The organism is Flavobacterium ginsengisoli (genome assembly GCF_029625315.1).
Classification (GTDB): Bacteria; Bacteroidota; Bacteroidia; order Flavobacteriales; family Flavobacteriaceae; genus Flavobacterium; species Flavobacterium ginsengisoli.
On record NZ_CP121110.1, the window covers coordinates 2,653,358 to 2,711,028 of the forward strand.

51 protein-coding genes, 2 tRNA genes and 11 pseudogenes (2 of these 64 running past the window's edge) are annotated in these 57,671 nt (G+C 33.5%); 33 read left to right on the plus strand and 31 right to left on the minus strand.

The annotated features are described in order from the left end of the window. From P5P87_RS12350 to P5P87_RS12390, 9 genes and pseudogenes are all read left to right on the plus strand, one after another. Nucleotides 1-165, plus strand: the end of a protein-coding gene (locus P5P87_RS12350) for a fatty acid desaturase family protein (RefSeq protein ID WP_198854390.1). It extends 933 nt beyond the left edge of the window; only the last 165 of its 1,098 coding nucleotides appear in the window; the start codon falls outside the window, past its left edge; the stop codon is at nt 163-165. A gap of 76 nt (nt 166-241) precedes the next feature. Further along, the gene (locus P5P87_RS12355; RefSeq protein WP_278022727.1) at nt 242-1,432 is read left to right on the plus strand and encodes a pyridoxal phosphate-dependent aminotransferase; all 1,191 of its coding nucleotides are present in this window, start codon (nt 242-244) and stop codon (nt 1,430-1,432) included. Nucleotides 1,433-1,767: 335 nt separating this feature from the next. Further along, nucleotides 1,768-2,106: a ferritin-like domain-containing protein gene (locus tag P5P87_RS12360; protein ID WP_278022728.1), complete on the plus strand. Its 339-nt coding sequence runs from the start codon at nt 1,768-1,770 to the stop codon at nt 2,104-2,106. A 241-nt stretch (nt 2,107-2,347) separates the two neighbouring features. Continuing rightward, nucleotides 2,348-2,938 carry a hypothetical protein gene (locus P5P87_RS12365; protein WP_278022729.1) on the plus strand — a complete coding sequence of 197 codons (591 nt, stop codon included), beginning with the start codon at nt 2,348-2,350 and terminating at the stop codon, nt 2,936-2,938. 62 nt (nt 2,939-3,000) lie between these two features. After that, a complete protein-coding gene (locus P5P87_RS12370) occupies nt 3,001-3,546 on the plus strand; it encodes a dihydrofolate reductase family protein (protein WP_198854393.1) in 546 nt (181 codons plus the stop codon). Nucleotides 3,547-3,685: 139 nt separating this feature from the next. Next, a pseudogene (locus P5P87_RS12375) lies at nt 3,686-5,553 on the plus strand (peptidase U32 family protein). Nucleotides 5,554-6,018: 465 nt separating this feature from the next. Then, nucleotides 6,019-7,181 (plus strand): annotated as a pseudogene (gene purT / locus P5P87_RS12380) (formate-dependent phosphoribosylglycinamide formyltransferase). 90 nt (nt 7,182-7,271) lie between these two features. Further along, nucleotides 7,272-7,505, plus strand: a complete 234-nt coding sequence (locus P5P87_RS12385; RefSeq protein ID WP_422854091.1) for a DUF6370 family protein — start codon at nt 7,272-7,274, stop codon at nt 7,503-7,505. Beyond that, nucleotides 7,505-8,080: a Crp/Fnr family transcriptional regulator gene (locus P5P87_RS12390; protein WP_066032734.1), complete on the plus strand. Its 576-nt coding sequence runs from the start codon at nt 7,505-7,507 to the stop codon at nt 8,078-8,080. The genes P5P87_RS12385 and P5P87_RS12390 overlap by 1 nt, the downstream gene beginning before the upstream one ends. Nucleotides 8,081-8,269: 189 nt before the next feature. Here P5P87_RS12390 and aceA read toward each other — a convergent pair whose 3' ends face one another. Further along, nucleotides 8,270-9,550: an isocitrate lyase gene (aceA, locus tag P5P87_RS12395; RefSeq protein ID WP_278022730.1), complete on the minus strand. Its 1,281-nt coding sequence runs from the start codon at nt 9,548-9,550 to the stop codon at nt 8,270-8,272. A 166-nt stretch (nt 9,551-9,716) separates the two neighbouring features. Then, nucleotides 9,717-11,318 (minus strand): malate synthase A, encoded by a 1,602-nt coding sequence (gene aceB / locus P5P87_RS12400; RefSeq protein WP_278022731.1) that lies wholly within the window; start codon nt 11,316-11,318, stop codon nt 9,717-9,719. A gap of 197 nt (nt 11,319-11,515) precedes the next feature. Between aceB and P5P87_RS12405 the strand changes: the two genes are divergently transcribed. The 5 genes and pseudogenes from P5P87_RS12405 to P5P87_RS12425 all read left to right on the plus strand — a co-directional run bounded on the left by P5P87_RS12405 (nt 11,516) and on the right by P5P87_RS12425 (nt 15,803). Further along, complete coding sequence (locus P5P87_RS12405; protein ID WP_278022732.1) at nt 11,516-12,994, plus strand: helix-turn-helix domain-containing protein; 1,479 nt, start codon at nt 11,516-11,518, stop codon at nt 12,992-12,994. A 10-nt stretch (nt 12,995-13,004) separates the two neighbouring features. Then, nucleotides 13,005-13,364, plus strand: coding sequence for a hypothetical protein (locus P5P87_RS12410; protein ID WP_278022733.1), 360 nt, complete (start codon nt 13,005-13,007; stop codon nt 13,362-13,364). Between the two features lie 514 nt (nt 13,365-13,878). After that, nucleotides 13,879-14,594 (plus strand): annotated as a pseudogene (locus P5P87_RS12415) (pirin family protein). A 165-nt stretch (nt 14,595-14,759) separates the two neighbouring features. Continuing rightward, nucleotides 14,760-14,990 carry a (4Fe-4S)-binding protein gene (locus P5P87_RS12420; RefSeq protein WP_198854402.1) on the plus strand — a complete coding sequence of 77 codons (231 nt, stop codon included), beginning with the start codon at nt 14,760-14,762 and terminating at the stop codon, nt 14,988-14,990. Nucleotides 14,991-15,269: 279 nt separating this feature from the next. Next, entirely contained in the window at nt 15,270-15,803 is a 534-nt protein-coding gene (locus P5P87_RS12425) for a YceI family protein (protein WP_198854403.1), read from the plus strand. Nucleotides 15,804-16,028: 225 nt separating this feature from the next. Here the strand turns inward: P5P87_RS12425 and P5P87_RS12430 are convergent, their stop codons facing one another. After that, nucleotides 16,029-16,892, minus strand: coding sequence for a helix-turn-helix domain-containing protein (locus P5P87_RS12430; protein ID WP_278022734.1), 864 nt, complete (start codon nt 16,890-16,892; stop codon nt 16,029-16,031). A gap of 96 nt (nt 16,893-16,988) precedes the next feature. On the opposite strand from P5P87_RS12430, the gene P5P87_RS12435 reads away from it, so the two are divergent. Together P5P87_RS12435 and fabD are read left to right on the plus strand one after the other, a co-directional pair. Beyond that, the gene (locus P5P87_RS12435) at nt 16,989-17,351 is read left to right on the plus strand and encodes a DUF983 domain-containing protein (RefSeq protein ID WP_198854405.1); all 363 of its coding nucleotides are present in this window, start codon (nt 16,989-16,991) and stop codon (nt 17,349-17,351) included. 72 nt (nt 17,352-17,423) lie between these two features. After that, nucleotides 17,424-18,298 (plus strand): annotated as a pseudogene (fabD, locus tag P5P87_RS12440) (ACP S-malonyltransferase). Nucleotides 18,299-18,393: 95 nt separating this feature from the next. Here the strand turns inward: fabD and P5P87_RS12445 are convergent. The 6 genes and pseudogenes from P5P87_RS12445 to P5P87_RS12470 all read right to left on the minus strand — a co-directional run bounded on the left by P5P87_RS12445 (nt 18,394) and on the right by P5P87_RS12470 (nt 22,541). Continuing rightward, nucleotides 18,394-18,711, minus strand: a complete 318-nt coding sequence (locus tag P5P87_RS12445) for a hypothetical protein (RefSeq protein ID WP_278022735.1) — start codon at nt 18,709-18,711, stop codon at nt 18,394-18,396. Further along, entirely contained in the window at nt 18,699-18,899 is a 201-nt protein-coding gene (locus tag P5P87_RS12450; RefSeq protein ID WP_198854408.1) for a hypothetical protein, read from the minus strand. Before P5P87_RS12450 ends, P5P87_RS12445 begins: the two co-directional genes overlap by 13 nt. Nucleotides 18,900-18,946: 47 nt before the next feature. Next, complete coding sequence (locus P5P87_RS12455) at nt 18,947-19,852, minus strand: DMT family transporter (protein ID WP_198854409.1); 906 nt, start codon at nt 19,850-19,852, stop codon at nt 18,947-18,949. Between the two features lie 78 nt (nt 19,853-19,930). Further along, nucleotides 19,931-20,947 (minus strand): UDP-glucose 4-epimerase GalE, encoded by a 1,017-nt coding sequence (gene galE, locus P5P87_RS12460; protein WP_278022736.1) that lies wholly within the window; start codon nt 20,945-20,947, stop codon nt 19,931-19,933. A 15-nt stretch (nt 20,948-20,962) separates the two neighbouring features. Then, on the minus strand, nt 20,963-21,403 hold the full coding sequence (locus P5P87_RS12465) for a nuclear transport factor 2 family protein (protein WP_198854410.1): 441 nt from the start codon (nt 21,401-21,403) through the stop codon (nt 20,963-20,965). 2 nt (nt 21,404-21,405) lie between these two features. Continuing rightward, a pseudogene (locus P5P87_RS12470) lies at nt 21,406-22,541 on the minus strand (DegT/DnrJ/EryC1/StrS family aminotransferase). Between the two features lie 137 nt (nt 22,542-22,678). Between P5P87_RS12470 and P5P87_RS12475 the strand changes: the two are divergent. Together P5P87_RS12475 and P5P87_RS12480 are read left to right on the plus strand one after the other, a co-directional pair. Further along, nucleotides 22,679-23,908 (plus strand): 3-deoxy-D-manno-octulosonic acid transferase, encoded by a 1,230-nt coding sequence (locus tag P5P87_RS12475; RefSeq protein WP_278022737.1) that lies wholly within the window; start codon nt 22,679-22,681, stop codon nt 23,906-23,908. A gap of 337 nt (nt 23,909-24,245) precedes the next feature. After that, nucleotides 24,246-24,419, plus strand: coding sequence for a PG1828 family lipoprotein (locus tag P5P87_RS12480; protein WP_278022738.1), 174 nt, complete (start codon nt 24,246-24,248; stop codon nt 24,417-24,419). Between the two features lie 169 nt (nt 24,420-24,588). On the opposite strand, the gene P5P87_RS12485 is transcribed toward P5P87_RS12480, so the two are convergent. The 4 genes and pseudogenes from P5P87_RS12485 to mutS all read right to left on the minus strand — a co-directional run bounded on the left by P5P87_RS12485 (nt 24,589) and on the right by mutS (nt 28,333). Continuing rightward, nucleotides 24,589-24,972 carry a DUF1508 domain-containing protein gene (locus P5P87_RS12485; protein WP_198854413.1) on the minus strand — a complete coding sequence of 128 codons (384 nt, stop codon included), beginning with the start codon at nt 24,970-24,972 and terminating at the stop codon, nt 24,589-24,591. A gap of 417 nt (nt 24,973-25,389) precedes the next feature. After that, nucleotides 25,390-25,475, minus strand: a tRNA-Leu gene (locus P5P87_RS12490). Between the two features lie 15 nt (nt 25,476-25,490). Further along, nucleotides 25,491-25,563 (minus strand) — tRNA-Gly (locus P5P87_RS12495). 161 nt (nt 25,564-25,724) lie between these two features. Next, nucleotides 25,725-28,333, minus strand: a pseudogene (gene mutS, locus P5P87_RS12500) (DNA mismatch repair protein MutS). Nucleotides 28,334-28,492: 159 nt separating this feature from the next. Here mutS and P5P87_RS12505 point away from each other — a divergent pair. The 4 genes from P5P87_RS12505 (at nt 28,493) to P5P87_RS12520 (ending at nt 32,971) form a co-directional block, all read left to right on the plus strand. After that, nucleotides 28,493-28,924, plus strand: a complete 432-nt coding sequence (locus tag P5P87_RS12505; protein ID WP_198854415.1) for a DUF1573 domain-containing protein — start codon at nt 28,493-28,495, stop codon at nt 28,922-28,924. Between the two features lie 75 nt (nt 28,925-28,999). Beyond that, nucleotides 29,000-29,533 carry an RNA methyltransferase gene (locus tag P5P87_RS12510; RefSeq protein WP_278022739.1) on the plus strand — a complete coding sequence of 178 codons (534 nt, stop codon included), beginning with the start codon at nt 29,000-29,002 and terminating at the stop codon, nt 29,531-29,533. A gap of 115 nt (nt 29,534-29,648) precedes the next feature. Continuing rightward, a complete protein-coding gene (locus P5P87_RS12515) occupies nt 29,649-32,708 on the plus strand; it encodes an Ig-like domain-containing protein (protein WP_278022740.1) in 3,060 nt (1,019 codons plus the stop codon). A gap of 68 nt (nt 32,709-32,776) precedes the next feature. Next, nucleotides 32,777-32,971, plus strand: a complete 195-nt coding sequence (locus P5P87_RS12520) for a T9SS type B sorting domain-containing protein (RefSeq protein WP_278022741.1) — start codon at nt 32,777-32,779, stop codon at nt 32,969-32,971. A gap of 84 nt (nt 32,972-33,055) precedes the next feature. On the opposite strand, the gene folK is transcribed toward P5P87_RS12520, so the two are convergent. Next, nucleotides 33,056-34,189 carry a 2-amino-4-hydroxy-6-hydroxymethyldihydropteridine diphosphokinase gene (gene folK, locus P5P87_RS12525; RefSeq protein WP_278022742.1) on the minus strand — a complete coding sequence of 378 codons (1,134 nt, stop codon included), beginning with the start codon at nt 34,187-34,189 and terminating at the stop codon, nt 33,056-33,058. Between the two features lie 138 nt (nt 34,190-34,327). Between folK and sppA the strand changes: the two genes are divergently transcribed. The 4 genes and pseudogenes from sppA (at nt 34,328) to P5P87_RS12545 (ending at nt 39,816) form a co-directional block, all read left to right on the plus strand. Continuing rightward, nucleotides 34,328-36,085, plus strand: a complete 1,758-nt coding sequence (gene sppA / locus P5P87_RS12530; protein WP_278022743.1) for a signal peptide peptidase SppA — start codon at nt 34,328-34,330, stop codon at nt 36,083-36,085. Between the two features lie 10 nt (nt 36,086-36,095). Next, nucleotides 36,096-36,314 (plus strand): hypothetical protein, encoded by a 219-nt coding sequence (locus P5P87_RS12535; RefSeq protein WP_278022744.1) that lies wholly within the window; start codon nt 36,096-36,098, stop codon nt 36,312-36,314. Beyond that, a complete protein-coding gene (locus tag P5P87_RS12540; protein ID WP_278022745.1) occupies nt 36,311-37,042 on the plus strand; it encodes an alpha/beta hydrolase in 732 nt (243 codons plus the stop codon). The genes P5P87_RS12535 and P5P87_RS12540 overlap by 4 nt, the downstream gene beginning before the upstream one ends. 174 nt (nt 37,043-37,216) lie before the next feature. Next, nucleotides 37,217-39,816: pseudogene (locus P5P87_RS12545) on the plus strand (AsmA family protein). 110 nt (nt 39,817-39,926) lie between these two features. Here the strand turns inward: P5P87_RS12545 and P5P87_RS12550 are convergent. Together P5P87_RS12550 and P5P87_RS12555 are read right to left on the minus strand one after the other, a co-directional pair. Continuing rightward, nucleotides 39,927-41,009: a glycosyltransferase family 9 protein gene (locus P5P87_RS12550; RefSeq protein ID WP_278022746.1), complete on the minus strand. Its 1,083-nt coding sequence runs from the start codon at nt 41,007-41,009 to the stop codon at nt 39,927-39,929. A 247-nt stretch (nt 41,010-41,256) separates the two neighbouring features. Continuing rightward, nucleotides 41,257-42,050 (minus strand): annotated as a pseudogene (locus P5P87_RS12555) (DUF2797 domain-containing protein). Between the two features lie 242 nt (nt 42,051-42,292). On the opposite strand from P5P87_RS12555, the pseudogene P5P87_RS12560 reads away from it, so the two are divergent. The 4 genes and pseudogenes from P5P87_RS12560 to P5P87_RS12575 all read left to right on the plus strand — a co-directional run bounded on the left by P5P87_RS12560 (nt 42,293) and on the right by P5P87_RS12575 (nt 45,877). Next, nucleotides 42,293-43,805 (plus strand): annotated as a pseudogene (locus P5P87_RS12560) (GH3 auxin-responsive promoter family protein). 19 nt (nt 43,806-43,824) lie between these two features. Then, nucleotides 43,825-44,067, plus strand: coding sequence for a redox-active disulfide protein 2 (locus tag P5P87_RS12565; RefSeq protein ID WP_198854424.1), 243 nt, complete (start codon nt 43,825-43,827; stop codon nt 44,065-44,067). A gap of 204 nt (nt 44,068-44,271) precedes the next feature. Next, nucleotides 44,272-44,865: a Crp/Fnr family transcriptional regulator gene (locus P5P87_RS12570; protein WP_278022747.1), complete on the plus strand. Its 594-nt coding sequence runs from the start codon at nt 44,272-44,274 to the stop codon at nt 44,863-44,865. A gap of 64 nt (nt 44,866-44,929) precedes the next feature. Then, entirely contained in the window at nt 44,930-45,877 is a 948-nt protein-coding gene (locus P5P87_RS12575; RefSeq protein ID WP_278022748.1) for a ketopantoate reductase family protein, read from the plus strand. A gap of 321 nt (nt 45,878-46,198) precedes the next feature. Here the strand turns inward: P5P87_RS12575 and serB are convergent, their stop codons facing one another. The 9 genes from serB to P5P87_RS12620 all read right to left on the minus strand — a co-directional run bounded on the left by serB (nt 46,199) and on the right by P5P87_RS12620 (nt 50,309). Next, a complete protein-coding gene (gene serB / locus P5P87_RS12580) occupies nt 46,199-47,443 on the minus strand; it encodes a phosphoserine phosphatase SerB (RefSeq protein WP_278022790.1) in 1,245 nt (414 codons plus the stop codon). A gap of 142 nt (nt 47,444-47,585) precedes the next feature. Further along, nucleotides 47,586-48,020, minus strand: a complete 435-nt coding sequence (locus P5P87_RS12585; protein ID WP_278022749.1) for a VOC family protein — start codon at nt 48,018-48,020, stop codon at nt 47,586-47,588. Nucleotides 48,021-48,111: 91 nt separating this feature from the next. Continuing rightward, nucleotides 48,112-48,333, minus strand: coding sequence for a hypothetical protein (locus tag P5P87_RS12590; protein WP_278022750.1), 222 nt, complete (start codon nt 48,331-48,333; stop codon nt 48,112-48,114). Beyond that, on the minus strand, nt 48,306-48,548 hold the full coding sequence (locus P5P87_RS12595) for an SRPBCC family protein (RefSeq protein WP_278022751.1): 243 nt from the start codon (nt 48,546-48,548) through the stop codon (nt 48,306-48,308). The genes P5P87_RS12590 and P5P87_RS12595 overlap by 28 nt, the downstream gene beginning before the upstream one ends. A 1-nt stretch (nt 48,549) precedes the next feature. Continuing rightward, nucleotides 48,550-48,960, minus strand: a complete 411-nt coding sequence (locus P5P87_RS12600; RefSeq protein ID WP_198854430.1) for a VOC family protein — start codon at nt 48,958-48,960, stop codon at nt 48,550-48,552. A 108-nt stretch (nt 48,961-49,068) separates the two neighbouring features. Continuing rightward, nucleotides 49,069-49,473, minus strand: coding sequence for an SRPBCC family protein (locus P5P87_RS12605; RefSeq protein ID WP_198854431.1), 405 nt, complete (start codon nt 49,471-49,473; stop codon nt 49,069-49,071). A 20-nt stretch (nt 49,474-49,493) separates the two neighbouring features. Continuing rightward, entirely contained in the window at nt 49,494-49,706 is a 213-nt protein-coding gene (locus tag P5P87_RS12610; protein WP_278022752.1) for an SRPBCC family protein, read from the minus strand. After that, nucleotides 49,681-49,899, minus strand: coding sequence for an SRPBCC domain-containing protein (locus P5P87_RS12615; RefSeq protein ID WP_278022753.1), 219 nt, complete (start codon nt 49,897-49,899; stop codon nt 49,681-49,683). Before P5P87_RS12615 ends, P5P87_RS12610 begins: the two co-directional genes overlap by 26 nt. A gap of 2 nt (nt 49,900-49,901) precedes the next feature. Further along, nucleotides 49,902-50,309, minus strand: a complete 408-nt coding sequence (locus tag P5P87_RS12620; protein ID WP_278022754.1) for a VOC family protein — start codon at nt 50,307-50,309, stop codon at nt 49,902-49,904. Nucleotides 50,310-50,449: 140 nt separating this feature from the next. Here P5P87_RS12620 and P5P87_RS12625 point away from each other — a divergent pair, with 140 nt between their 5' ends. Continuing rightward, on the plus strand, nt 50,450-51,280 hold the full coding sequence (locus P5P87_RS12625; protein ID WP_278022755.1) for a GlxA family transcriptional regulator: 831 nt from the start codon (nt 50,450-50,452) through the stop codon (nt 51,278-51,280). Next, nucleotides 51,250-51,414: a helix-turn-helix domain-containing protein gene (locus P5P87_RS12630; protein WP_278022791.1), complete on the plus strand. Its 165-nt coding sequence runs from the start codon at nt 51,250-51,252 to the stop codon at nt 51,412-51,414. The genes P5P87_RS12625 and P5P87_RS12630 overlap by 31 nt, the downstream gene beginning before the upstream one ends. A 219-nt stretch (nt 51,415-51,633) precedes the next feature. On the opposite strand, the gene clpX is transcribed toward P5P87_RS12630, so the two are convergent. The 6 genes and pseudogenes from clpX to P5P87_RS12660 form a co-directional block, all read right to left on the minus strand. Further along, nucleotides 51,634-52,866 carry an ATP-dependent Clp protease ATP-binding subunit ClpX gene (clpX, locus tag P5P87_RS12635; RefSeq protein WP_278022756.1) on the minus strand — a complete coding sequence of 411 codons (1,233 nt, stop codon included), beginning with the start codon at nt 52,864-52,866 and terminating at the stop codon, nt 51,634-51,636. A gap of 167 nt (nt 52,867-53,033) precedes the next feature. Next, nucleotides 53,034-53,708: an ATP-dependent Clp endopeptidase proteolytic subunit ClpP gene (gene clpP, locus P5P87_RS12640; RefSeq protein ID WP_278022757.1), complete on the minus strand. Its 675-nt coding sequence runs from the start codon at nt 53,706-53,708 to the stop codon at nt 53,034-53,036. A gap of 287 nt (nt 53,709-53,995) precedes the next feature. Continuing rightward, the gene (locus P5P87_RS12645) at nt 53,996-55,360 is read right to left on the minus strand and encodes a trigger factor (protein WP_278019532.1); all 1,365 of its coding nucleotides are present in this window, start codon (nt 55,358-55,360) and stop codon (nt 53,996-53,998) included. A 113-nt stretch (nt 55,361-55,473) separates the two neighbouring features. Next, nucleotides 55,474-55,819: pseudogene (locus tag P5P87_RS12650) on the minus strand (phage holin family protein). A gap of 53 nt (nt 55,820-55,872) precedes the next feature. Beyond that, nucleotides 55,873-56,637, minus strand: coding sequence for an alpha/beta fold hydrolase (locus P5P87_RS12655; protein ID WP_198854438.1), 765 nt, complete (start codon nt 56,635-56,637; stop codon nt 55,873-55,875). A gap of 26 nt (nt 56,638-56,663) precedes the next feature. After that, nucleotides 56,664-57,378: pseudogene (locus P5P87_RS12660) on the minus strand (pyridoxine 5'-phosphate synthase). Nucleotides 57,379-57,493: 115 nt separating this feature from the next. On the opposite strand from P5P87_RS12660, the gene P5P87_RS12665 reads away from it, so the two are divergent. Beyond that, nucleotides 57,494-57,671: the start of a CBS domain-containing protein gene (locus P5P87_RS12665; RefSeq protein ID WP_198854440.1), read on the plus strand. The gene runs 482 nt beyond the window's last position; 178 of the gene's 660 nt are visible here — the first part of the coding sequence; its start codon is at nt 57,494-57,496; the stop codon falls past the right edge of the window.

Below are 57,671 nucleotides of genomic sequence, written 5' to 3' on the forward strand. Positions count from 1 at the left end.
CCAAATATCAGTCATATTCATTACGGTAAAATTGCAAAAATTGTAAAAGAAACAGCAAAAGAATGTGATTTACCATATTATGAATACAAAACAATGCGAAGTGCTGTTATTGCTCACTTTAAGCATCTACGTGATTTGGGAATGAAACCAAAATTAGCGGTTTAGCAACTAAAAAAAATCTATTAATAATTAACCTTCCTTAATAGGCGCAGACAAATTAAGGACATTCAAAAATTTTATAATGAATCATATTCTTTCGGACAGAATCAACAACTTAGCGACTTCGCAAACATTAGCAATGGCTGCTTTAGCACGTGAATTAAAAGCACAAGGAAAAGACATTATCAGTTTAAGTTTAGGTGAGCCTGATTTCAATACACCAGACTTCATTAAAGAAGCAGTAAAAAAAGCAGTAGACGAAAATTACAGCACATATTCTCCAGTAGAAGGTTATCTTGAACTAAGAGAAGCAATTTGCAGAAAATTCAAAAGAGATAATGATTTAGAGTACAAACCAACTCAAATCGTAGTTTCTACAGGAGCAAAACAATCTTTATACAATATTGCACAAGTAATGTTAAACGATGGTGACGAGGTTATTTTACCAGCACCTTACTGGGTTTCTTATTTCGAAATTGTAAAACTTTCTGGTGGAGTTCCAGTTGAAGTTCCGACTTCTGTAGAAACAGATTTCAAAATGACACCAGAACAATTAGAAGCCGCAATCACACCAAAAACAAAAATGATGTGGTTCTCTTCTCCATGCAATCCATCTGGATCTGTTTACAGCAGAGAAGAATTAACAGCTTTGGCAAAAGTTCTAGAAAAACACCCAAATATTTATGTCGTTTCAGATGAAATTTATGAGCACATCAATTTCTCAGGAACTTTCTGCGACATCGGATCTATTCCAGGAATGTTAGAAAAAACAATCACTGTAAACGGAGTTGCAAAAGCATTCGCAATGACAGGATACAGAATTGGTTATATTGGAGCACCAGAATTCATCGCAAAAGCGTGTACAAAAATTCAAGGACAAGTAACTTCTGGTGCAAATTCTGTGGCTCAACGCGCTACAATCACTGCAGTAGATGCTGATCCAAGCGTATTAAACCATATGGTTGAGGCTTTCCACGGTCGTAGAGATTTAGTGGTTGGATTATTAAAAGAAATTCCAGGAGTAAAAATCAACGTTCCAGAAGGTGCATTCTACGTATTCCCAGACGTTTCTTCTTTCTTCGGAAAAACATTAAAAGGACACGAAATTAAAGATGCAAACGACGTTTCGATGTATCTTTTAGCAGAAGCTAACGTTGCAACTGTAACTGGTGACGCTTTCGGGAATCCAAACTGTATTCGTTTCTCTTACGCAACAAGCAACGATATCTTAAAAGAAGCATTACGCAGAATCAAAGAAGCTTTGACTGCATAACAATATTCTAAGTTTTTATAAAAACGGCTTAAGGTTCAAAAGTTTCATCACTTTTATACTTTAAGCTGTTTTTTTTATGGGCGTGTCCTACGGCCGGGCTATCCACTATATCTTTTATGGCGAACCCCGCCAAAAAAGGATATCGCTCCTATCCCTCACGCAAACCATAATAAGAGAAAAAATCTGCTTTATCTGCAAAATCTGCAGGACAAATAAATGCGTAAATTTCAAAATTCCCATTCTACAATATTATAAAACCTCGATTGTAATCCTGTAAAAGAAAGCATGTTATAATTACAAACTTTGTAACATATTAATTTCAAAAATTATATGTCATGATACATACAGATGAAACCATACAGGAAACCGTTAAAACTTTGGAAGGATTAATTTCAATTCTTGAAGATGGAAAACTAGGATATACAGATGCAGCAGAACATGTAGAAAATCCAGCCATGAAAACCGATTTCTTGGAATATGCGCGCGAAAGAGCCTTGTTTATTGTAGAATTGCAAAACCAAATCAATAAACTAGGAAAATCAACAGATACTTCTGGCGGAGGACCGCTTGGAGTCTTGCATCGTACATGGATAGATATAAAATCAGCATTTACTGGCGGTGATACAGAATCTATCATAAATGCTTGTATTACTGGTGAAGAAGTCTGCTATTAAAAAATACAAAATGGCACTCGAAGAAAATCATTTGGAACACGATCAAATTTACATTGTTTCTAAGCAATTAAATAGTATTCAAAATACTTTATCACAAATTAAAATGAGAGCAAGCTAAACGATTCATGCTTTTTTTGAAAACTGCTCAGTCTTCGGATTGAGCAGTTTTTTTATTTGTTAAACTGAAAATAAATCTTACATTCGTTTCAACCAATTCACAACCAAAAAACTAAAAAACCATATGACATTAAGTTCACGCTTTTATATCATTTTACTATTTGCAATTTTATTTTCTCCATTAATACAAGCACAAGCACCTGGCAATTTCATCAAAGCTTCAATAGGCTATGGATCTAGCAGTTCTTATTACATTGAAGATTATGGAAGTCAAGACGAAGTAGATGTTATGGGAGGCGGCCTTTATCTTCAAGGAGAATATATTATAGGAATAAAATCATGGTTTAGCGTAAGACCCTACGCTGGTGCAATTTTTGAATCTGTTGATAAAAATCAAAATATACAGAATCAACCTCAATATAAAGTAACAACTAATGCTTTTTTAATGGGTGGAAAAGTTCGTTTTTGCGCTCCAATTCCATGGGTTGCGCCATTTATTGAAGGCGGAATCGGAACTTCAATAGGCAAATTCGAAACCTTTACACCAAATGTTAATTTCAACAAAAGCTCAGTTTTATTACATATTCCTTTCAGTATTGGATTGGCAGTCGGCAGACACAATAATTTTGAAATAGGGATTTCAGGGTATTTTCATCCAGCCGCAAAACAATCGACCGGAGTGTTTGCTATAGGGTATACTTTTCCGTTAGATTAGTTTTATATAAATTAAAAAGACTACCTTACATTAAAGTAAACCAAACATAAAATATTTAACAAGTGAAAAAAGTAATTCTAGATCTAGCTGTGACCTTAGATGGTTTTATTGAGGGGCCAAATGGAGAGATTGACTGGTGCATTATGGACGAGGAAATGGACTTTGATGGATTTTTATCAGATATAGATACTATCTTTTATGGTCGGGTAAGTTATGATTCCTGGGGTAATTATCAACCGGACGAAAATGCAAGTAATACCGAACAAATGCTTTGGAAAGGAGTACATTCAAAAAAGAAATATGTTTTTTCAAGTCAAAGCAAACAAGATAACAAGGCAACATTTATAAATTCTGATATTTCGACAAAAGTAAATGAGATCAAAACTCAATCTGGGGGTGACATTTGGCTCTATGGCGGAGCAAGCCTTATTAAAACTTTTATTCAATTAAATCTTATTGACACCTATAGAATATCAATTCATCCAATCGCTTTAGGAAACGGCAAACCATTATTTGAAGACTTAAAAGAACGACTCGAATTAACATTACTTAAAACTAATATTTTCAAATCTGGAGTAGTACAGCTTATTTACGAACCAACCAAATAAACAAAAATTTCGTTTATCATCATTCCATATTAAGTTAACAATTTCAAAAAAATCGCTTCATCGCTAGCAAACTCGAATAATTTATTAGACCTTTGCACACTTTTTTTCGTGAATACCACAAAAGTCTAAAGTTTTAGAAATGAAGAAGAAAATCGAAATATTAGCTCCTGCTAGAGATTTAATTGGCGGAATGGCGGCTATTAACAGCGGTGCCGATGCTGTATATATTGGTGCACCTCAATTTGGCGCACGTTCTAATGCCAACAACTCTATTGAAGATGTTGCCGCTTTAGTAAAATATGCACATTTATTTAATGCCCAGGTTTTTGTAGTAATGAATACCATTTTATACGACAACGAATTAGAAACTTGTCGCGCTATGATTTGGGAATTATATGATATTGGTGTCGATGCATTGATCATTCAGGACATGGCGATTATGGAAATGGACTTGCCTCCTATCGTACTTCACGCCAGTACACAAGCTAATAATCGTGACGCAGATAAAATTAAATTCTTAAAAGATGCTGGAATTAAGCGCGTGGTTTTAGCACGTGAATTAAATCTGCATCAAATTAAAACAATATACGACCACGCTGATGTTGAATTAGAGTTTTTCGTAACTGGAGCATTATGTGTTTCTTTCAGCGGAAACTGCTATATGAGTGTGGCTAACGGAGAAAGAAGTGCGAACCGTGGTTCTTGTGCACAAAACTGCCGTTTACCTTATAATTTAATCGACGGAAACGGAGATACTTTAATCAGAAACAGCCACTTGCTTTCTATTAAAGATTTAGACGTTTCAGATCAAATCCCGAATTTGATTGAGGCTGGAATCGTTTCTTTCAAAATCGAAGGAAGATTAAAAGACGTTGCTTATGTTAAAAACAACGTATCTTATTTGCGTCAAAAATTAGACAGTTATCTTGAAGGAAGTGACAAATACACCAAAGCTTCTTCTGGAAAATGTACCTACACTTTTGATTCAACTTTAAGCAGGACTTTCAACCGTGGTTATACCGATTATTTCGTAAACGAAAGACACAGCTCAATTGGTTCTTGGGAAAGTCCAAAATCAAAAGGACAATATATTGGTAAATTGATCCGAACAATTGGAGATGCTTACGAAATCGAAAACGGTGAATTACTAAACAACGGTGACGGACTTTGCTTCATCAACGAAAATAACGAAGCCGACGGAATCTACGTAAACAAAGCCGAGAACGGAAAAGTATATCCAAACGTTTTAAAAGAAATTAAAGACGGAACTTTCATCTATAGAAATAACGACGCTGCTTTCATCAAAATCGTAGAAAGAGAAGACAGTGCAATCCGTAAAATTGGAACTACTTTATTGCTTACCGAAAACGAAAACGGTTTTGAATTAATTGCAACCGACGAAGATGGAAACGTAAGTACAGTAAAATTAGAGCATCCGAAAGAACAAACAAAAACTGGCGAATCAATCGAAGAGAACATAAAAGTTCAATTGGCAAAAACAGGTTTCACACCTTACAATGCTGACGAAATTAACATTATGTTTTCACAAAACTGGTTCCTTCCTATTTCAAAAATCAACGAAATGAGAAGAAATGTTTTCGAACAATTATCAGAAATTCGTTTGGCAAATTACGTTCGTGAAGAACACCAATTAGTAAAAACGTCACATCCATATCCTGAAACTAAATTGGATTTCATGTACAACGTTTCGAACAAAACAGCACGTAAATTCTACGAACGCCACGGTGTTACCGAAATCGAAAAAGCATTCGAATTACAATGGGATCCAGGAAAATCTCGTGTAATGACAACAAAATATTGCATCAAATACGAATTAAAAAATGCCCTATACACCAAAAAGATATAGTTGGTGTTAAAGTAAAAGAACCATTAGTACTGAAACAAGGCGAACTTGAATACAAACTAAAATTCAACTGCAAACCTTGCGAAATGGAAATCTGGGAGAAAGATGCTGAATTTGAGATAGAAGAAGATCATTTTCATTAAAAAAGTTTAACCGCAAAGGTCGCTAAGAATTACGCAAGGTTCGCAAAGATTTTAAAATTAATCTTTGCGAACCTTTTCTTTTACTTAAAAACGAAACCTTGCGTTCTTTGCGTAATTCTTTGCGGACTTTGCGGTTAAATAATCTGTTATTTCCACAATCTTGTCATTTCGACGAAGGAGAAATCTTCGCAAATAACTCCGTTCCAATAAGCCAATCTTTGTAGAGCTACTTGTGGAGATTTCTCCTTCGTCGAAATGACAAACTGCATGGTTACTTTGTCTTAAAATTAAAATCTCAAACAGAAATAAATCTGCTCGATCAGCAAAATCTGCGCGAGATTTTTTTGCTTTCTCATTTAACTTAAAAACAAAAACTTAGCGCTCTTTGCGTAATTCTTTGCGAACTTTGCGGTTAAAAAAAGCTTTTTCCCTACTTTTACTACTCAAACAATACACTACTCCAAAATGAAAATACTACTCCTAGGTTCAGGCGAATTAGGCAAAGAATTTGTCATTGCCGCACAACGAATCGGACAAACCATAATTGCAGTTGACAGTTACGAAAACGCACCAGCCATGCAAGTCGCACACGGCTTTGAAGTCATCAATATGCTCGACGGCGATGCACTTGACCGAATCGTAGCCAAACACCAGCCAGATTTTATCGTTCCTGAAATAGAAGCCATTCGCACCGAACGTTTTTACGATTACGAAAAACAAGGAATCACCGTTGTTCCTTCAGCGAAAGCGGCAAACTTTACCATGAATCGTAAAGCCATTCGTGATTTAGCAAAGCAAAAGAACTCGGACTAAGAACAGCAAAATACCAATACGCAACTTCAGCAGAAGAACTGCAAAAAGCCGTTCAGGAAGTTGGAATTCCATGCGTGGTAAAACCATTAATGTCTTCGTCAGGAAAAGGACAATCTACAATCAAAACAGAAAGTGATATCGAAAAAGCATGGCAATATGCCGTTGCAGGTTCGCGTGGCGATGTTATCGAAGTTATTGTAGAAGCTTTTGTCGATTTCCATTCAGAAATTACGTTTTTAACGATTACTCAAAATAACAATCCGACATTATTCTGCGCTCCAATTGGCCACAGACAAGAAAGAGGCGATTATCAGGAAAGCTGGCAACCCGCTTTAGTTTCAGAAAAAGATTTGTATGAAGCTCAGGATATGGCTGAAAAAATTACGGAAGCACTTGGTGGCGCCGGACTTTTTGGTGTAGAGTTTTTCTTAACAAATGAAGGTGTTTATTTCTCTGAACTTTCCCCTCGTCCGCACGATACCGGAATGGTAACTTTAGCTGGAACACAGAACTTCAACGAATTTGAATTACATTTAAGAGCCATTTTGAGCCTCCCTATTTTCGAAATTACTTTAGAAAAAGCTGGAGCAAGTGCTGTAATTCTAGCATCTGAAGATTCAACTAATCCGACTTTTACCGGAATCGAAAAAGTAGCCGCTTTACCGAAAACTGATTTCAGAATTTTCGGAAAACCAACTTCTAGACCTTACCGAAGAATGGGAGTTGTTTTAAGCCATGATACACTTTCAACTCCAATTACCGAAGTAATAGAACGCGCCAAAGAAACGGCGAAATTAATCACTGTAAATTCTTAATCATGAAAAATATAATATTAGCAAGCATTCCTTTTTATTGGAATTGCAGTACAAGCTCAAACTAAAAAGAAATTTGACAAACCAACAATTGTGGAAGCATCTTGCGGGGAATGCCAATTTGGAATGAAAGGTAAAAGCTGTGATTTAGCAGTTCGTATTGACGGAAAATCTTATTTCGTTGACGGAACGACAATTCATGATCATGGAGACGCTCATGCTGAAAAAGGTTTCTGTAATGCAATAAGCAAAGCTTTAGTTACAGGAGAAATTAAAGGAGACAGATTCAAAGCAACTTCATTTACTTTAATCGACGATAAAAAATAATGGCATTAATTCTTGAAAACATTGCCAAACACGTTTCTCTGACACCAGAAGAACAGGCGCTTTTTTTATCTAAACTAGAAACCAACACTTACAAAGCCAAAACGCTTTTATTAAATGCTGGCGAAGTCTGCAAACATTCCTATTTCGTAAATTCAGGTATTTTAAGAAGTTTCAATATCAACGATAATATTGTTGAACACGTTCTTTCATTTGCTTGTGAAGGATGGTGGATGAGCGATATGTACAGTTATTTTTCGCAAAAACCGGGACAGCTTTTTATTGAAGTTCTGGAAGAAGCTGAAGTGGTTTCTTTGTCTAAAGAAAATCAGGAACAATTGTATCTTGAAATTCCAAAATTGGAGCGATTTTTTAGAATTTTAATTGAGAATTCATTGGTTGCGAATCAACAGCGATTAATGGACAACTTGAGTTTACCTGCGGAAGAACGTTTCGAAAAATTCACAAAAAAATACGGAACGTTGGTACACAAAGTTCCTCAAAAACAAATCGCTTCTTTCATTGGCGTAACACCAGAATTCTTCAGCAAAATGAAAGCTCGGCTTTTGAAGAAATAAAAGGTTTAGCCACAGATTTTACAGATTAGAAGGATTTTTTTGCCACGAATTACACAAATTTTCACAAATTAAATTAAAATGAAATTCGTGAAAATTTGTGTAATTCGTGGCAACATTTTTTAATCCTTTTAATCTGTGAAATCTGTGGCAAAAAATACGGCTCGTAATCGAACCGTATTTTCTCTTGAATTAAAATTGCTCAACCTCTGTAGAATGTTCCATTGCGGTTATTGCTGATTTACCTAACATTACCGTGTTCTGAACAGCGTCAAAATAAGACGTTCCTACGAAAGCCTGGTGTTTTACGGCTCTGAATCCGTTTTTCTGTAAAGCAAATTCGCGTTCCTGCAATTCAGAATAACCTGCCATTCCTCGTTCCTTATAAGCTCTTGACAATTCGAACATACTTGTATTTAAAGCATGGAATCCTGCTAAAGTAATGAATTGAAAACTATATCCCATTGTCGCTAAATCTTCTCTAAATGTTTCCATTTCAGCAACTGATAATTTTGTCGCCCAATTGAAAGACGGAGAACAATTATACGCCAGCATTTTATCTGGGAATTCTTTTTTCATGGCTTTTGCAAACTTTCTTGCATAATCTAAATCGGGATTACTGGTTTCCATCCAGATCAAATCTGCGTATGGTGCGTAGCTTAAACCTCTTGCAATTCCCTGATCGATTCCGTTTTTTACGTAGAAAAAGCCTTCCGCCGTTTTTTCTCCTGTTAGAAATTTTCTGTCTCTAGGATCGGCATCGCTTGTTAATAGATTAGTCGCATCGGCATCTGTTCGAGCTACAATTAAAGTTGAAACTCCCATGACATCTGAAGCCAAACGTGCCGCAATTAATTTATTAATCGCCTCTTGCGTTGGAACTAAAACCTTTCCGCCCAAGTGTCCGCATTTTTTTGCAGAACTCAGCTGATCTTCAAAATGAACTCCAGAAGCTCCAGCTTCAATCATAGATTTCATTAATTCGAAAGCATTTAGGTTTCCACCAAAACCAGCTTCAGCATCAGCTACAATTGGAACTAAATAATCTTTTCTATCTTCAATATTATTTACAGTCTGAATCTGATCAGCACGCAATAAAGCGTTGTTGATCTTTTTTACCACCATCGGAACACTGTTTACTGGATAAAGCGATTGGTCAGGATACATTTCTCCAGCCAGATTTGCATCAGCAGCAACTTGCCATCCGCTTAAATAAATTGCTTCTAAACCAGCATCCACTTCCTGAATCGCTTGATTTCCAGTCAACGCTCCCAAACCCGCAACATAATCCTGACTTTTTAACTTTCTCCATAATTTCTCTGCACCCATTTTAGCAATAGAATGCTCAATTTTATAAGACCCCTGAAGTGTTACTACTTCGCTTGCAGTATAAGGACGCTCTACTCCTTTCCATCTCGGGTTCGTAATCCAATCGTTAATCAATTCCTGAATTCTGTCTTCTGTTGTTTTCATAATATAGTTTAGTTAAAGTGGTTCGTTTTTTAGTGTTCAGTCAAAGTTTTAAGTGTTCAGTTTAACCAGACTGATTTTTTCTCTCATTTTATCTGCCTGATCTGCTAAATCTGCGAGAAAAATTTATTCGTTCGCAGATCTGGCAGATTGAGCAGATTTTAAAAGCTTATAGATATTTATAACATGGAAGAGTAAGGAAATCCACAAAATGCAGGTTTACAACTAGTCTTTCTAACATTTTTTCGGCTAATGGAAATTGTTGTTTTTCATAATTTTCTTCCCCTAGTTCTTCCTTAATTTTTCTGAATTCATCCAAAGCCAATTCATGATAATAAGCCAAATCTAATTTTCGTCCATTATCTAAAAGCACTTTATTTTGAAGCCATTGCCATAATTGCGATCTCGAAATTTCGGCCGTCGCAGCATCTTCCATCAAATTGTGCAATGCGGCGGCGCCTTGCCCGTTCAGCCATGAAGCCAAATACAATACTCCAACATTTATATTTTTTCGAACGCCATTTTCAGTAATGATTCCAATTGGTGGTTCAATCAAATCAGCTTCTGTAATTTTTCGATGTTCTCTTTTTACATGAATCTGATTTGGAGTTGGCATTCCTTTATCAAAAATCTCTTTTGCAATTGCAACTAAATCTGGATGCGCTACCCAAGTTCCGTCGTGTCCATTTTTAACTTCACGTTCTTTATCGGTTCTTACTTTTGCGAAAGCAACTGCATTGGCTTCTTCATTATTTCGAATCGGAATTTGAGTCGCCATTCCGCCAATTGCATGAATGCCTCTTTTATGACATCTTTGAATTACTAGATTTGAATAAGCATTCATAAAAGGCGAAGTCATAGTTACCTGATCGCGATCTGGTACAATGAATTTTGGATTTTTTCTAAACTTTTTGATGTATGAGAAAATATAATCCCAGCGTCCGCAGTTTAAGCCAACGATATGTTCTTTCAATTCGTAGATAATTTCATCCAATTGAAAACTTGCCGTTATCGTTTCAATTAAAACCGTCACTTTTATCGTTCCTCTGTTCAGTTTTAAATAATCCTCGGTAAAATCAATTACATTATTCCACCAACGCGCTTCCAGATAATGCTCTAATTTCGGAATATAGAAATACGGTCCAGAATTGTTTTCTAAAAGTCGCTTATGATTATGAAAAACATACAAACCAAAATCTATCAAAGAACCCGAAACTTCATTTCCTTCAACTAGAACATGTTTTTCCGGCAAATGCAAACCTCTCGGACGTACAATTAGCGTTGCGATTTTTTCATTTAAATGATAGGATTTCTGTTTTACCAAATCCGTATAAGTGATTGTTTTGTTTACCGCATCGATTAGATTTACTTGACCGTCCATAAGGTTTTGCCAAGTTGGCGAAGTGCTGTCTTCAAAATCGGCCATGAAGGTTTTTGCTCCCGAATTCAACGCATTGATAATCATTTTGCGATCAACTGGCCCCGTGATTTCTACTCTACGATCCAATAAATCTTTCGGAATTTCACCAGCTTTCCAATTGCCTTCTCTGACACCTTTGGTTTCCAGAATAAAAACTGGCATAATTCCCTGATCAAAAGCGACTTGTTTTTGTTCTCTCTGTAAAAGCAATAGTTTTCGCTGTGATTCGAATCTTCTATGCAATTCAGTTATAAAAACAATTGCTTCTTCTGTCCAGATTTTTGGATAACGAAGCTTCTTTTCGGCTAAAAATTCCATTGCCGTTTCGGTAATTTCTAATTGGTTTTTCATAGCTGTGGTTTTTAATTTCATTAGCAGCAATTGAATCGATTCTATGTTTTTCAAAAACACAAATACATAACAAACTGATAATTAATATTTTCTACACCACAATATTAGAAAAAAGTTTTTTACAAAACAAGCGAACGTTCGCTAAAAATGAAAAATAATTTTTTGGCGATTATTTTTAGAATACCTATATTTGATTCATGGATATCGAAAAAGACTATATAAAGCTGATCTTCGGATTAAAATTGAAGCAAGTCAGAACGCAAAAAAATCTGTCACTTTTTGGCTTGGCCAAATTGACAAATCTTTCAAAATCGTACTTAAACGAGATTGAAAAGGGAAAAAAATATCCAAAAACAGATAAAATTTTATTGCTCTGCGAACATTTGGACGTGACTTACGACCAAATGGTGTCTTTAAAACTCGACAACAACCTCGCTCCGATTGGCGAAATCTTGAAATCCGGAATTTTAAAAGAGATTCCGCTCGAGCTTTTCGGAATTCAGGAAGCCGATCTAATTGATATTATTGCCAATGCTCCCGCAAAAGTCAATGCATTTATTAGCACGATTATCGAAATTGCGCAACATTATAATTTAAGTCGTGAAAGCTTCTTTTTGGCTTCTTTGCGTTCGTATCAGGAAGCTCACAGCAATTATTTTGAAGATTTAGAAGAAAAAGTAATTTCGTTTTCGAAGTCGTTTCAGATTAATCTGGATTCTAAAATTACTGTAGAAGAATTAGAGGCAATTTTAAAAGAAGAATACGAATACAATATCAAAGAAATTGCGTTTGCAGATCAGGAAGCTTTAGACGATTTGCGTTCGATTTATGTTCCGAAAAGTAAGACTTTATTGCTTTCTACAGAACTTGACGCTCCGCAAAAAGCGTTTATTTTAGCTAAAGAAATTGCTTATAATTATTTAAAAATTTCCGATCGTTTACTGACTTTCAGCTGGATTAAATTTGATAATTTCGATCAGGTTCTAAATAATTTTTATGCTTCTTATTTTGCTGGTGCTTTATTATTGCCAAGAAAATTGGTTGTAAATAAAATCAATACTTTTTTAGAAAATGAAAATCCAAAACCAGAAGAATTTGTTCAATTAATCGAAAGCTTTAAAGTTTCACCAGAATCTTTTTATCAGCGACTGACCAATTTATTGCCAAAAGATTTTCAGCTGAAAAACTTATTTTTCTTAAGATTGTCACACAAAATCGGTTCAGATTTTTATCAGATCAATAAAGAATTACATATTACACATCAGCAAGAACCGCACGCCAACGAAACCAACGAACATTATTGCAGGAGATGGGTTTCGGTTAAAACGATTGACGAAGCCATCAAACAAAATAAATCTCATTTTTTTGATGCACAGATTTCGAGCTATGCCAATAGTGGAAACGAATATTTGGTTTTTTCTTCGGCTACAAAGGATCCTTTTGCCGAGAATTTTATTCGAAGTATTTCTGTCGGAATCCTAATTAATCCGACAATGAAAAAGAAATTTAAATTCATTGATGGAAAACCTTTGGTAAAACGAATTGTAGGTGTAACTTGCGAAACTTGCGCTGTAAAAGATTGTTTGGAAAGAAGTGCTCCTCCGACTGTTTTAGAAAGAGAGAAACGCCATGAGAATACAGATGCAGTTGTGCAAGCAGTTTATAAATCAATATAGTTAGAATGTCATGAAATATTTTGTTTTACTTTTTAGTTTGATTTCTATTAACTTCAGTCAAAAAACGGAAAAACTTACTGGCCGTTACAATTATTTGATTGAAGATGACAATTCTTATATCCAAAAAGATAAAATCACTTTTAAGGATAGCATTTTTGTTTTTGATAACAAGTTTATGCCAAAAGGAAAGGTTTCTTATGGCAACAAAATAGTATTGGATAATTTCATTAATACCGATTTAGTTATAAGTATTGCAAAAGATCAAATCGAAAAAGATACGATTCCTTTTTTCATGCATGACAAGAAAAGTTCTTCTGCAAATTATCTTGATGAAGTGGTTGGGAAAGGAAAATTGGTTAGGATTAAGTAATTCAGCGCAATCTTGTCATCCTGAGGAACGAAGGATCACACTCGGAAGTCGACAAAGATTGGCGATTATGCAGGCGGAATTTCTCGTGTGATCCTTCGTTCCTCAGAATGACAAACTGTGTGACTAATTTGAAGCTAAAAAAACTTTATAATTTCCAATCTTTATAGAGTTACTTGCGAAGATTTCTCCTTCGCCGAAATGACAAACCATTTGGTTACTTTGAGGTAAAACCTTTGAACCTCTGTAACTTTGTGCCTTTGAACCTTCTTATAAAAATGAAACTTCTCGCATAGCCCCGATAGAAGTGAAAATCCTTTTGTGGTGGGGTTCACCACAAAAGATTGCAACGGATAGCGGGACTAAACGTCTTTTGAAAACGAAAATATCTGCTTCAGAAAAAAACTTAGAAACTTAGCATCTTAGAGCCTCAGAATCTTTTCTTAATCTACATTAAGTGCTTTTCCTTTTCATCGGCTGTATCTTTGTACTATCAAAATCAATAAAAGACAAAATCATGGAAAATATAGTATTGCACAAAGCAGACACAAGAGGAAATGCTAATCACGGATGGTTGAACGCTTATCATAGCTTTAGTTTTGCGAGCTGGTACAATCCAGACAGAATTCAGTTTGGAGCACTTCGTGTTTTGAATGATGACACGATTGCAGCCGAATGGGATTTGGAACTCACCCTCACGATAACATGGAAATTATTACAATTCCGTTAGAAGGTGATTTGGCTCACAAAGACAGCATGGGAAATACTGAAGTAATTAAAAACGGAGACATTCAGGTTATGAGTGCCGGAACTGGAATTCAGCATAGTGAATTTAACCCGAACACAGATCAGCAGACTAAATTATTACAGATTTGGTTATTTCCAAACAAAAGAAATGTGACGCCACGTTACCAGCAAATTACTTTAAATGTTGCTGACAGACATAATAAATTGGCACAAGTTTTATCTCCAAATGCGGACGATGAAGGAGTTTGGATTCACCAAGACGCTTGGTTCAACATGGGAAATTTTGATGCAGGAACTGCAACAGAATATAAAATCAAAAAAGAAGGAAACGGAGTTTATGCTTTCATTTTAAAAGGAAATGTTACCATCAACAGTCAAGAATTAAATACTCGTGATGCGGTAGGAATTTCAGGAACTGACACTTTGAATATTAAAGCCAATACAGATGCTGAATTTTTATTGATGGATATTCCAATGAATTATTAATTCAAACAAAAACAATTAATACCTGTACCTTGAAACGATAATAAATCTGTAAATCAGACTATTATCGTTTCTTTTTTTGCTCAATTTTAAAAAAGAAAGACTAACTTTATAAATAAGAAAATTGGTCTGACTTTAAAATTAAATTCATCCTTAAAATTTTAAACCATGAATCCAAATAACCTCATTAAAGAATATACAAACGGAGAAGTTACGATTGTATGGCAATCTGGAAAATGTATTCATTCGACAAATTGTGTCAAAAACAATCCAGATGTCTTTCGTCCAAAAGAAAAACCTTGGATTACTCCAGAAAAATCTACAACTGAGAAAATAATTTCAACAGTTAATAAATGTCCGTCGGGAGCGTTGACATTTTATATGAATAATAAAACCTAAGCTTTTTGCATAGTTTTTTGCCACAGATTACACAGATTAAAGTGATTTTTTTTTGCCACAAATTGCACAAATTTTCACAAATTTTGATTCAATTTATTTCGTGGTAATTAGAGCAATGCGTGGCAACATGTTTTTTTTTTTACTCCCTGTAATCTGCGACAAAAACACATCATCTTTTTTATTTCTTAATCTAGATTAAGTGCTCTAGGACAACTGTCACCGTAACTTTGTCCTATCAAAATGAAATTAATTATTTAAAATATTTAAAAAAATAAAATTATGGCAACTACAAAATGGTCAATTGACCCAACTCACTCAGAAATTGGTTTTAAAGTTAAACACATGATGTTTACAAATGTTTCAGGAAAATTTGGAGCTTATGAAGCTTCTGCAATCACAGAAGGAGATAGTTTTGATAATGCAGATTTCAGTTTTTCTGCTGATATCGCTTCAGTAGATACTGCAAACGCAGATCGCGACGGACATTTAAGAAGCGGTGATTTCTTTGATGCTGAAAATCATCCAAAATTAACTTTCAAATCTTCTTCTTTCAAAAAAATCAATGATGGTGAATTTGAATTAACTGGAGATTTAAACATTAAAGGTGTTTCTAAAACAGTAAAATTCCCAGTTGAATTTAGTGGAATCATGACTGATCCTTGGGGAAATACAAAAGTAGGTTTAAGCATAGAAGGAAAAATTAATCGTAAAGATTGGGGTTTAAACTGGAACTCAGCTCTTGAAACAGGTGGTGTTTTAGTTGGAGAAGAAGTTCGTTTGAACATTGAATTACAATTTGTAAAACAAGCCTAATTAAGCATTCTCGGATTTAATTGGTTGGTTATTGAAGCTCTGCATTTTGCAGGGCTTTTTGTTTGCCACGAATTACACGAATTTCCCCAAACTTTTTCTCTCAAAGCCGAAATTTTGCCACAGATTTAAAGGATTTCCACAGATTAGAAATCCAAATAATCTTTTTAATCTGTGGCTAAAAAATAATTCGTAGAAATTCGTGCAATTCGTGGCAGACCTTAAAATTCATCGTACTGTGTTTCTAAATTCTGTTGGCGACATTCCTGTTTGTTTTTTGAAAAATCTAGAGAAATACGAGTAATCTTCGTAACCTACTTTAAATGCTACCTCGTTTACCGCTAATTGCTTATCGATCAGCATTCTTTTTATTTCTAGAATTACTCGATCCGTGATTACTTCTGTAGCTGTTTTTTCAAGGATTTCGTTGCAAATTCTGTTTAAATGTTTCAACGTTATATTTAGCTTGTCTGCATAAAACGATGGCAACTTTTGGGTTCTGAAATATTCTTCTAAAATGGATTCAAATGCATTAATTTTGATATTGTAGGAATGCGCTTGATGCGAATAAGTTTCATTGTATTTTCGAGCGACTTCAATATGAATACAATCTAACAAATTCAACAATTTATCTAATTGATGTTTACTATTTTGATTGTTTTCCTGAATCAGCAAATCGAAATATGGAAGGATTTTTGGGATTTCATTTTCTTCAAAAACCATTTCTGGTCGATTATGAATGGAATGATAAAAATTATAATCATTGATCTTTTTTTGTCCGAAATACAAATTATACAATTCCTGAGAAAAGATAATAACAAAACCTTCGATATCTTCAGACAAATTCCAATGATGCATTTGTCCTGGCTGTAGCACAAAAAGGCTTCCTCTTTTGATTTCGAACTGGTCAAAATCGACTTCATGCAATCCAGAACCTTTCGTAAAAAAAACCATTAAATACGAATCATGCCTATGCGGTTCTTCGACAAAACTGTGATTCTTTAAATGTTCTGTAAAAGTATTGACATAAAAATCACGGTGAATATCGTTACAGCTAAAATTCTGAACACTATAAATCGGATATCGTTTCATAAAAAATGTCTTTATTGTGCTACAATAAGCGAAGATATAAAAAAGACTTTTATAAACCTCTGAATTACCTTTGTATAAACAAAAAACAACAAAGTCATGTCAAGCGCATTAACTCATATTTTAAGCAACGAATGTCCTATTTGTCATAAAGGAAAAGTTTTTACAGACAAAAACATTTTCTTTAATTTTGGTTTACCAAAAATGAATGAATACTGCAGTCATTGCAATTATAAATTCCAAAAAGAACCTGGTTATTTCTTTGGAGCAATGTATGTAAACTACGGATTAACAGTTGCTCAAGGAATTGCCACTTATTGTATTGCTCAGTTTTTCTTCGAGAAAAATTTCGATTTAAGAATCATTCCCATTATTGCTGTTGTGATTACTTTATTAACTTCTTTCAATCTCCGATTTTCCAGATTAGCATGGATTTACATGTTTAAGGATTATACGAAATAAAAAAGTATTATTTTTGCCTTTCAATTGAAGCTAATTTTCAATTTCAAAAAAAATAAAAAACAAATTAGACAAATGAAAGCATACGTATTTCCAGGTCAAGGTGCACAATTCACAGGAATGGGTAAAGACCTTTATGAAAATTCGGCTTTAGCCAAAGAATTATTCGAAAAAGCTAATGAAATATTAGGTTTCAGAATTACAGATATCATGTTTGAAGGCACTGCCGAAGAACTAAAAGAAACTAAAGTAACACAGCCAGCTGTATTTTTACACTCTGTTATTTTAGCCAAAACTTTAGAAAATTTCAAACCGGAAATGGTTGCAGGACACTCTTTAGGAGAATTTTCTGCTTTGGTAGCAAACGGAACTTTGTCTTTTGAAGATGGACTTAAATTGGTTTCTCAACGTGCTTTGGCTATGCAAAAAGCATGCGAAATCACTCCATCTACAATGGTCGCTGTTTTAGGTTTAGCTGATAATGTTGTTGAAGAAGTTTGCGCTTCTATCGATGGTGTTGTGGTTGCTTGCTAACTATAACTGCCCAGGTCAATTGGTAATTTCTGGTGAAACTACTGCTGTTGAAAAAGCTTGCGAAGCAATGAAAGCTGCCGGAGCAAAACGTGCTTTAATTTTACCTGTTGGAGGTGCTTTCCACTCTCCAATGATGGAACCAGCAAGAGAAGAATTGGTCTGCCGCAATTGAAGCAACTACTTTCTCTACTCCAATTTGCCCAGTGTATCAAAACGTAACTGCAAATGCAGTTTCTGATGCGAACGAAATTAAAAAGAACTTAATTATTCAATTGACTGCTCCTGTAAGATGGACACAATCTGTACAGCAAATGATTGCTGACGGCGCGACTTTGTTTACTGAAGTTGGTCCTGGAAAAGTATTAACTGGTTTGATTAATAAAATTGACAAAGAAGCTGCCGTTGCTAATGCTTAATTTTTAAGTGTTCAGTCTTATTGACAGTTTTCAGTGGTTAACTGTATAAAACAATAAATCCTCATATACTTTGATAAGTTTATGAGGATTTTATTTTATAATTCCTTTGCTTCTTCGCTATAATTATTTAGAATTCCAGTAATCAGGTAGTTTTGATTACTCTTTTCAAAAAATATATACCAAGTTGTTCTTGAGCTAGTTTTATAGAAAATATAATTTGAACCTAGATAACGGAGAGAATCTGGAGTTTTGCTGTGTGGAAAGGTTGATATATTTGATTTAATATAATCTACTATTTTGTTGATATAAATTTGGGCTGACTCAACGAACCCGAAATACTCTTTTTCAAAAAGAACAAAAACTAAATTATCAAAATATTCTAGAACGCTATTTTCAAAAATTATTTTTTCCAAGGATAAGCTTTTATTCTTTTAGACATTTCAGCTTTAAACTCCTCCGGTGTTAATCCTTTTGCAAATTCAGCATCAAAATCAAAAGTTTCAGGATCTATTCCCTTAAGTTTAGTTTTTTGAACTTCGTATTCTACTCTTGGTTCTTCGACCTTGTTATTCTTTTTATTTTCTTTATCCGAACTCATCATTCCTACATTTTAATCTTACAAATTTACAAAATAAATTGAATCAAAATTTATACAGCTTTCTTTTCCTTCTTTTTGTAATTTACAATAAAAACCCCAAGAATAATAAGAGCTGTAGCAATAATAAAATCAATTGTAATTATTTCATCCAAAAGCAACCAGCCCAAGAAAACCGCAATTATAGTATTGATATAGGACAAAATAGAAACTTGAACTGCTGTAACATGTTTTAAAGCATAATTATAACAGAAGAAAGCAATCACAGATCCAAAGATTGACAAATACAAAGCCGCAAAAATACTTCTTGAACTCCACGAACTAAAGTCAGGATTTGGCGAAAAAATCGAAGCCAAAACTAACTGAATGCAAGATGCGATTGTAAATTGATAAAATAAATTAAGAGTTATATTCTTCGATTTATTAGCATGCGTTTTGGTATAAATTGTCCCTGCTGCCCAAGCCAAAATTGCAAATCCCATAAACATCATTCCTGTTCTGTAATTGGCATCTAAAAACGATACAAGTCCATCTTTAAAAATAAAAACTACACCAGAAAAACCAATAATCACTCCAGTAAATCCCTTTAAACTCATTTTTTGCAATCCAAACATAATACTACCCAAGAAAATAAGAATTGGAGTCAGCGCATTTATGACCGATGCTAGTCCGCTTGGGATATTCTGCTCTGCAATTGTTGTAAAACCATTTGCAATCACAAGCATTAAAACCGAAGCAATAAGCTGTTGCTTGAAATTCTCCCAACCAATCCATTCTAATTCTTTTTTGAATAATAAAATCGTCATCATAATCAATCCTGCCAGTCCCTGACGAATTGAAGTTACAAACCAAGGCGGAATCGTTTCAACTGCTACCTTAATTCCTAAAAATGTTGTACCCCAAACAATTCCAACGGCTGCAAGGGCTATAATTAATTTATAATCTAAATTCTGTTTCATAAAATGCCCGTTAAAAAAAATCCCAAACTATATTGCTATAATTTGGGATCTTAAAAATTTATAATTTTATTTAAAAAACTATTTATTCCTCACTTTTTGTTCCCATTTCCAAGCACTTGCCATTGCTTCGTCTAAACTTAGTTCAGCCTTCCATCCTAAGACATTATTTGCCTTATCTGTATTTGCATAAGCTTCAGTAATATCACCTTCACGACGAGGCATCATCTTGTAAGGCAATTTTTTACCGCTAACTTTTTCAAAACTATGAATGACTTCTAAAACAGAACTTCCTTTTCCTGTTCCTAAATTGAAAGTTTCTACTTTTGCCAAGTTCTTTTTGTTTAACAAACGTTGTAAAGCAATTACGTGTGCTTTTGCTAAATCTACGACGTGAATGTAATCACGAACAGCAGTTCCGTCTGGTGTTGGGTAATCATTTCCGAAAACCGATAATTCCTGACGCAATCCTACTCCAGTTTGTGTAATAAACGGAACCAAATTTTGCGGAACTCCTAATGGTAATTCTCCAATTTCAACAGATTCGTGTGCTCCTACTGGATTAAAGTAACGCAATAAAATAGCGCTGATATTGGTAACTTTAGCTGTATCTGTAATAATTTCTTCTCCAATCTGTTTTGTGTTTCCGTACGGAGACATTGCTGCCTGAACCGGAGCATCTTCTGTAATTGGCATTTTTTCGGCTTGACCGTAAACCGTACAAGAAGAGCTGAAAATAAAACTCGCTTCAGGTTTTTGCTGTAATTCTTGTAAAAGATAAACTAAACTGCTAATGTTATTTTCATAATACAATAAAGGCTGTTCAACACTTTCGCCAACTGCTTTTGAAGCGGCAAAATGAATGGCACCAGTAACATCATTATGTTTTTTAAAAAAATCCCGAACGGCACTTTTCTCTCTTAAATCAATTTTCTCGAATAAAGGCGTTTTTCCTGTAATCGCAGTAATTCCTTTTAAAACATCTTCTGAAGAATTAGAAAGATTATCAATGATCACTACCTCGAAGCCTTCATTTTGTAATTCGACTACGGTGTGAGAACCGATAAAACCTAATCCTCCTGTTACTAATACTTTCATTTTTTTGTGGTTGTTTTATGTAGTTAATTTATAAGCTTGTCTAGCAATTAAAACCCATTTGCCTTTTTGTTTCTGCCAAACGAGCATTATTCCTATTTTAATATCTCGATCTATTCCATCGTCTTTGGTATGAGCCGATAAAACATGTCGAACTATGGCAACATCATTTTGAATAGTTATAGTTTGGTTCTGAAAATCGATCGAAACAAAATCAGATTTTCCACTTACGATTCCTTCTATAAATTCAGCTTGGTTTTGAAAATTACCATTTGAGTGAACATAATTTAATTTGTCCGAAGTTAGCGCTTTCAATTTCGCTCCATCAGCATCAATCATTGCCTGACGCAAAATTTCGATTTGACTGCTAACGGCATTCTCTTCTTTAGAATTCGTTTTTTGAGCCAAAACCGAAAACTGAAGAAGAATCATTAAAATTAAAAGACTACCTTTTCTCATCTTTATTTATTTAAAAATTCTAAAACAGAATCGGTAATAAATTTAATTTGTTCGTCGTCAAGTTCTGTGTGCATTGGCAAAGCAATTACTTCCTGTACTAATTGGTTTGTAACTGGAAATTGCTCTTCTTTATAACGAGGATCTAAATATGCTTTTTGAGAATGCAATGGAATTGGATAATAAATTGCGCACGGAATTCCTTTATCTAATAAATGCTCGCATTAAAGCATTTCTGTCTGCGTCTAAAATTCTTAAAACGTATTGATGAAAAACGTGATCATTCTCGTTTGCATCAAAATCTGGAGTGATAATTTTTGCATTTCCAGCAAAAGCCGCATTGTATTTTGTTGCCGCTAAACGACGTGCTCGCATTATACTCATCTAACAACGGTAATTTAGCATTTAAAACCCCTGCTTGAATACTATCCAAACGAGAATTTACACCCACAACATCGTGGTGGTAACGCTCATACATTCCGTGATTTACGATTCCACGAATAATATGCGCCAATTTATCATCATTTGTAAAAATCGCTCCTCCATCTCCATAACAACCTAAGTTTTTAGAAGGAAAGAATGAAGTTGCCGCAACGTGGCCAATTGTACCTACTTTTACTTTTGATCCAGATTTAGAAATATAATCTGCACCTATTGCTTGTGCGTTATCTTCGATTACATATAAATTATGTTCAGTCGCAATTTCCATAATTGCATCCATATTAGCTGCACGTCCAAATAAATGAACCGGAACAATCGCTTTTGTTTTTGGTGTAATTGCTTTTTTAACTGCTTCGATATCGATGTTCATGTTATGCAAATCAACATCAACCAAAACTGGAGTTAATTGCAACAATGCAATAACCTCAACAGTTGCTGCAAAAGTAAAATCGGCAGTAATAACTTCGTCTCCTGGCTTCAGATCTAATCCCATCATGGCAATCTGCAACGCATCTGTACCGTTAGCACAAGGAATAACGTGTTTTGCCCCTAAATAATCTTCAAGATTCTTTTGAAATTGATGAACTAAAGGTCCGTTGATATAAGTATTTGTATCTAAAACTTCTTGAATTGAAGCGTCTACAGTAGATTTTATTTTTTCGTATTGACTCTTTAAGTCAACCATTTGTATTTTTTTCATTTTGAATGTATTTAAAAAAATTAAAGACACTGTTTTCGGACAGAAATCTCTAAAAGGAAGAACAAAAATAGTTATTAATAGCTTCAAACCAATGAAAATAGTCGAAAGAAATGTAATTTAGTCGCAAAAAAAATTACATGCTTTTTTTATACAATCTAGCCATACATATCGCAGGATTTTTCTTAAGAATCATATCCTTGTTTAGTCCGAAAATTAAGCTTTTTGTAGAAGGCCGAAAAAGTGTTTTTAGCACACTAAAAGAAAAAATACAACCAGAAGACAAAACGATTTGGTTTCATTCTGCTTCTTTAGGAGAGTACGAGCAAGGACTTCCTGTTATAGAAAAAATCAAAGAGAAATATCCTTCCCATAAAATTATTGTAACCTTTTTTTCACCATCTGGATACGAAGTGCGTAAAAATAATACAGTTGCCGACGTTACCATTTACCTCCCATTGGACACTAAAAGCAACGCAAAAAAATTCATCAAGCTTGTTCATCCAGAAAAAGCATTCTTTATTAAATATGAATTTTGGCTTAATTACCTAAAAGAACTTGAAGACCATAAAACTCCAACTTATTTGATTTCAGGAATTTTTAGAGACAATCAAATGTTCTTTAAATGGTATGGCGGATTTTACAGAAATGCCTTAAAAGCTTTTACTTATTTCTTTGTTCAAAATGAAAAATCGAAAGAAAAAGTCGAAAGTTTAGGTTTTAAAAATGTAATTGTTTCTGGCGATACCCGTTTTGATCGTGTAAATGCTATTTTAGAAAGAGACAATCGTTTGGATTATATAGAAAACTTCAAAAACAACAAGCAGACAATTGTTATTGGAAGCTCATGGCCAAAAGATGAAGCTTTGCTAGCCGAATACATCAATCAGGCGCCAGAAAATGTAAAATTCATAATTGCCCCGCACAATATAAAGCCAGATCAGATTACAGATCTTCAATCAAAAATTACAAAGTCGACAATTTTATTTTCAGAAAAAGAAAACAAAGACCTATCCGGCTACAATGTTTTTATAATCGACATTGTCGGAATCTTAACCAAGATTTATAGTTACGGAACGATTGCATATGTAGGTGGCGGATTTGGAAATCCTGGAATACACAACATTCTTGAACCAGCAACTTTTGGAATGCCAATCGTAATTGGCCCTAATTATTCAAATTTTGCAGAAGCTATCGCCTTAGTCAAAATTGGAGGTTGCATACCAATATCAACAAGTTCGGAACTAAAAGAAATTTTTGATAATTTATTAAAGGACAAAAACTTTCTAGAAGAAAAAAGCGAAATCTCTAGATCATTCATTCAAACCAACAAAGGCGCAACCGAGACTATCATAAAACTAGTTGTATAGCCTTTTGCACCAATAAAAAGTGTTAAATTTAGAAAAACAACACAATTAAGACCGCTTTTTACATTTGAAAACCTAAATTAATAGTCTTAAAAAATCAGAAAAACCATTAATCAGAGAAATAAAATAGCCCATTTTTATAAAGAATATTCAACAAAAAATTATTTAGCCTATAAATTAGATAATTTAAGAAAATTTTGTAGTTTTGGCATATTCTTTGATAAATAAGATAAACGTGAGTAAGGAAAATATTTTAAAAAAAAGTGAAAAAATATTTTACATATTAAAAAATTTATATCTTTGCCACGAATTAATAATTAACCTTTTATAATAAAGTAAGATGAAAAAAGTATTTTTAAGTTTAGCTGTTGTTGCTGTATTAACTGTTGTATCTTGTAAAAAAGCTGACGCTGCTGCTGAAGCTCCTGCTGTAGATTCTACTGCTGTTGCTGTTGATTCAGCTGCTGCTGTTGTTGATTCTGCTGCTGCAACTGTTGATTCTGCTGTCTGCTAAAGTTGATTCTGCTTCTTGCTAAAGTAGAAGAAGTAAAAAAATAATTAGAACCTAAGTTCTAACGATTTTAAAACCATCTTTTAGATGGTTTTTTTTGTGATTAATTTTTCCATTAATTACAAGCAATAAAAAAAAGCGTTCATAAATTGTGAACGCTTTTTTTTATTATTTATTCAGCCGCCTCTTCTATTTCTTCTTCAACCTCCTCATCACCAAAAATCGACTCACTCGAAGAAAAATCCAAAATTTCCGACTTAGAAGAATATGTTACAATTTCTTTTATCCCTTTCTGCAAAAGCAATTCCGTGCTGTATTTTCGACTTGTAGCAAAATGAACCTCACCCAACATCAATTTAAAAAAATACTTCCCTCCAGAACCTTTAAACTTCAAGAATTTCGCAAGCTCTATATTCGCTTTAAACTTCTCAATATCCTCTTCACATTCAAATCTTAATTCGTAACTCAAACTCGTAAAGATCACCTTCCCTTTTCGAGAAGTAAACGTAAACTTATATTCATCATTAAACCGCTTGCTAATTACAAAAGCACCCATTTATAAATTTTAGATTTTAGATTGTTGATTTTTTTTCTGAGATTCTGAGATTCTGAGATTCTGAGATTCTGAGATTCTGAGATTCTGAGATTCTGAGATTCTGAGATTCTGAGATTCTAAGATTCTGAGATTCTGAGATTCTGAGATTCTGAGATTCTGAGATTCTGAGATTCTGAGATTCTGAGATTCTGAGATTCTGAGATTCTGAGATTCTGAGATTCTGAGATTCTGAGATTCTGAGATTCTGAGATTCTGAGATTCTGAGATTCTGAGATTCTGAGATTCTGAGATTCTGAGATTCTGAGATTCTGAGATTCTGAGATTCTGAGATTCTGAGATTCTAATAAATTTACTGCGTAAATTTATTTTCTGCAAGTCTGCAAATAAAAAAAGCCTCTTCAAAAGAAGAGGCTTTAGTACTCAGAGCGGGACTTGAACCCGCACGAACATTGCTGTTCACTGGATTTTAAGTCCAGCGTGTCTACCAATTTCACCATCCGAGCATTGTATGGTTTTAGAGCGAAAAACGGGGCTCGAACCCGCGACCTCGACCTTGGCAAGGTCGCGCTCTACCAACTGAGCTATTTTCGCATTTTCAAATTTATTAAGAACCGCAACACTTGTTTTGTTTCGTATTGCGAGTGCAAATTTAGGACATTTATTCAATTACACAAGCGTTTTTTCAAAAAAAAATCCACTTATTTTATAACGTTCTGATAACCTAAAGTTTAAATTTGAAAAAATTTTAAAATTTATTTCTTTACCAGCATTCTTTTAATCTCATTCAATTTCATCAGCGCTTCTACTGGTGTAATTGCATTAATATCGAGATTTAAAATTTCTTCTTTTATCTCTTCCAACAAAGGATCATCCAGATTAAAGAAACTCATCTGCATTTCTTCATTTGCCGATTTTATTCCGTTCAAAGCATCGCTTGAATGATTCTTTTCTAATTTCTTTAAAAGCTTTTGTGCTTTTGAAATAACAAGCTGAGGCATTCCAGCCATTTTTGCCACATGAATTCCAAAACTATGTGCGCTTCCTCCTTTAACCAGTTTTCTAACAAATAAAACAGTATCCTTAAGCTCTTTTACTGCCACATTGAAATTTTGGATTCTCGGCATCGATTCTGTCATTTCATTCAGCTCATGATAATGTGTTGCAAAAAGCGTTTTAGCTCTTCCTGGATGTTCGTGCAAGAATTCGGCAATTGCCCAAGCAATCGAGATTCCGTCATAAGTACTTGTTCCTCTTCCAATCTCATCTAACAATACCAAACTTCTATCTGATAAGTTATTCAAAATAGAAGCTGTTTCGTTCATTTCTACCATAAAAGTAGATTCTCCCATCGAAATATTATCTGAAGCTCCTACTCTGGTAAAAATCTTGTCTACAATTCCCATTCTAACACTATCAGCAGGAACAAAACTCCCCATTTGAGCCAAAAGTACAATCAAAGCCGTTTGTCTTAAAATCGCCGATTTACCCGACATATTTGGCCCAGTAATCATAATAATTTGTTGCGTTTCTCTATCTAAGAAAACATCATTGGCGATATACGGCGTTCCAACCGGCAATTGTTTTTCAATTACAGGATGTCTTCCGTTTTTGATATCCAATTCGAATGTATCATCGATTTCAGGTCGCACATATTGATTTTCGACAGCCATTTGCGTAAACGAACACAAACAATCCAATTGCGCAACCAAATACGCGTTCATTTGAACTGGTTTGATATAGGTAGAAATCCAAGCTACCAATTGTTCGAAAAGCTCGCTTTCTATTTTATAGATTTTCTCTTCAGCTCCTAAGATTTTAGTTTCGTATTCTTTTAGTTCTTCGGTAATATACCGTTCCGCATTTACCAAAGTCTGTTTACGAATCCATTCTTCTGGAACTTTATCTTTATGTGTGTTTCTAACTTCGATATAATATCCGAAAACATTATTAAAAGAAATTTTCAATGACGAAATTCCAGTTCTTTCAGATTCTCTTTTTCAATTCCTTCTAAAAATTCTTTTCCTGAAGTTGAAATTGCACGAAGCTCATCCAGTTCCTCATTTATTCCGCTCGCAATAGCATTTCCTTTCGAAATGGCAACTGGAGCATCTTGATTTAGTGTAGTCTTAATTTTTTCACGAAGCAAATCGCAAGCATGCAAACTATCTCCAATAACTTTTACCGCTTCCTGCGGACTTTCTAACGCTAGAGTTTTAATTGGAATAATAGCATCCAAAGATTCCTTTAAATACACGATTTCGCGAGGAGAAACTTTTCCTGCGAGCAATTTTAGAAATTAAACGCTCTAAATCTGAAATCTGCTTGATTTGATATTGGATATTATGAAGGATTTCAGAATTCGATTTTAAATACGCCACAACCTCATGACGGCTTTTAACTTTATTAGCATCTTTTAACGGCAATGCTAACCAACGTTTTAATAAACGTCCTCCCATTGGAGAAAGCGTTTTATCGATAACATCCAAAAGCGTAACTGCATTTGGATTATAACTGTGATATAATTCTAGATTTCGAATGGTAAAACGATCCATCCAAACATACGCATCTTCTGCTATACGCTGAATCGCTGTAATATGCTTGCACACGATTATGCTTGCGTTTCTGATAAATAGTACAAAATGGCACCAGAAGCAATAATTCCTTCTTTCAATTCTTCAATTCCAAATCCTTTTAAGGAATTTGTCTGAAAATGCTTTGTTAAGGTTTCTAATGCATAATCTTCTTTATAGATCCAATCTTCTAAATAAAAGCTATGAAAATCTTCTCCAAAAGCAGTTTTAAAATCGCCTTTATTATTCTTTGGCACTAAAACCTCACTCGGATTAAAGTTTTGCAATAATTTATCGATGTATTCTGCATTTCCTTGAGCCGTTAAAAATTCTCCTGTTGAAACATCTAAAAAAGAAATTCCGATATTTTTATTCGCAAAGTAAACAGATGCTAAAAAGTTATTTGATTTTGACTGTAAAACCTCATCGTTTAAAGAAACTCCTGGAGTTACAAGTTCCGTTACACCTCTTTTTACAATAGTTTTTGTCATTTTAGGATCTTCCAACTGATCACAGATTGCTACACGAAGCCCAGCTTTTACCAATTTTGGCAAATACGTATTTACAGAATGATGTGGAAACCCTGCTAATGCTGTTTCTGTATCAGATCCAGCTCCTCTTTTAGTTAAGGTTATCCCTAAAATTTTAGAAGCTCTAATGGCGTCTTCTCCAAAGGTTTCATAAAAATCTCCTACTCTGAAAAGCAGACATGCATCAGGATATTTAGCCTTGATCTCGTTGTACTGTTTCATTAAAGGTGTTTCTTTCACCACTTTTTCTTTAGTCGCCAAATTATTATATTTTAAATGAAAAAATTAAGACAGCGAATTTATGCTTTTTTAGCGGTATATCGAAAGCTTCAAAAATTAAAATAATTTAAGATATTTTTAGGTTGTGATTTAAGAATTTTATATAGCTTTGTTTATCATTTAAAAAAAAGACCCTTAAAGATGAAAAAAATAATCTTATTCGCTATGTTAGCTGTAGCTGGTATCACAGCTACTAATGCACAAACAACTAAAAAAGCTAAAGCTGAGAAAGTTGCTAAAGTTGAAGGAGCTGGAATGCTTTTCGAAACAGAAACTATTGATTACGGAACTATCGCACACAATGCTGATGGAAAACGTGAATTCGTTTTTGTTAACAATGGTACAAAACCATTAATTATCACTAACACTCAAGGATCTTGTGGATGTACTGTTCCAACTACTCCAAAAGAACCAATCGCTCCAGGAGCTAAAGGTGTTATTGGTGTAAAATACGCTACTGACAGAGTTGGTGCTTTTACAAAAACTGTAACTGTAACTTCTAACGCAGAAGGGCAACCAACAAAAATCCTTACTATTAAAGGTACAGTTTTACCAGATCCAGTAAAAAGCTAATCTGAGAAACATTTAAAATAATCAAAAAGCTTCCTTATCTTTGGAAGCTTTTTTTATGACTACAATTTAAAAACAATGAGAAAACTCGAAAACAGCGAACTAGACCGTAAATCAATTGAAGATTTTAAAAAATCGGAGAAAACCCCTTTAATATTAGTTTTAGACGATATTCGAAGTCTGCATAATATTGGTTCTGTTTTTAGAACTGCTGATGCGTTTTTGATTGAAAAAATAATTCTTTGCGGTATTACAGCAACTCCTCCAAATAAAGAAATTCATAAAACTGCTCTTGGCGCGACTGAAACTGTTGCTTGGGAACATCACGAAAGTGTTCTGGAAGTTATCGAAAACTTAAAGAAAGAAAATGTATTAACAATGGCTATCGAACAAGTTGAAAGTGCTGTCTTTCTTCAAGATTTTAAAATTAAAAAAGATCAGAAATACGCCTTAGTTTTCGGAAATGAAGTTTATGGCGTTTCTCAAGAAGCTGTCGCAATCTGTGACGGATGTATTGAGATTCCACAATTAGGAACAAAACACTCTCTTAATATTTCTGTAAGTGCCGGAATTGTGGTTTGGGATTTGTTTCAAAAAATAAACTGGCCTTAATAAAATCCTTTCCTGTTTTTATTAAAAAAATGTGATTTTACAATATTTTTAAGCTTTAAATTGTTAGAAATGTAAATATATTTTTTTATTATTATAAAAGTGATACTTTTATAAAATGAAAAATAATTACTCTCTAAAAATATCTTTTTTATTCATTTTACTGCTGTCCAATTTTATTGGTTCTGCACAACAATATACTTCCATTCCTGACTCTAATTTTGAACAAGCTTTAATCGATTTAAATATTGATAGCGGAGCTATTGACGGTCAAGTCCTGACTGCAAACATTATAAATTTAAAAACATTAGAGCTTCGAGGAAAAAATATTCTAGATTTAACAGGAATTGAATACTTTACAAATTTAGAAAGCTTGGACTTGGGGGTAATTAACAATGATCCTAATAGGAACAACAAAATCAGTTCTTTAAATATTACCAAAAACACAAAACTCAAGTACTTAAGTTGCTATTACAATAATCTAACAAATCTTGATGTATCAAAAAACATCAATCTAACCGAATTGCATATTGTTGGCAATAAATTAAACAGCATAAATGTTTCTAACAATAAACTTTTAAGGATTCTTGATTGCGGCAGCAATAATTTTAAAGATCTAGATGTAACTCAAAATACAGCTTTAGAAGTTTTAAATTTCGACAGAAACAAATTAACAGATATAGATCTTTCTAACAATATAGCATTAATCAATTTAGTCTGTAACTACAATCAACTAACAAATCTTAATATTAGTAAAAACATAAAATTGGATGTACTATCGTGCAGTTTCAATAAATTAAGCAGTCTCGATGTAAGCCAAAATACAATTATCCAAGGCATTATGTGCGATGTCAATGAAATTACAAGTTTAGATATCAGCAATAATACCATATTAAAATCTTTAACTTTAAACACCAATAAGGTAAGTGTCCTCGATATTTCTAAAAATCTTCAATTATACGCTATAGATGCCGGAAACAATCAACTAACGAGTATTGACGTAGCCAAACATTTAAGTTTAAACAATTTACAAATTGCCAACAATCATATATCAAATCTAGATGTTACGAACAATGGAGCATTAGAGATATTACAATTTAGCTCAACAGATGTTCCTGAAATTAATGTTTCCAAAAACCCTAAACTTATACAATTATATTGCTCCAATACCTTACTAACTTCTTTAGATGTTTCTAAAAACCCTAAGTTAGTATCCGTTATTTGCTATAACAATTCATTAACTTCTTTAAATTTAAAAAATGGAAACAATACCTCTCTTTACAATTTAAGTTTTGTTTCCAACCCAAGTCTTGAGTGCATTCAGGTAGACGATGCAACCTATTCTAATGCCAGATGGTCTACTTACAAAGATGCTACGGCTAGTTATTCTAGCGATTGCAGTAAATTTTCTGCTATTGCTCCGCCAGTAATCAAAGCCACTGGCGACCAATTGTACTGTCCACAGGGTACTATAAAAATTGTAACAGATGTCACGATAACTCATGACCCTTTAGAAACAGGAACTGAAGCCATCTACATTCAAGTTTCTTCAGGATATTCAAGCGGTTTTGACAAACTAGAACTTTCAAATCCTACCTCGCACCCAACTATTATCACAAGCTGGGATGCCGTGGCAGGAAAACTAACATTATCAAGTCCGACGGGAGCAGATGTTTTATATTCTGATTATGTTGATGCTATAAAAGATGTAGTTTTCACAAATTCTTCTGCGACAGCTTCTGGAATTAGAACATTTTCTATAACAATGGGCAAGGCAAATTATTTACCGTCTACACAACATTATTACGAATATGTTCCAAATATTGCCATTACATGGACGGCGGCACGAGATGCAGCAGCAGCTCGTACTTATTATGGTCTTAAAGGATATTTAGCAACTATTTTATCTGCAGATGAAGCTAAATTAATTGGTGAACAAGCTTCTGGAACTGGATGGATTGGAGGAAGTGATGCTGAAACAGAAGGTGTTTGGAAATGGGTTACAGGTCCTGAAGCAGGAACTATTTTTTGGAATGGAAACGCAAACGGCTCTACACCAAATTTTGCTTTCTGGAACACAGGAGAACCAAACAACCAAGGTGATGAAGATTATGCGCACATCACTCAACCTGGCGTTGGAATACGAGGCTCTTGGAATGATTTATCAAATACTGGTTCACTTACACCTGGTGATGCTTATCAACCAAAAGGATATATTGTAGAATATGGCGGAATGCCAGGAGAAGCTCCATTAGAGATTGCAACCAGCACTAAAATCACAATTCCTGTTGCAACACCAGCCATTGATCCAACTCCTGTTTGTGATTCTGGAAGTTTTACCTTTAATGCAACTGCAAGTGCTGGAGCAACAATCAGATGGTTTGATGCTGCGGTTGGCGGAAATTTATTAGCAACAGGTTCCACCTACACTACTCCGACATTAAGTACAACTACAACATATTATGTTGATGCTGGCTGCGAATCAAATCGTAAATCGGTAAAAGCAACTGTAAATGCAACTCCCTCAGATCCTATTGCAGAGCAAGATACTTACACTAATTGCGGTCCAGGTTCTTTAACCATTAAAGCAACTTCAAATGTTGGATCTATAAACTGGTACGATGCCGCAACTGGAGGAACGAGTCTTTATATGGGTACCGCTTTTACAACTCCAAAAATTTCATCAAACACAACTTATTATGCTGAAGCATCAAACGGTACTTGTATAAATACGACTAGGATTCCAATAAATATTGAGATTTATACTCCTCCAGCTGTTTCTGATGAAACTTTGCCTTTGTGCCAATTTCAATCCATAACATTAGATGCTGGAATTTCTGGAATGAATTATTTATGGTCAAATGGCGCTACAACTCAAACTATCAGTGTCAATACCAGCGGAAAATACACTGTTGCTGTAACAAGTCCGTCTCCAGAAAATTGCACGAGTACAAAAACAATCACAGTAGAAGAACATAAAGTTCCGCAGATTGCACGTGTTGATGTTGAAGGAACTAGAGCTATTATTTATCCTGTAAAAGCCGAAGACTATTTTGAATATTCTGTAGATGGTGTAAATTTTCAAGATTCAACTATCTTTTATGATGTTCCTGGCGGACTTCAGACGGCTTATGCTAGAGAAAAAGCGGATGTGGAGGAACTACTAAACAATTTGTAGTACTTGTATTTCCTCTATTTTTTACACCAAACAACGATACGTACAACGATGTTTGGGAAGTAACCGGAATGGAAAATTATCCTCAAGCAGTAGTTACTATTTTTGACCGTTATGGAAAACTAGTCGCACAATTAAGCCGTTTTAAAATGAGTTGGGATGGTACTTTAAATCAAATTCCACTTCCTGCTTCAGATTATTGGTATGCTTTAAAAGTAGATGATTCAATGCCAGTTTTAAGAGGGCATTTTACTCTGAAAAGATAGTTTTTAATGAGAGAATATATCAATTTGATAATTAGAGAATTGTTTTTGGAATTTTCTAATTATCAAATTTTCTGATTGACACATTTAATCCAATTTCTTTTTAATTTCATTCAGTATATAAAGGTAATCTTCGTGTTTTTTTACAAAATCGCGATTAGAAACATCAATTATTAAAACATTTAAATCGGTTTGAGATTTTATGTATTCGAGATAACCGTTATTGATTTTTTCTAAATATGTTGCTTCTATATTCTGCTCATAAATACGTCCGCGTTTTTTAATGTTTTGCGACAATCTTTCCGTATTCTGATACAAATAAACATACAAATCTGGCTTTGGCATTTCTTTGTAAATAATGTCGAATAGATTTCTATACAAACGATATTCATCTTCTGCAAGCGTTATTTTGGCAAAAATCAGCGATTTAAAAATATGATAATCAGCAACTATAAAATCTTTAAATAAATCAAATTGCGCCAAATCATCGGCTAATTGCTGATAGCGGTCGGCTAAAAAAGACATTTCCAACGGAAATGCATATCGGTTTTGGTCTTTGTAAAACTTTGGCAAAAACGGATTGTCTGCAAATCGTTCTAAAACTGTTTTTCCGTTAAAATCTTCTGCAATTTTATGCACCAAAGTAGTTTTTCCTGCTCCAATATTTCCTTCAAAAGCAACATAATTGAATTGATTTAAAGGAATTTTATCAATCGGGCTTTTCAACTTTTGCACCACTGTACAAACACTTTCATCTGGAGTAATTGCAATCAACTCAGGAATTGTTTTTTGCAAAATTGGATGCCTCCAATCTAACTTTAAATCTTGCATCGGAAGTAAAACAAAATTTCTGTTTTGCATTAGCGGATGCGGAACCTGAAGTTTTTCTGTATCTATTATTTCATCATCAAAAGCAATTAAATCAACATCAATAATTCTAGACTGATACCCTTCTTGATTTAAGCGGATTCTTCCTAATTCTTTTTCGACTTTTAAAATTTGATTTAATATTTTTTGCGCAGATGAATTGGTATGCAAAAGAAGCGCACAATTATAAAAAGCATCACTCTCAAAACCCCATGCAGGAGTTTCATAAAGTTTAGAAACCTCAATAACAGTCCCCACATTTTGATGTATCAAATCAATACAATTCTGAATGTTTTCTAGTCTGCTGCCTTGGTTGCTGCCTATCGATAAAACGACTTGATGCTGTAATTTCATAATTAATGCAAATTAACTAAAACTATTTTAGAATTAACCAATATATTTGTGAAACGACGTCTCAAATCCAATCAGAAATTTAGATGTCTCTTTTGTAACGTTTTGACGTTTTTTGCTACTTATTAAAAAAATATACATATGAAGTTTTTAGGAAATGTAATTGCCACAGTTATCGGTATTTTTATTTTTATCATGCTCTTCTTTTTTGGAGCAATCTTTATCGGAGTTGTTTTTGGCGGAGACGACAGTGTTTCTGTTAAATCGGATTCGGTTATTGAATTCAATTTAAAAGAAATTAAAAACGATTACGCAGGAAAATACAAAGATCCTTGGGTAAGTGTCTTTTCAGACAAAAAAAGCATAGGTTTGACCGATGTAATCAATGCTATTGAAGCAGCAAAAACAGACGACAACATTAAAGGAATTTCGATTTTAAATGATGAATCTTCACTTGGTCTTGCGCAATATAAAGATTTAAGAAACGCTTTAGAAAGCTTCAAAAAATCAGGTAAATTTGTTTGGGCTTACGCCAATACTTATTCGCAGAAAGAATATTATTTAACTTCTGTTGCCAATACTATTTATATAAATCCTGCCGGAGATTTAGACTTTAAAGGTCTTTCTTCTGAAGTTATGTTTTTCAAAGATTTCCAAGATAAATCTGGAATACATATGGAAGTGATTCGTCACGGAAAATACAAAAGTGCAGTTGAGCCTTTCTTAGATAATAAAATGAGCGATGCCAACAGAGAACAGATAACGGCACTTTTAAACTCAATTTGGACAACCGTATCTGCTGATATTTCAAAAAGCAGAAATATTCCGTTACCTAAACTAAACGAAATTGCAAACGGACTTTTGGCTAGAACTCCAGAAATGGCAAAAGAACAGCATTTAGTAGATATTGTTGCTTACGAAGATGTTTATCACGATGCCATTAGAAAAGCGCTGAAAGTAGATAAAGATGAAGATTACAATAAAATTTCAATCTCAGATTATACTCAAAATCATTTAGCAACAGCTTTAGATAATGCTTCAAGCGATCAAATTGCGATTATTTACGCTCAAGGCGAAATCGGAAGTGGCGAAGGAGATGTAAACACAATTGGAGAAGGCTCTATGAGACGTTCTTTGCAAGAAGCCAGAAAAAATGATGACATTAAAGCTATCGTTCTTAGAATTGACAGCCCAGGCGGAAGTGCTCTTACTTCTGATTTAATTTGGAGAGAAATTGAAGTTACAAAAAAAGTAAAACCAGTTGTCGTTTCTATGGGTAACTATGCTGCCTCTGGCGGTTATTATATTGCTTGCAACGCCAATAAAATATTTGCTGAAAACAATACTATTACAGGATCTATTGGAGTTTTTGGAATGTTGCCAAATTTTAGTCCGTTGGCTAATAAATTAGGAATCAATTCTGAGCAGGTTAAAACTCATGAAAACGCCGCAAACTATAGTCCGTTCTTGCCTGTAGACGAGAAATTTAAAGCTTTTACTTTAGAAGGAGTCGAAAAAATCTACAACACGTTTGTTACTCATGTTGCAGAAGGACGTAAAATGACTTTTTCACAAGTTGATTCAATTGCTCAAGGTAGAGTTTGGTCTGGAACCGAAGCTTTAAAAATTGGTTTAGTTGATAAAATTGGCGGATTAAATGACGCGATTGCTGAAGCGACTAAAATTGCTAAACTAAAAAAATATAGCACTCAAAATTATCCTGAATATGAAAAAACACTTAACGATTTGCTAGGAAATCTACCTTTTGCAAAATCTAAAGAAGCTTTTATAAAAGAAGAAATTGGAGAAGAAAATTACCTACTTCTAGAGCAGGTTAAGAAATTTCAAAAACAAAAAGGAGTGCAAGCGATACTGCCTTACGGAATCAATATTTATTAATTGAATTAAGATGAATAAAATAATTCTTTTTTTGACGGTTTTGTTTTGGAGTTTCATAAACGCTCAAGACAAAAAAGAAACCACGTTTAAGGAAACACCAGCAATATTAAAGATTAACAACGATCAGATTTTTGGTACGCTGACAACTCCAGATTTGACCAAAAAATTTCCGGTTGCTTTAATTATTGCGGTTCTGGTCCAACGGATAGAAACGGGAACAATCCGATGATGAAAAACAACTCGTTAAAAATGCTGGCAGAAGCTTTGGCTAAAAACGGAATTGCATCATTGCGATATGATAAAAGAGCTATTGGAGAAAGCAAAGCAGCTGGCGGATCTGAAAGCAGTCTGGTTTTTGAAAATTATATTCAAGATGCCAAAAGCTGGATTAATTATTTAAAACAGGACAAACGTTTTTCTAAAGTAATTATAATCGGTCACAGTGAAGGCTCTTTGATTGGAATGGTGGCCAGTACAAAAGCAGATAAGTTTGTTTCTATTGCAGGCGCAGGCGAACCTGCAGATCAAATCTTAAAAACTCAAATTGGCGCCAAGTCAATGAAACCACTTAATGACTTGACCTTCCCTATTATTGATAGTTTAAAAAACGGATTTGAAGTTAAAAAAGTAGATCCTATGCTTAATTCTCTTTTCAGACCAAGCATTCAGCCTTATTTGATTTCTTGGTTTAAATACAATCCGCAGACCGAAATACAAAAGCTTACTATTCCAGTTTTAATCCTGCAAGGAAATAATGACATGCAGATTGCTGTAAAAGATGCAGAAAATTTAAAACAAGCTAATAAAAATGCAGATCTACAGATAATTGACAAGATGAATCATATTATGAAAATCATTGATGGCAATCAGGAAGATAATTTAGCCAGTTACAATAATGAAACACTTCCTATTTCTGAAATCCTAGTCGAAAAAATAGTTTCATTTATTCAGAAATAATAAAATAAACACCCTAAAAAATCCGTTTTGAAAATAGTTCTTAACGGATTTTTTTATATGAAAATTTTAATAAAATTCTTACGTAATTAAGAAAACTTTATCTTCAAACTCTAGTAAAAAAAACTATTTTTGCAAGAGTCGATTTTAACACGTTAAACCCTCAAATCTATTTATATGCTAAAAAAAGTTTTAAAAATAAGTGCCATAGTCATTGTGGTATTTGTTGCTTGCATTATTTGCCATTCCGTTTTTATTTAAAGATCAAATCAAGGCTAAAATCGTTGAAGCCATCAATGAAAGTGTTGATGCTAAAGTAAGTTTTACAGATGCAGATTTAAGTTTATTCAAGAATTTCCCTAACGCAACAGTTGGAATCGAGAAATTAGTTATTATCAACAAAGCTCCTTTTGAAGGCGACACGCTGGTTTCTTTAGGACAACTAAATTTAAAAATGAGCGTGAAAGAACTTTTTAAAGGAAAAGATGAACCTTTAAGCATTCAGGGAATTAGTTCAACAAACGGATTAATAAACATTATATTCAATAAAGATGGCATAGGAAACTTCGATATTGCCTTAAAAGACAAAAAAGAAGAAACGAAAGACGAAGCAAGCAAACCACTTGCATTAAAAATTCAGAATTATAAAATCGAGAATTTTACTTTTAGATATATCGATCAAGGTTCTAAAATTAGAATGGTTATTGACAGTTTAAACCACGAAGGAACTGGAGATTTTACCAATTCAAAATTAGATTTAACAACAAAATCTTCTGCAAAAGTTTCATTGGACATGGATAAAATGAATTACATGAAAAATGTAAAACTAACTTTAGACGCTGTTCTTGGAATTGATTTAGAAAAAAGCAAATATACTTTTAAAGAAAACAAGACTCTTATCAATCAATTGCCTTTAGAGTTTGACGGATTTATTCAAATGGCTGAAAAAGCGCAGATTTATGATTTGAAATTTAAAACCCCTACTTCATCGTTTACCAATTTCTTAGGTTTAATTCCTTCGGCTTATGCATCTAGCTTAGAAGGTGTAAAAACGACTGGAGATTTTACTGTAAATGGTTTTGCAAAAGGTGAATTGACAGACACTACGGTTCCTAAATTTAATATCGAAATCGCTTCAAACAATTCTTCTTTCCAATATCCTAATCTTCCAAAATCGGTTCAAAATATTGTAATTGATACCAAAATCATCAACGAAACTGGAATCTTAAATGATACTTATGTCAATCTAGATAAGTTGTCTTTTAGAATTGATCAAGATGTTTTTAACGCTAAAGCGAATATCAAAAACATAACTGTAAATCCAATTGTTGACGCAGCTTTAAAAGGAACAATCAACTTAGCAAATCTTTCTAAAGCATATCCAATTAAAATGGATAAACCTTTAGCGGGTATTTTAAAAGCTGACGTTACAACAAACTTTGATATGGCTTCTGTAGAAAAAAGCGAATATCAAAATATCAAAAATGCTGGTACAATGAGTTTGTCAGGATTTAAATATACCGACGAAAACAACAAATCGATGAACATCAGCACGGCTTTGGTTGAATTTAATCCGAGTAAGATCAACTTAAAACAATTTGATGCTACAACTGGAAAAAGTGATATCAGCATTAATGGGGTTTTAGAGAATTTCTATGGTTTTATGTTTAAAAAACAAGAACTTAAAGGAAACTTTAATATGAGTTCTAAACAATTGTCTGTTGATGACTTTATGACTTCTGGCGAACCTGCAACTGCAAAAACAGAAGCAAAACCTGCTGACGCAATGAAGATTCCGGCTTTCTTAAATTGTACATTAAATGCAAAAGCTACAACTGTTTTATACGACAACTTAAAACTTCAAGATGTTGCTGGAAGATTGATTATTAAAGACGAAAAAGCCACTCTTGAAAACTTTAAAACAAATATCTTCGGCGGGTCAATTGGACTTAACGGAGCTGTTTCTACAAAAGAAAAAGTGCCAACTTTTGATATGAATTTAGGATTCAATCAAGTTGATATTGCACAAACTTTTACTCAATTGGATATGATGAAAAAGATAGCTCCAATTGCAGGAATCATTAACGGTAAATTAAATTCGACTATTAAATTAAATGGTAATTTGGACGCCAAAGAATTGACTCCAGATTTAAAATCAATATCAGGAGATTTATTAGGCCAATTATTATCAACTACTGTAAATGCTAAAAACTCTACAGTTTTAAATTCGCTTACTTCAAATGTTAAGTTCTTAGATTTAAACAAATTGAATCTAAACGATTTGAAAATGGCATTGTCTTTTGAGAATGGAAAAGTAAATGTAAAACCATTTGATATTAAATATCAAGACATTAAAGCTACAATTGGCGGAACTCACGGTTTTGACCAAACAATGAATTATACGATTAAATTTGACGTTCCTGCTAAATATTTAGGAACCGAAGCCAACAATTTAATTGCGAAATTATCTCCTGCAGATGCTTGCAAAACTAGATAATATACCAATCAATGCTTCTTTGACTGGCAATTTTTCAAATCCGAAAATCAGTACCGATATGAAAACTGCCGTAAGCAATTTGACTACACAATTGGTTAATCAGCAAAAAGAAAAACTTACTCAAAAAGGAACATCAGCGCTTACAGATTTAATCAACAAAAACACAAAAGCAAAAGATACAACTCAAGTCGCTAAAACTGAAAAAGAGCAAAAAACTCAAGAAGTGACTAAAAAAGCAAGTGATTTGTTGAATGGATTGTTTAAGAAGAAGAATCCTTAGAAAGATGCTAAGATACTAAGATGCTAAGTTTCTGAGTTTCTCTAAGAAAAAAACTTAGAAACTTAGAAACAAAAAAAATCCTGTTCTTTCGAACAGGATTTTTTTTGTTTCTATATTGCTCTCGAATAAATATTTAAGGTACCGCTACTCAAAATTGAATTTATCGTTTTTATATATTCTTTTTTCGTGTACAGATTAACATCTATTCCAACACTACAATTATCATAAGGTTCATATTTTTTCAAATTAGATACCGAAAATAGCCCAATTGTTGGTGTATGCACTGCGCTTGATAAATGCATAATTCCGCTATCGGCCCCAATAAACAAATCGGCATTTGCAATAACAGATCCTATTTCTCGGATATCTTTACTATAAAATGTCGGAGCTTTAAATCCGATTTGAGATACATTTTCTACAGGTAAAATCTCAATAATATTGTAGTTTTTATATTCTGCGGTAAGTTGAGAATAGAACTTTTCCCACCACTCTTCTGAAAGGCATTTTGCACCTGTTGCGTAGGTAAAAATGCAGATTGTTCTTTTGTCGTTATTTGTTAGTTCTCCTAATATTTTTCTTCCTTCTGAAATTTCAGAAGCTGTTAATTTAAGATCTAAAGGAGCAATTATTTTATTACTACTTGTTGGCAATCTCAATTTTGCCAAATAATTTCGAAAATTATAAACAGGATACTTTGCAATATGTTCAAAATCACTTTTTTTCTCTGCGATTTCATCATTTGAATCTCCGAAAAACTTGTATTTGGCATTTGAGAACTGAACCGCTAATCGGCCTGAAGAAGAGTTTTGATCTACATTAATCGCTAGATCATAGGGAGTTTTTTTTAACGAAATCCAAACCTTTGAATAGGCAATCAAGCTTTTAAATGGTTTTTTAGGCAAATGGATTATTTTGTCGACAGTATCGTATTTTTCAAAAATAATAGGAGCTAATGTTCCTTTTACAAATAAATCAATTTTACAATTTGGAAACATTTCGGACACTTCCTGAACAAGCGGTGTAATTAATAAAAGGTTTCCTAACCTTCCATTTGGCCTACAAATAAGAACTCTTTTAATTTCGCTTTTATCAACCAAAATAAAATCGTTCTGCATATTTGTTTTTCCAACATTCTTAGTCAGGTTGCGCATTATGCTACGCCTATGTACATTTATTTTGCTTAAAACACTCATTTATGGAATAATTTACGAATTATAAAATCTTAATTAAATTTTAGAAAAAGTGACAGACTCAAATCTAGTCTCTTTTATTTTCTAAAAATAAATTCTTCCAATAAGCATTTGTTACAAAATTGTAACCAAATGTATCAATATTTACATTTTTTGCTTTTGGAAGCGATATAAAATTACGATAAATTATTCTGTAATCAACAAATAACTAGATAGTTACACTAAAAACATCGACGACCTCCCAATAAATCTAGACGTTTATTGTAACCACATAACCTTCTGATCCTCGAATATTAAAGACAGTTCCGTTTTCAAATAATAAATATTGACCTTTAATTCCAGTTAATTTTCCGCTGAAAGAAGGTGTCTTATCTAAATTCAAACTGTTCACCTTTGCTGGATAACTCAAAACAGGATATTGAAGCTCGTAAACATCATTTTTTTGTGCATAAAAATAATCTTTAACTTCTGCTGGAATCAGACTTTCAATCTTCGCTTTTTCTGCAATTAAATCAAAACTTTGAACAGAGTTCTGCAACATTTTTCTCCAGTTGGTTTTGTCTGTATAATGATCTTTTAGAGCGACCTCTGTAATTCCTGCTAGATATCGATTTGGAACCTCAACAATTGCAATAGCTTGAGAAGCACCTTGATCGATCCAACGAGTTGGAACTTGCGATTTGCGAGTTACACCAACTTTTATTTCGCATGCCGAAGCCAAATATACAATATGCGGTTGCAATTGCGCTTTTGATTCATATTCTAAATCTCTATCTGCAATTCCTAAATGCGCCGTGCTTAATTCTGGTCTCATAATCCAATCTCCAACAGCAGGACTTGAATAAAAACACTCGTAACAAAAACCTTGTCGGTATATTTTTTCTTTTTACCACAATTTAAGCATTGACAGCCTACAAAATTGATTTCAATTTCTTTATCTAATAATTGATTAACATTTAAGAAACTATCTTCAAAGACCAAATAATATTGGATTGGGCTTCCAAGTTCAGTTTGCATTTTTGTCAGTACGCCTTGATATTGCATTCGTATTTTTATTTATAATTGCTGATTCGGATTTATTAAAAGATTTAAAGTTTTTTGTGTTAAAATTCGACTTATTGGGTAGAATCTTTACTTCAAATCGAATTGTTTTTTACAAAAAAATATTATTTTTGATATGAATACAAAGTTACTACTTGTCTCTCGATATTCAAATTTTAAGTTTTTAGTTTTACTATAGATTGTGAGATTTAAAACCTAAAATTAGTTAACTAAAAACCAAATTCATGCCTTTATCTATTATCAATTCGTTTGCATCGTGGGTCCTAAAACAAAGGATTCATCAAATAGAGCTTTTTTTAAAATACCCAAATGAAGTTCAAGAAGAATTATTGCACAACTTATTGACGGCATCTGAAAATACAGTTATTGGAAAACAATATGATTTTTCGAGTATCAATTCCTATCAGACCTTTGCAGAAAGAGTTCCTATTGCGACTTATGAAGAATTGCAACCATTAATTGAGCGCACACGTTTGGGTGAGCAGAACGTTTTTTGGGAAACACCAATTAAATGGTTTGCTAAGTCTAGCGGAACAACAAATGCAAAAAGCAAATTTATTCCTGTAAGTAACGAAGCGCTGGAAGATTGCCACTATAAAGGAAGTAAAGATCTTTTATGCCTTTATTTGAATAATAATGAAGATTCTGAATTGTTTTTAGGAAAAAGTCTTCGTTTAGGAGGAAGCTCTCAGATTTACGAAAACAACAATACTTTCTTTGGCGATTTATCGGCAATCTTAATTGAAAATATGCCAATTTGGGCTGAATTTAGCAGTACACCAAGCAGCAAAACTTCACTTATGAGCGAGTGGGAAACTAAAATCGGCGCCATCATTAACGAAACAAAAAATGAAAACGTAACCAGTTTTGCAGGAGTTCCTTCTTGGATGCTAGTTTTAATGAATAAAGTTTTAGAAAATACTGGTAAACAAAGTTTATTGGAACTTTGGCCAAATTTGGAAGTTTACTTTCATGGTGGCGTAAGTTTTTCTCCTTATAAAGAACAATACAAAAAACTGTCTGCCAAGCAAAGATTTTAGATACTACGAAATCTATAACGCTTCTGAAGGCTTTTTTGCGATTCAGGATTTAAATAATTCAAGTGATTTATTGCTAATGTTGGATTACGGAATTTTCTACGAATTTATTCCAATGGACACTTTTGGAACTCCAAACCAAAAAGTAATTCGTTTAGCAGATGTAGAACTGAATAAAAACTATGCTATTGTTATCACAACAAATTCTGGCTTGTGGCGTTATCTGATTGGCGACACGGTTCGTTTTACATCACTGAATCCGTACAGGATTAGAGTTACAGGAAGAACAAAACATCATATCAATGTTTTTGGTGAAGAGTTAATGGTAGAAAACACCGATCAAGCAATTGCGAAAGCTTGCCAGGTTACGCAAACTGAAGTTATAGATTATACCGTTGCTCCTATTTTTATGCACGACAAAGAAAAAGGCGCACACGAATGGATGATCGAATTTAAGAAACATCCAGCTGATGTTGGTCTTTTCCAAAAGGTTTTAGATGAAACATTGCAAACTTTAAACTCAGATTACGAAGCAAAACGTTACAATAATATGACTTTGAACCCTTTGGTAATTAATGTTGCTCGCGAAAATCTTTTTTATGACTGGTTGAAAGAAAGAGATAAATTGGGCGGACAACATAAAATTCCGAGGCTATCCAATCAGAGAGATTACTTGGAACAGTTAAAGGAAATGTGTTAAACAATTTTATTTAATAGAGATGAAAGAAACAAAATTTAGTGACCTGACTACTGAGGAACTGATAAAAAATCAGAAGACATTAAAAACTGTCAATGCTATATTTTGTGTTGTCCTTTTTGTCTTATTTGTTCTTAATATATTCATTGTTTTTATGAAAGGTTTTAGCGCAATGAATATTATTCCTGTTGCTTTGTTGTTTATCCTTTATTTAAATCTGAAAAATTTAAAAGAAATTAAAAGAGAATTAGAATCTCGAAAATAAATTCAAAAAAGTTTTAGACAAAACTTTACAGACCTAAAATTATAACTCGTAGTGCAACATAAAATTACGAGACTTTTCGCTCTCAACAAAGAGAGGTTTGTTGCTTGCTAAAAGGATTTCGGACTTTTAAAAGTCTATCTTCCATTTTGTAATCGGCCTAGATTGCACTTATACATACTTGAATAAATCCAAAAAAAATAAATAGTGACTAATCCCGAAGATAAATTAGTTTTAAATAACTTTTTCCATTCCCTGTTTCCAATAGAAAAAGAGATTGTAGAAAAAATCACTAAAAATTTTACTCCCTTTAAATTAGAAAAGAACTCTATTCTACTGGATAAAGAAACGGTAAGCACCAAAACTTACTTTTTAGAAAAAGGCTACATGGCGTCTTTTATTCTAAACGAAGATAATGACGAAATCATTACAAATATCTTCACTGCACCTTGTTTTGTAAACGACTTTCTTTCTTTTTTTAAAAAGGAACCTACCAAAGAAACATTTCAAACCATTACAGATTGTACTTTTTGGGAAACGGGTTTAGAGACTGTTCAAGACAATTTTCATTCTATTTCTCAATTTAGAGAATTTAGCCGACTGTTGTTTGTAATTAATTACCACAAGCTTAACGATAGACTTATAGAAATGGTAAGTCAAAAAGCCGAAACTAGATATTTAAAGCTTTTAAAACAAAGACCCGATATATTTAAACATGTACCGCTCAAGATTATAGCTTCTTATCTTGGAATTACAGATACTTCGTTAAGCCGTATTAGAAGAGATACTTCCCATTTCTAAATTCTTATCATTTGACAAGTATTAGTAAACGCAGAAGAAATGATATTTGTAAAAAAATAAAAAAATGGAAAGAAAACATATTGTCGTAGTTGGACTCGGCGGAGTTGGAGGTTATTTTGGTTTTAAAATTAATCAAGCCAATGAGACTAAAAAACAACATCAAATTACATTTATTGCAAGAGAGCAAACTTATGATGTTGTTAAAAACAATGGATTAATTTTACTTTCTAGCGAACACCCTAATTCGGTTACAAAACCTGAATTTATTTATGATAATATAAAGGAGGTACAATCTCCTGATTTAATATTAGTTTGCACGAAGGAATACGATCTTGAAAATATCTGCAAACAGATGATTCAAATCATTAGTCCAAAGACCATTATATTACCTATGATGAATGGGGCTGACATTTATGAAAGAATAAGAAAAATAATTCCTAAAAATACTATTCTGCCAAGTTGTATTTATGTCGCTTCTCATATAAAAGAAAAGGGAATTGTTGAACACAAAGGAAAGCCAGGAAAAATATTTATTGGACGCGATCCCGAAAATTTTAATGAAAACATTGACTGGATCATTGATTTATTATCTGAAAGCAAAGTAGATTTTGAATTGAAAGATGATTCTTTTACTGAAATCTGGACTAAATTTATTTTTATCGCTAGTTTTGGTTTAGTAACTTCTAAGTACAATTCGTCAATTGGAGAAGTCTGTACAGTTTCTTTACAAAGAAATGAAGCTGAAGGAATCATGAAAGAGATTAAACTTATAGCGGACAAAAAAGGAATTAACCTAAGTGAGGAAATCATTGAAAAGACTTTTAAAAAAGCGACAACTTTTCCGCCAAAAACACCAACTTCATTACAGCTTGATATCAACTCAAACAAAGCAAATAATGAGTTAGAACTATTTGCCAGTCCAATAATTAATTACGGAATTGAGTTAGATATTAAAACTCCATGCACTGAAAAAATTTATAATGAATTAAAAGAAAAAATAAACTTAAATTAAAACCACTGATTCTACCAAACTTACATAAGGGATAGAAGTGAAGTCCTTTTTTTCTTTAAAAATAAAAGAATTTCTTCACCAGTTCGCTATCGCTCTTGTGAAACGGATATTTTTATTCGCCACGTCGTAACATGCCCATATAAAAAAACCTCAGCCTTTTATTGTAAAGACTGAGGTTTGTTTGCTTTTATTACATTCAGTATGTCTTTTCACGAAGGAGAAATCTCTACAAGTAGCTTCGCAACGAAAACCAATCTTTGTCGAGTTTCTTACGAGGATTTCTCCTTCGTCGAAATGACAAAAATTGCACAGCATTGCCTTCTACATCATATCGATATATCTGTCGTGGTATCCTAAAAGATATAAAACACCATCAAGACCTAAACTTGAGATTGAAGTTGAAGCGCTTTCTTTTACTTTTGGTTTAGCATGGAAAGCGATTCCTAGACCGGCTAAGTTTAACATTGGTAAATCGTTTGCTCCATCTCCAACTGCAATGGTTTGGTTGATGTGAATTCCTTCTTTTTCGGCAATTGCTTTCAAGAATTCGGCTTTTTTCTGGCCATCAACAATATCGCCTAAATATTTACCTGTCAGTTTACCGTCTTTTATTTCTAATTGATTGGCATGAACATAATCTATTCCTAATTCTTTTTGAAGATATTCTCCAAAATAAGTGAATCCTCCAGATAGAATAGCGGTTTTATAACCGTAATATTTTAGAGCTTTCATTAAACGATGCGCCCCTTGCGTGATTGGCAAATTGATTGCTACATTTTGCAACACTTCTTCGCTCAAACCTTCCAAAAGTGCCATACGTTTTTTGAAACTTTCATTAAAGTCGATTTCGCCATTCATAGCCGATTCTGTAATAGCGCGAACTTGATCTCCTACTCCATTCAATTCTGCTAATTCATCGATTACTTCGGTTTGGATTAAAGTAGAATCCATATCGAAGCAAACCAAGCGGCGGTTTCTTCTATAAATATTATCTTCTTGGAAAGAAATATCGACATTTAGTGCTCTAGAGACTTCCATAAAACTTGCTGTCATGACAATTTTATTTACAATCTCTCCTGTCACAGACAATTGAATACAAGAACGTGGATATTCTTCTTTTTCTACAATAGAAGTTCTTCCTGTTAATCGGATAATAGAATCGATATTTAGGTTTTGATCTGACATGATTTTGGTAACTGCCGCCAATTGAGAAGTCGCTAGTTTTTCGCCCAAAATATTAATGATGTATCGTTGCTTAGATTGTGATTTTACCCAAGTTTCGTAATCTTCAATAGAAATCGGAATAAATTTTACTTTGATTTCTAATTCATAAGCTTTGAAAAGAAGATCTTTTAAAACCGGAGCCGAAGATGAACCTGCTGCAATTTCGAACAAAATTCCTAAAGAAAGTGTGTCATGAATATCAGCTTGGCCGATATCTAATATATTAGCGTCGTATGCTCCTAAAACAGCCGTTAAACCTGCTGTAACTCCAATTTTATCGTGTCCTGAAACTTTTAATAAAATTATCTCTTTATCTTCTGCTTGCCATTTTTCTTTCTTGATTTTGAAGCGACAAAAATCGGCAATCTCTCGTTGATAAAAAAGAATAATCCTTGTTTTTTTGAAAAGAAAAAGCACATATAAATGTGCTTTTTCGAGTAATTTAACAATTATCTTTTATTATTAAAATAACGTAACTTTTTGGCTATTGATTTGGAATGTTTTTATCAAAACTCACCATCCAATTGACACCAAATTTATCTTTAAACATTCCGAAATAAGATCCCCAGAAAGTATTGTTCATTGGCATTTCAACTTTTCCTCCAGCCGAAAGTCCGTTAAAAATTCTATCTGCTTCGTCTGTACTTTCTGTATTAATAGAAATCGAAAAATTATCTCCAAAACCTACGTCTCCGTATCTAGGATGACTGTCGCTTCCCATTAAAATGGTATTTCCAATTGGAAGCGAAACATGCATAATGCGATTTAATGCTTCTTCAGAAAGCACTTCTCCTTCTTCTGCTGGAGCGTCTTTAAATTTTCCGATATACGGAAAATCTCCTCCAAAAACCGATTTATAAAACAGGAACGCTTCTTCGCAAGTTCCGTTAAACATTAAATATGGATTTATTGCTACCATTTTTTTTAATTATTAATTGTTAATTATAAATTGTTAATTCCGTTTGAAGCACAAAACAAAGTCTTGCTTTCGCTTCTTTCTTCTACATTCTCTATTTCTCAGATAACTCTTTAATGGTCTCCAATCCTTTTGGGAATGCTTCTTTAAAATAGTCTATATGCTTTTCGATCACATCAACTTCCACATGAAGATCAACCAAATCCCCTTTTTGATCTAAACGATAGGTTTCCATGGCTCCAGTCCATTGTTCTGTTTCTGCATTTGGCGGAACTTCCTTATAATCTTTCAGTTCACCCAAATGCTTAAAAGCCATGTATTCATTTGGAATTTTTTTTCAATTAAACTATTCATTCCTTCTCCAGCTGCGCCCAAAAAATAAATTTTGTCGCCTTCGTTCCAACTCGATTCAACGTAACTTTCTCCACAAAAAGAACTTGTCCATTTTCGGTAAGTTTCGTCGTCCCATAAGACTTTCCAAATCTTTTCTTTGGGAGCCTTGATCTTGATATTAAAAACTAATTTTTCCATTTTAATCTGGTAATTTACTAAAATCCATAAATAAGACATTCCAACGATGACCGTCCAAATCGGCAAAACCACAACCATACATCCAACCCTGACTCTCTGCAGGAGGAGCAAACACAGTTCCGCCAGCTTGTTTTACTTTTTCAGCTAGTTCATCAACTTCTTCTCTGCTTTCAGCATCGATTGAAATCAATACTTCCGAACTCGATTTAGTATCAGTAATACTATTTTGAGAGAAACTAGAAAAAAGCATTTCTTCAAAAAGCATTACTACAAAATGTCCTTCACCTACAACCATACAAGTCGAACTTGGGGTGTCATGCTGTTCATTAAACGAAAAACCAATTTTCCAAAAAAAATCTTTCGCTTTTGCTACGTCCTTTACAGGAAGATTCAACCATATTTGTTTTGTCATTTTTTGTTTTTTTTTGTTGGGTTAGATATTTATTTCTTTTAAACCATATAAGTGATATAAGCTAATTTAAGTTTGTAATCTTTGACCTTTGAGACTTTGAAGCTAAAATTAATTAGCCTCTACGTAACTTTTAAAATTATCCAAAATTGCCTGCCAGCCTGCGCGCTGCATTTCTTCTGGATTTTGAGTTTCTGGGTCGAAACTTTCTACAATTTCTACACCCTCTGCAGTTTCTGTAAAAGTAATTTCAACCTTTCTTCCGTCTCCCAGAACATACGAAAGTGCTTCATTTGGTTTTACTAAAGTAAATTCGCCTCCAAAATCAAAACTCATACTTCCGTCTTTGGCAGCCATAGTCGATTTAAATTTTCCTCCTTCTCTTAAATCTGCTTCTGCGTGAGGCGTGTGCCAATCTGGAGAAGCAAAACTCCATTTTGTAATATGTTCTGGTGTATTCCAAAACTTCCAAACTTTCTCTGCAGATGCTTTTACAGTATTTTTTATTGTTATCATTATTATAAATAAATTTAGTTTTAAAATCTCTCTGTGTATTTCTTAAAGTTATCAATCACATCTTGGCACCATTGCTTTTGCATGCTTTCAGAATCAGTTTTATTGGGTTCAAAATATTCAACAAGCTTTACATTGTTTCCAAAATCTTCAAAATGAACGCTTCCGATTCTATTGTCTGAAAGCTTATATTCTATTAACTGAAATTTTTCAACTTTTTGTATATATTCCCTCAAAATCAAAACTTTCATCTTTATCTTTTGATCTCATTTCATATCTAAACTTTCCTTTTTCTTGCAAATCATTTTCAGCATAAGACGTATACCAATTATCAAAAGCACTGTTCCAGTTTTGGATATGTTTTGGCGTAATCCAAAAATCCCAAACTTTTTCTATTGACGCATTAATTATGACTTCTACCGAAATCATCTTTAATTGGTTGGAATTTGACTTTCATCCATAAAAAAGACTTCCCAATGATGTCCATCCAAATCTAGAAAAGTTCTTTGGTACATCCAACCATAATCTTTTGCTTCTTGATAATCTGTTCCACCAGCTTTTACCGCTTTCTCAATTGTTTCATCTACTTTCTCACGTGATTCCATAGAAAGAGAAATAAGGACTTCGCTTGTTGTAGTAGAATCACAAATTTTCTTTGGAGTAAAGGTTTGATAAAACTCTTCAACCAAAAGCATTGTAAAAATGTTATCACTAATTACTATACAAGCCCCCTGTTCATTTGTGAACTTTGGATTTGTAGAAAAACCAAGTTCATTAAAAAATTTCACTGCACGATTTAAATCTTTTACCGCAAGATTTAAGAATATCTTTGTTTTCATCTTTATAAAATTACAAATTAATCAAAGCAAATGTAAAATTTTAAGATTAGTTTAAAACGACAATAAAAGTCAACTTTAGGGGCATTTAAGACAATTTGCTTATTTTTGTGTTAACTGAAATTCCAAAAACAACAAATATCATGAGCAAGAAACTAGGTTTAATCGTACCTCACGACTATAAATTATTAAGTATAGCCGCGATATTAGAAGTCTTTGAAACTGCAAATAAACTTACATCGGGAACAGAAAAACCATTTGAAATAATGATTTTTCAATCTAAAGAGCAAAACGACCAAGGAAATATATTTGGATATAAAAGTAATTCCATTGAAACTTCAGAAATTATTCTAGACTTAATTTTAATTCCCGCTTTTACTACTGATAATATGAGCGAGATGATTAAAAAGAATAAAAACTTTATTCCTTGGCTTCAAAAACAACATAAAACTGGAGCCGAATTAGCCAGTTTTTGTACTGGCGCATTTTTGTTTGCCGCATCTGGTTTATTAAACGAAAAACTTGCTACAACCCATGTTGATGCTTGCGGCGCTTTTACAAAAGCCTTTCCGATGGTGAAATTAAAACCAGAAGAAACCTTAACCGCCGACGGAAGTTTATATACAAGCGGAGGATCTACCTCAACTTTTCATTTATTGATTCTTTTGATTCAAAAATTCTGCGGTAACGAAATGGCAGTTAAAATTGCCAAAATATTTTCTATCGACTTAAACCGATACAAGCAAAGCTATTTTAGCACTTTCAGACCAAACCATTTACACAATGACACTTTGGTTGCCATGTTACAGCAAAAAATTGAAAGCCAGTATCACACCATCGAAAAACTAGAAGAAATTACAAAAGACATTCCGACAAGTGCCAGAAATATGACACGCCGTTTTAAACAAGTAACCGAATTCCGCCAATTGAATATCTACAAAATATTAGAGTCGAAAGTTCAAAGAAATATCTAGAGCAAACCCAGCTTTCGATTTCAGAAATTATCGAAAAAACTGGCTATAACGATCCAAAAGCCTTTAGAAAGGTTTTTTATAAAATGGTTGGCATGAAACCAATTGAGTATCGCGAGAAATTTAGAGTGCAATAATTTTATTAAAAGCGACACATTTCGTTTCCAAAAGAACATCTGTCCTGCTCTTCACTGTATCTTTTGCTGTGAACCCCACAGCAAAAGGATGCCGTTTCGATCAGGGCTAAAACAGAAGTTTAGTTTTCATGAAACCAAACAAAAAAGAAAATAAAAAAAACCTGCTCAAATAAATGAACAGGTTTTATAATTGAACTTTGTCAAAGTTGATTTTATAGCTTAAGAAGCAATTTCCATACGTTTCAGCAAGTTTTTGCTTAGCGTATGTTCTGCGTATTCTTTGTCAATTGTCAAACTTGTATCATCTGAAGTTGGCAGTTCGTACATGGCATCTGTCAAAATTGCTTCGCATAAAGAACGTAATCCACGAGCTCCTAATTTATATTCTAAAGCTTTGTCTACAATAAAATCTAAAGCTTCATCTGTTATAGTAAACTCAACATCATCCATCAAGAATAATTTCTGATATTGTTTGATCAATGCATTTTTAGGTTGTGTTAAAATGGCACGAAGCGTTTCTTTATCCAAAGGATCCATGTGCGTTAAAACTGGCAAACGACCAATAATCTCTGGAATCAATCCGAAATCTTTAATGTCTTTTGGAATAATGTATTGCAATAAATTGTCTTTGTCAATATTATCAACATTTTTAGAAGTTGAGTAACCAACCGCCTGACGATTTAAGCGTTTTGAAATAATACGTTCAACACCATCAAAAGCTCCACCTGCAATAAACAAGATATTTTGAGTATTTACCTCAACAAATTTTTGGTCCGGATGCTTACGTCCTCCTTTTGGCGGTACATTTACAAACGTTCCTTCCAACAATTTCAATAACGCCTGTTGAACACCTTCTCCAGAAACATCACGCGTTATTGACGGATTATCACTTTTGCGAGCAATTTTATCAATCTCATCAATAAATACGATTCCTCTTTCTGCTTTTGCTACATCGTAATCTGCAGCTTGAAGCAAACGTGTCAAAATACTTTCAACGTCTTCTCCAACATAACCTGCTTCTGTTAATACTGTCGCATCAACAATTGCCAACGGAACGTCTAACATTTTAGCAATCGTTTTTGCCACTAATGTTTTTCCTGTTCCTGTTTGACCAACCATGATGATGTTACTTTTTTCGATCTCTACTTCATCGTCTAATTGCTGTTGCATTAAACGTTTGTAGTGATTGTAAACCGCAACCGACATTACTTTTTTAGTCTGATCCTGACCAATAACATATTGATCTAGGAAAGCTCTAATTTCTTTTGGTTTCTTTAAAATTAAGTCCCCAACTAATTTTGCGCTTCCGCTAGATTTTAATTCTTCTAAAACAATTCCGTGTGCTTGCTCAATACATTTATCACAAATGTGTGCATTGATACCTGCAATTAATAAATTAGTTTCTGGCTTTTTTCTTCCACAAAACGAACATTCTAATACTACTTTTGCCATTCTTTATTTAAGTTACTAAGTCGCAAAGATACTAAGTTTCTAAGCTTTTTGACCTAAAACTTAAAAACTTAGCTCTTTACAGCTTAATATTTTTATTTTTTTATTTGATTTTAAAATTACAAAGAACACTTAGAATCTTAGTGTCTTCGCAACTTAGAACCTAAAAATTATCCTCTTCTTAATACTTCATCAATCATTCCGTACTCTTTTGCTTCATCAGCTTTCATCCAGTAGTCACGCTCACTGTCTTTGTGCACTTTGTCAAAAGTTTGTCCAGAGTGGTGCGAAATAATGTTGTATAATTCATCTTTTAATTTCAACATCTCGCGTAAGTTGATTTCCATATCTGTTGCAACACCTTGTGCTCCTCCAGATGGCTGGTGAATCATTACTCTTGAGTGAGGCAATGCAGAACGTTTTCCTGCTGCTCCTGCGCATAATAGAACTGCTCCCATAGAAGCTGCCATTCCTGTACAGATTGTTGCTACATCTGGTTTGATGTATTGCATTGTATCGTAAATTCCTAAACCTGCATAAACACTTCCTCCAGGAGAGTTTAAATAAATTTGAATATCTTTTGAAGCATCAGCACTTTCTAAGAATAATAACTGAGCCTGAACAATATTAGCGATCTGATCGTCGATGCCTGTTCCTAAAAAGATAATTCTGTCCATCATTAATCTTGAGAAAACGTCTAATTGAGAAACATTCAATTGGCGCTCTTCGATAATATATGGAGTCATGTTTGTTGGAGTCATTGTTGCTACGATTTTATCGTAATACATTGCGTTTACTCCTTGGTGCTTTGTAGCAAATTTTTTGAATTCTTTACCGTAGTTCATATTTTTAGTTTAAAGTTGAAAAGTCTAAAGTCAGCAAGTGACTTAAACGAATTAAACAAAGTTCATACCTTTTTATAAGAAATGCCAATTTGTCGTCTTTTTTAAGATGCTAAGATTCTAAGTCTGCTAAGGTTCTAAGTTTTTCTTTCTAAGAAACTTTTACCAACTTCAAACCTGAAACAAAAAAAGAACGTCAACAGAATAAAAAATTCCATTGACGTTCAAATATAATTATTTTTATCTTTCAGTTTCTGTAATAAAATCTTAATTTTTAAAAAGTATACTTCTTAACTTTCGACTTTACAACTTTTGACTTTCAGACTAAAATTTATTCTCCGTAAGAAGTCTGCAATAAATTCTTCGTAAGTAACCTCTTTAGTTGTTGGGTTAGCTTTTTCTTTGAAGATATCTAACATTTTAGTTGCTACAACTTGCTCAGAAAGTCTTTTCACTTCGTCTTGGTTAGATAAAACTCTAGCCACGATTCCTTGAACTTCTTCGTCAGTTGGGTTAGTTTGACCAAATTGAGCCATTTGCTGTCTGATTGCGTTTGATGTAAACTCTTTCAAGTCATCAAATGTAATTTGGATATTGCTTTGAGCCAAAGCTTTTCCTTCGATTAATTGGAAACGTAAACCTTTTTCAGATCTTGCGTATTCAACTTCAGCTTCTTCTGCAGAAAGTTTTTTCTCTCCAACAGTTTGCAACCATTTTTTCAAGAATTCAGCTGGCAAATCGAATTTTGTGTTTTCGATCAAGAAATCTTGAACATCTAATAATAATTTTTGGTCAGCTTGCTGAGCGAATTGAGCTTCAGCATCTTCTTTAATTTTAGCTTTTAAATCTTCTAAAGAAGCCACTTTTCCTTCGCCAAAAAGTTTGTCGAATAATTCTTGGTTTAATTCAGCTGGTTCAGAACCGTTGATTGCCTCAATAGTAAAGTTTACTTCAACATCTAAACCGTGAACACCTTCGTGACCAACTTTTAAGTAATCCATTAATTGGTGATCGTCTTCAAATAAACCTTTTGTGCTTACTGTAACAACATCTCCAACTTTTTTACCTGTGAATTGTTTTTGAGCTTTTTTGCTGAATGCATCAACAGCAATTGTAGTTGTATTGTTGATTCCGTTTGCTTCGCTAGAGAAAGTTCCAGTTAAATCAGATTTAGCATCAGAAACTTCTTGAGGAACTGCTTTTCCAAATTGTTTTTGGATACGCTCTACTTGTCCGTCGATTAATTTATCATCAGCAGTAACGATATATTTTACGATATTGTTTTTAGCTTCAAGATCAATTTCGAAATTTGGCACTAAACCAATTTCGTATTCAAAAGTTAATTCTTCAGCATCCCAGTTAAAATCTTCGTTTACTTTAGCAAGAGGAGTTCCTAAAAGATTTAATCTTTCAGATTGAATATAACGCTCTAAAGCCAAATCAACTACTTTTTTAATCTCTTCTTGTTTAATACCTTTTCCGTATTGTTTTTCAACAAGATCTTTAGGCACTGCACCTTTTCTAAATCCTTTTACTTGCGCTAAAGGCATTTTTTCGTTAATTCTTTTTGCTACTTGACCTTTATAATCCATATGAACAACGTTCATAACGATTGTCTCGTTTACAGCGTCTATTGCTACTCTTTTAATATCCATCTTCTTCTTTAATTTACATAATAAAATTGGGTTGCAAAATTATAAAATTTTTGCAACCCAACCAAGTTTTTAATCTATTGTATTTGAAGCAGTTTTAATCTGCCGATTTGTTTTTATTTATCGTCTCCTAGTATTTTATAAGTAAGAGATTGAAGTATAGATAGAATAATGCTGAATATTAATGCTGTCCAAAATGAATTTACTGCAAAACCGCCTACAATATTAGTGCACAGTAAAATAATTACCGCGTTTATGACTAATAAAAATAAACCAAGCGTAACAAACGTTACTGGCAAAGTTAACAACACTAAAATTGGCTTAATAAAGATATTCAGCAATCCTAAAACTACTGCAACAATTACTGCTGTACCAAAACTAGCAACATGAACCCCTGTTAAAATGTTAGACAATAATAAAACCAAAGCAGACCGTAACGAGAAGTCTAAGTAATAATTTCATAGTTTTTAGGTTTAAAATTTATTTAAAAATAATAAAATTTTATCAAAAGTGTTTTATTCTTTTAAAAACGTTGCTGTCAATTCAAAAAACATTTTCGGATTTTCAGCATGAAGCCAGTGTCCTGCATTTGGAATGGTTTCTAATTTTAAATTTGGAAAATGCTTACGAATTTCATCAAGATCAGCATCTTGAATATAGCCAGAATTTCCACCTCTAATAAATAATGTCGGATTATTAAAAACCAAATGATCTGCCAAAGGTTTTCCGATCGCATCCAGATTATTATTAAAAGCTTCTAAATTAAATCTAAAAGCCAATTGTCCTGGCTCTTTCCAATATAGATTTTTCAGCAAAAACTGACGAGTCCCGAAATCTGGAACATATTGAGATAAAATTGCTTCTACATCATTTCGGCTTGGTTTTACAGAAAAATCTACTGCATTTAATCCTGCCAAAATATCCTGATGATGCTGTTTGTAGAATCTCGGACCAATATCTGCCACAATCAATTTGTCTACAATTTCTGGATGTGTCGTAGCAAAAAGCATCGCTACTTTCCCTCCCATCGAATGTCCTAGAATATCTATTCTAGTCAGATTATTTGCTTGACAGTATTCGTACACATCTTGAACCATCGCTTCATAACTCCATTCATCTGAATGAAAACTGCGACCGTGGTTTCTTAAATCTAAAATATGAACTTGAAATCCGGCTTCTACATATTGCCCGGCTAAAGTTTTCCAATTATCAGACATTCCGAGAAATCCGTGCATGATGACAAATGGTTTTCCTTCTCCTTCTATTTTTGAATAAAGCATATTTTTAATTTTTTCTTTTTAAAGAATTATTTCAATTTATTCAGATACATATTTACAGTATTATCTAAACCAAGATAAAGCGCCTCCGAAATTAAAGCATGGCCAATAGAAACTTCTAATAAACCTTGAATGTTTTCTTTAAAAAATTTGATATTATCTAAACTCAAATCGTGTCCAGCATTGATTCCTAACCCTAATTCATTTGCCAATACTGCAGCTTTAGCATAAGGATCAATTCCTTTTTCGTTTCCTAAACTATATTGATGTGCAAAAGATTCTGTGTACAACTCAATTCTATCTGTTCCTGTTTTTTTCGCGCCTTCAATCATTTCTAAAATTGGATCAACGAAAATTGAAGTTCTTATTCCGTTTCTTTGAAACTCCTGAATCACTTCAGTCAAATATTCTTGATTTTTGATTGTATCCCAGCCAGCAGAAGAGGTTATTGCACCAATTGCGTCTGGAACTAAGGTTACCTGATCTGGTTTGCATTCTAAAACTAAATCAATAAAATTATGCTTGCGGATTCCCTTCAATATTATATTCTGTGGTAACAACTGCTTTTAAATCGCGTGCATCTTGATAACGAATATGGCGCTCATCTGGACGTGGGTGAATTGTAATTCCTTGTCCGCCAAAACGCTGAATATCTGCGACTACTTTTAATAAATCGGGAACATTTCCGCCACGAGCATTTCGAAGCGTTGCTATTTTATTGATATTTACACTTAATTTTGTCATATAAATAGATATTAATTCTAGTAATCTTATATTTGTTACGACAAAAATACAAAGTAAAACAGAGCGGTTTTCGGTATTTTTTGATTATTTTGCATCAAATATCCTCAATTGATTTATGACAGAAATTACAAACTATATCACAAACGATTTCAGAGCAATTGACAGTCAGGAAACAATTGCCTCGATTCAGGACTTTTTTATCGATGTAAATTTTTCTCATTTTCCGATTTTAGAAGATGGTATTTTTATTGGAAGCATCTCTTCTGATGATGTTGAAACATTTGACACTGATA

Bases quoted from the DNA above. Each gene is read 5' to 3' on its own strand.
- P5P87_RS12355 (WP_278022727.1), top strand. From the start codon at position 242: ATGAATCATATTCTTTCGGACAGAATCAACAACTTAGCGACTTCGCAA.
- P5P87_RS12360 (WP_278022728.1), top strand. From the start codon at position 1,768: ATGATACATACAGATGAAACCATACAGGAAACCGTTAAAACTTTGGAA.
- P5P87_RS12365 (WP_278022729.1), top strand. From the start codon at position 2,348: ATGACATTAAGTTCACGCTTTTATATCATTTTACTATTTGCAATTTTA.
- P5P87_RS12390 (WP_066032734.1), top strand. From the start codon at position 7,505: ATGGCATTAATTCTTGAAAACATTGCCAAACACGTTTCTCTGACACCA.
- aceA (WP_278022730.1), bottom strand. From the start codon at position 9,550: ATGAAAACAACAGAAGACAGAATTCAGGAATTGATTAACGATTGGATT.
- aceB (WP_278022731.1), bottom strand. From the start codon at position 11,318: ATGAAAAACCAATTAGAAATTACCGAAACGGCAATGGAATTTTTAGCC.
- P5P87_RS12405 (WP_278022732.1), top strand. From the start codon at position 11,516: ATGGATATCGAAAAAGACTATATAAAGCTGATCTTCGGATTAAAATTG.
- P5P87_RS12410 (WP_278022733.1), top strand. From the start codon at position 13,005: ATGAAATATTTTGTTTTACTTTTTAGTTTGATTTCTATTAACTTCAGT.
- P5P87_RS12420 (WP_198854402.1), top strand. From the start codon at position 14,760: ATGAATCCAAATAACCTCATTAAAGAATATACAAACGGAGAAGTTACG.
- P5P87_RS12425 (WP_198854403.1), top strand. From the start codon at position 15,270: ATGGCAACTACAAAATGGTCAATTGACCCAACTCACTCAGAAATTGGT.
- P5P87_RS12430 (WP_278022734.1), bottom strand. From the start codon at position 16,892: ATGAAACGATATCCGATTTATAGTGTTCAGAATTTTAGCTGTAACGAT.
- P5P87_RS12435 (WP_198854405.1), top strand. From the start codon at position 16,989: ATGTCAAGCGCATTAACTCATATTTTAAGCAACGAATGTCCTATTTGT.
- P5P87_RS12450 (WP_198854408.1), bottom strand. From the start codon at position 18,899: ATGATGAGTTCGGATAAAGAAAATAAAAAGAATAACAAGGTCGAAGAA.
- P5P87_RS12455 (WP_198854409.1), bottom strand. From the start codon at position 19,852: ATGAAACAGAATTTAGATTATAAATTAATTATAGCCCTTGCAGCCGTT.
- galE (WP_278022736.1), bottom strand. From the start codon at position 20,947: ATGAAAGTATTAGTAACAGGAGGATTAGGTTTTATCGGTTCTCACACC.
- P5P87_RS12465 (WP_198854410.1), bottom strand. From the start codon at position 21,403: ATGAGAAAAGGTAGTCTTTTAATTTTAATGATTCTTCTTCAGTTTTCG.
- P5P87_RS12475 (WP_278022737.1), top strand. From the start codon at position 22,679: ATGCTTTTTTTATACAATCTAGCCATACATATCGCAGGATTTTTCTTA.
- P5P87_RS12480 (WP_278022738.1), top strand. From the start codon at position 24,246: ATGAAAAAAGTATTTTTAAGTTTAGCTGTTGTTGCTGTATTAACTGTT.
- P5P87_RS12485 (WP_198854413.1), bottom strand. From the start codon at position 24,972: ATGGGTGCTTTTGTAATTAGCAAGCGGTTTAATGATGAATATAAGTTT.
- P5P87_RS12505 (WP_198854415.1), top strand. From the start codon at position 28,493: ATGAAAAAAATAATCTTATTCGCTATGTTAGCTGTAGCTGGTATCACA.
- P5P87_RS12510 (WP_278022739.1), top strand. From the start codon at position 29,000: ATGAGAAAACTCGAAAACAGCGAACTAGACCGTAAATCAATTGAAGAT.
- P5P87_RS12515 (WP_278022740.1), top strand. From the start codon at position 29,649: ATGAAAAATAATTACTCTCTAAAAATATCTTTTTTATTCATTTTACTG.
- P5P87_RS12520 (WP_278022741.1), top strand. From the start codon at position 32,777: ATGGAAAATTATCCTCAAGCAGTAGTTACTATTTTTGACCGTTATGGA.
- folK (WP_278022742.1), bottom strand. From the start codon at position 34,189: ATGAAATTACAGCATCAAGTCGTTTTATCGATAGGCAGCAACCAAGGC.
- sppA (WP_278022743.1), top strand. From the start codon at position 34,328: ATGAAGTTTTTAGGAAATGTAATTGCCACAGTTATCGGTATTTTTATT.
- P5P87_RS12535 (WP_278022744.1), top strand. From the start codon at position 36,096: ATGAATAAAATAATTCTTTTTTTGACGGTTTTGTTTTGGAGTTTCATA.
- P5P87_RS12540 (WP_278022745.1), top strand. From the start codon at position 36,311: ATGATGAAAAACAACTCGTTAAAAATGCTGGCAGAAGCTTTGGCTAAA.
- P5P87_RS12550 (WP_278022746.1), bottom strand. From the start codon at position 41,009: ATGAGTGTTTTAAGCAAAATAAATGTACATAGGCGTAGCATAATGCGC.
- P5P87_RS12565 (WP_198854424.1), top strand. From the start codon at position 43,825: ATGAAAGAAACAAAATTTAGTGACCTGACTACTGAGGAACTGATAAAA.
- P5P87_RS12575 (WP_278022748.1), top strand. From the start codon at position 44,930: ATGGAAAGAAAACATATTGTCGTAGTTGGACTCGGCGGAGTTGGAGGT.
- P5P87_RS12585 (WP_278022749.1), bottom strand. From the start codon at position 48,020: ATGGTAGCAATAAATCCATATTTAATGTTTAACGGAACTTGCGAAGAA.
- P5P87_RS12590 (WP_278022750.1), bottom strand. From the start codon at position 48,333: ATGGCTTTTAAGCATTTGGGTGAACTGAAAGATTATAAGGAAGTTCCG.
- P5P87_RS12595 (WP_278022751.1), bottom strand. From the start codon at position 48,548: ATGGAAAAATTAGTTTTTAATATCAAGATCAAGGCTCCCAAAGAAAAG.
- P5P87_RS12600 (WP_198854430.1), bottom strand. From the start codon at position 48,960: ATGACAAAACAAATATGGTTGAATCTTCCTGTAAAGGACGTAGCAAAA.
- P5P87_RS12605 (WP_198854431.1), bottom strand. From the start codon at position 49,473: ATGATAACAATAAAAAATACTGTAAAAGCATCTGCAGAGAAAGTTTGG.
- P5P87_RS12615 (WP_278022753.1), bottom strand. From the start codon at position 49,899: ATGATTTCGGTAGAAGTCATAATTAATGCGTCAATAGAAAAAGTTTGG.
- P5P87_RS12620 (WP_278022754.1), bottom strand. From the start codon at position 50,309: ATGAAAACAAAGATATTCTTAAATCTTGCGGTAAAAGATTTAAATCGT.
- P5P87_RS12625 (WP_278022755.1), top strand. From the start codon at position 50,450: ATGAGCAAGAAACTAGGTTTAATCGTACCTCACGACTATAAATTATTA.
- clpX (WP_278022756.1), bottom strand. From the start codon at position 52,866: ATGGCAAAAGTAGTATTAGAATGTTCGTTTTGTGGAAGAAAAAAGCCA.
- clpP (WP_278022757.1), bottom strand. From the start codon at position 53,708: ATGAACTACGGTAAAGAATTCAAAAAATTTGCTACAAAGCACCAAGGA.
- P5P87_RS12645 (WP_278019532.1), bottom strand. From the start codon at position 55,360: ATGGATATTAAAAGAGTAGCAATAGACGCTGTAAACGAGACAATCGTT.
- P5P87_RS12655 (WP_198854438.1), bottom strand. From the start codon at position 56,637: ATGCTTTATTCAAAAATAGAAGGAGAAGGAAAACCATTTGTCATCATG.